Below are 56675 nucleotides of genomic sequence, written 5' to 3'. Positions count from 1 at the left end.
CGGCCGAGGGTCGGGACGACGCCGAACCGGGAATCACCAGCAGCGTCCCCCGCCGCTCGCCATCCAGCATCAGCGGACGGACCCAGTCTGACGGAACCGGCAGCCGGCCGCCGGCGCCGCCCTCCAACCCGACAAGGGGCAGCTTCGTCCCCCTATTCAGCGGCGGCAGCTCCGATCCAAGGCTCGCCTTCAGCAGATTCGCCGCCTTGCGGCTGGCGAAGAGAAGACGCCCACGCGCATCCAGCGCGATCAACCCCTCGCCCGCGTATTTCTGGCTGTCCTCCAGGCAGGCCTCCAGAAGCCGCACATGTTCGGCCTCCGTCTGGCGGGCGAGGTTCCATTCCACCTGCCGGGCGGCAACCACGGCCAGCGCCAGCGCCTGCCCGCTGAAGCTCTGCTTCAGGCCGGAGATGTCGAGCAACCCGACGACCGATCCGTCGACCGGGTCATGGATCGGCGCGCCGGCGCAACTCCACCCCTTGATTCCGGCACAGTAATGCTCCGCCGACTGGACCAGCACCGGCTGCTTGGAGGCGAGCGCGGTGCCGATGCCGTTGGTGCCGGCGCAGGTCTCGCCCCACTGGCCGCCGCAGGCCAGGCTGATGTCGCGGGCCGCGTTCATCGTCGCGCGGTCTCCGGCGGCCTCCAGCACCACGCCGTTGGCATCGGTGATCAGCATCACCGTCCGCGTTCCGGCCAGCAGGTTCGCCGCCTCCGCCAGGGTTGTGGCGGCGGCCTGCAGCAGGTCGCGGTTGTTGCGGCGCAGGGCCTCGACAAGATCGCTGCCGACCACCGGTGCGGCATCGGCCCGCGCATCGACCAGAAAGCTCTGGCAGCGCGCCCAGGATCGGATGACCACGTCGCGCACCGGCAGATTCTCCCGCCGGGATCCGGAGACGAAATCCTCCCACGCCTTCATCGTCGCCGTTTCGCCGTCGACCAGCGCATGGAACGCCGGACCGGACGAAGCAACGGCCAGACGGCCGATACCGACCTGTTCGTTGACCAACACAGTCCCCTCCCTGCTTCCCGGCGTCTTTCACGGATTTCCCGTAGCGCCGATTGTCCTTAAACGGGGTGCGGAGACTCGCCCTGAAGTACTCCGCGCCCACGATTGTTTGCGTAGGAAATTATAAGCCGGACTTAAGCGGGAGCGGTAGTAGCGGAATACTCTATGGCCTTTTTCCTGTGTTTTTCCCCGAAGGTGGAGGTGAGCCGTCGCGGCATAGCGGGGTCAGCTGCGCCCGTACCGCTCCATCCCGCCGCCACGCGCCGGACCGGCGGTGGGGTCTACGTCGTCGGGGATGTCGGCGACCAGGGTATGGGTGGTCAGGATCAGCTTGGCGACCGACACCGCGTTCAGCAATGCCAGCGTGGTGACCTTGACCGGATCGATGATCCCGGCGGCGAACAGGTCACCGAAACGGCCGGTGCGGGCGTCGAAGCCGGAGCCTTCGGGAAGCCCGGCGATCCGGGCGGCTACGCCGGCCCCGTCCAACCCGCCATTCTCCGCGATACAGATCACGGGCTGCAGCATCGCCCGCTGCACCAGCTTTACCCCTGCACGCTCGCCTTCCCCCACATCCGCGGCCAACCGGTCGAGCAGCGGGGCGATGCGGGCCAGCGCGGTGCCGCCGCCCGGCACCACCCCGTCCGCCAGCGCCGCGCGGGCGGCGGCGAGCGAATCCTCCAGAAGCTGGGCGGTGCGCTTCTGCTCCACCGGGGTGGCGCCGCCGACCTCGATCAGGGCGGTGCCGTGCGTCAGCTTCGCCAGCCGCTGGGACAGCTTGTCCCGCTCGATGTTGGGCGGCGCCTCCTCCCACTGGCGTTGCACCAGGGCGCGGCGGGCAGCCAGCGCGTCCGGATCGCCATGGCCGCGCAGGAGGGTGGTGCGGCCGGCGGTCACCTCGATGCGGTCGGCGCCCCCCAGATCCTCCGCCGTCACGCTGTCGAGGCGTCCGCCGAGGTCGCGGGCGATCACGCGGCCGCCGGTCAGGATCGCGATGTCCTCCATCATCGCCTGACGCCAATGTCCGAATTCCGGCGGGTTGATCGCTACCACCGTAGCGCGTCCATCGCGGCGCAGCGCCATCAGCGCCGCCACCACCTCCGGCGCGACACTGTCGGCGACGACCAGCAGCGGACGTTCGTCGCCGAGCCGGCCGATCAGGCGCAGGAGCGGTTCCGAATCGGCGATCTTGTGGTCGGTCATCAGGATGCGGGGCCGTTCCAGCACCGCGGTCTGGCCGGTCGGCTCGGTCGCCATGTGATGGGACAGGAAGCCACGGTCCAGCACCATGCCCTCCAGCACATGCAGCGCGGTCGGCGCGCCCGGCTGGCCGTATTCGATGTCGATCACGCCCTCCGGCCCCACCCGGCGCAGGGCATCCGCGACCAGCCGGCCCAGCGCCGGGTCGGTCGCCGCGACGGTCGCCACCTGCTCCAACTGCGTCTCGCGCTCCAGCGGCCGGGCCATGCCGCGGAGGTGGTCGACGACGAAGCCGCAGGCGCGCTCCATCCCCTCCACCAGTTCGACCGAGCCATGGCCATCGGCGAGCACGGAAACGCCGTCCTGGATCAGCGCGTCGGCCAGCACGGTTGCGGTGGTGGTGCCGTCGCCGGCCACGTCGTTGGTCTGCTTCGACACCTCGCGCACCACCTGGGCGCCCATATTCTCGAAGCGGCAGGGCAGCTCGATCTCGGCGGCGATGCTGACGCCGTCGCGGGAGATCATCGGCGTGCCGATGGGGCGGTCGATGATCGCGTTCGTCCCCTTCGGCCCCAGCGTGCCGCGCACCGCCAGCGCCAGCTTGCCCACCCCACGGGCAAGCGCGGCCCGCGCCTCGGCACGGTGCAGCATCATCTTCGGCATGGCGTCTGTCCCTCCCATTCTTGATTTTGCGAATTTGAAAAAGAGACGGAGCCCGCTGGACCTGATGCGGGCCCCGCCTTCCCGAGGTCACTCGTAGGCCAGTGCGTCGTCCATGTTGCCGAAGAGGACGACGGTGTCCTCGTCGATCATGACCATGCGGCCATAGTGGGTGGAGGTGGAGATCTCGAAGATGTGCGGGGTCATCTCGCGGCCGAGGGCCTCGCCGATCTCGCTCATCTTGAACTCGATCTTGCCCTCGCCGTCGATGCGGATCATCGCCGGCAGATAGGTGACGGTGATGCCCGGCTTGCTCTCCATCACCTCGGCGATGCAGCGCGCCTCGACGCTGTCGTTCATCGTCACGCCGCACTGGTGGGAAATGGTGCCGTCCTGGGTGATGTCCTTCAGCGGCTTGAAAAGCTGCTGCACGGTGGTGACGCTCATGGTTTTCGTCCTCTTGTGGCGGAGATGCGGGAAGGATCACTCGGCCGCGGCATCGGTGACCGGAGCGGTGACGGCAGCCTCAGCGGCCGGCTGCCCGACCTCGATCGGCGGCAGGGCCGGCAGGTCGGCGTCGATGCCGATCTCGCGCCCGATGGCGGCGACGCGGTTGCGCGCCCGCTCGAAGGCGTCCGTGAAGCTCGCCGCCTTGACCCGCGGCAGCGACCACAGCGGCTGCAACTGCAACGCCGCCTTCACCGCCAGCCCGCCGTGGTGGGAGAACCAGCTCTGCAGCATGGTCCGGTTGTCCTCGCCATGCGCCGGGTCGCGCAGCAGCAGGGCGAACAGTTCCACCGCATTGGCGAGGTTCCGCTCATAATCGGCTTCCGCCGCCGAGATGACCGACGGGGTGGAGAAGTCGTTCTGCGCCGCGGCGACCTGCATGACGAAGCCGCTGCGGAACAGCTCGCCGACCAGCGGTTCGAAGACGAGGTTGACGGCGAAATACTGCTCAAGGAAGTCGGTGGCGGCGCGGATATGCTCGACCGCCTCACGGCAGGGCTGCCAGATCGGATCGTCCAGCCAATGCGCCTTGCCGGCGTCCAGATCGAACCCGCCGATGTCGCTGCCGACCTCCGCCAGGTAGAGCGTCAGATCCTGGGCGAAGCGCAGCTTGTAGGAGGCGTTGGTCAGGATGGCGTTGTTGACCATCTGGGTGTAGCCGTAACGCTGCGCCCGCATCAGCGCGGTGCCCAGCCCATATTCGGCATGCTTGAAGGCGCCGACATGGTTCTGCAGCACGGCGACCCAGGCCTTGTCGAAGCGCTGGGGCGCACCGGCGCGGCGTGCGTTCTCCACCACGTTCTGGATCATGCCGACGATGGTCGACTGGCGCTGGTAATGGGTGCGTTCCCATTCCTGATCGGGCGCGCGGAAACCGTGCCAGTCCGTGCATTTCAGCGCGGTCCAGTCCTTGGAATAGGTCGGCGTGCCGTCGCCGAAGGAGATGATCCAGTTCTGGAGCAGATAGCGTTCCGGATCGGGCTGGACGTCGACGGTCACGTCCTCGTAATGGGTCGCCTTGCGGCCCTTCGGCTCGAAGTAATTGTAGCGGCGGCTGTCGGAACCCGGAAAGGCCTTGGCCCCGGCGGCGGCGGATTTGGTTTCGGTTTCCTGCATGGTCATCGTCTTTCCTCCCGTATTTGCAAAATCCCGGCTCAGCGGGTGGCGGGGGTGAATTTGTCGAAATAGACGCGCGCGGAATCGACGCCGGCCATTTGCAGGACCGGCAGCACCGCGTCGATCATCGGCGGCGGCCCGCAGGAGAAGACGTCGGCCTCCTCCACCTCCGCCATCTCGGACAGGTGCCGGCGCAGCACCTCGTGGATGAAGCCGGTCTCGCCGGTCCAACCGTCGCCCTCCTCGGCATGCGACAGGGCGGGAATGAAGGCGAAGTCCGGCAGGTTGCGGGCGAATTCCTCGAACTGGTCGAGGTGGAACAGGTCCCGGCGGCTGCGGGCGCCGTAGAAGAAGCGAACCGGCCGCGTCTCGCCGCTGGCCGCCTGATCGCGCAGGATCGACAGCAGCGGCGCCATGCCCGACCCGCCGCCGACCAGGATCATCGGCCCGTCCCGCCCCTCGCGGCGGAAGCAGGTGCCGTAGGGGCCGCGGACGGTCACCCGGTCGCCGACCGACAGGCCGCCGTCCAGCTGGCGGGAAAAGGCGCCGTCCGGGTATTTCTTGATGATGAACTCCAACCGGCTGCCGTCCGCCGGCGGGTTGCCCATCGAGAAGGACCGGGTGAGGCCGATCCCGGGCAGCGTGATGTCTGCATATTGGCCGGCCCAGAACTTCATCGGCTGGTCGAGGTCCAGCGCGATGGCGACGATGTCGTGGGTCAGCGGCTCCACCGCCGCCAACCGCGCGTTAAAGTCCTTCACCGGGATGGAGCGGGACAGCAGATCCTCGTCATAGTTCAGCAGTTCCACCGCCACGTCGCTGTAGGCCAGCGAACGGCAGAGCAGGATGTGGTTGCTGTCACGCTCCGGATCGGAGAGCGCGAAGGTGGAGTATTTCAGCATCTCCACGTCGCCGTCGATCAGCAGGCATTTGCAGGCGGAGCATTGCCCCTCCTTGCAGCCGTGCATCAATGAGACGCCCTGACGGAAGGCCGCGTCGAGGATGGTTTCCCCCTCCGCAACCTCCATTTCGATGCCGACCGGCTCCAGCCGCACCGTGTGGACGGCCGGACTGTTGTGCAGCGCTTGTGCGGTCATGGTCTGTCGATCTCCGCGGTGATGTCCGCCTGTGATGTCAGCAGGGGTTCCCGTTCCCCCTCTCCTTCCGGAAAGGGGGGCGGACCCGAGTGAATGGGCGGGGGATCAGACCCGGCGGATCTTGAAGCCCTTGCGGTATTCCTCGACATGCGCCTGACGCTGTTGCGGCGTCATTTCGCGGAGCGCCAGCAGCGGGCTGCGGATGGTGTGGCCGCGCACGTGGTCCAGCGTCCACATGTCCTTCTCCTCGAAGGACAGATGCGGCTGGGCGACCAGCGTCTTTCCGTCGGGACGGACGAAACCCATGTCCTGGATGGCGTCGGCGAGGTCCCAGCCGTCATAGACTTCCTCCCACTGGCGCCGGCCGGAGAAGCGGCCCATCGCCGGGGTCGGACGGCCCTGGTATTCGGCGGCGAAGGCCTCCTTGTGGGTCCAGCGGTCGACTTCGGAAGCGTAGGTGTAAAGCTCGCCGTCCACCTCATCCACCTGGAAATCCTCGCGGATGACGCAGGGCACCAGGCTCGACCAGCAGCGGTGCGGATAGACATAGCCGGTGTCGGCGAAGGTGATCGGCACGCTGCCGGGCTTGCTGAGCTTGGCGTAATTCTCCCACCAGACACCGAACTCGTCGTACCAGCCCGGATACTTGCTCTCGAACCATTCGAAGTCGCGTTCCGTCATCGCCTCGATGCGCCAGAAATTGGCCCACCAGCCGGCGGAGAAGAACTGCGCAATCTTGTGGACGTAATTCTTCTTGACGATGCTGTCGAAGGCTTCGTGAACGTCGTCATGGTGGATCTTGATGCCGTACTTCTCCAGCGGCAGCATGTAGGTGCGGTAGTAATCCTCGAAGATCCAGCGATGCCACAGCTCGGCGTAGGATTCCTTGTTCTTGTCGCGATTCTTGGTGCCGTATTCGATGATCGTGCCGATGGCGGCATCGACGATCATGTGGTTCTGCCAGAAGGAATAGCGGATGTCGCGTTCCAGCAGCAGGTGGTTGTCCGGCTCCTTCAGCACTGACATCAGCATGGAATGGCCGTTGCCGATGTGGCGGGATTCGTCGCTCTGCACCGACAGGAAGACGGTGGGCAGGGCATAGTCGCCGTTGCGCGCCGCTTCCGACGGCATGGCGACGAACAGCGTGTTGGTGAAGGCGGTTTCGGCCACCACCTGCAGATAGATGTTCGACGCGGTGATGGCGTCACCGGTCAGGAAGGCCTCACCGAACTGCCGGCCGATGGTGGTGGCGTAGCATTTGCCGAACGCCTTCTCGGTGATGTCGAACCCGGCCGGGTCGATGTAGTTCTCCATGTACCATTTCTTGAGGTTCATCTGGATCGTCGAGTGCCGGAACTCGTCGATCATCTGCATGGTGAAGCCGGTGCGCAGATCGTCGCCCGGCGCCAGCTGGCCCAGCGTCGCCATCGACCGCGCCGCCGAGATCTCCGGGAAGGGGATGATCGCCAGGAACAGCTTCATCCATTCGATCCAGCGCGGCTCGACATTGCGGAACATGTCGCCGCGCAGCGCCGCGTCCAGCGCGCCATAGACGCGGTTGTCCTTTTCCTCCTGCATCGGAAAGTAGGAGCGCAGGACCTGCTTCATCGGGTCGCGCGGCGCCTTGGAGATCTTGTAGTCGGTCGGGAAGCTCATCGCCTCCTTGACGTAGGACGGCGTCCAGCCGAGATCGGCGACCCGGCGCGCAGCCTCGGTGATGCCGATGCCTTTCTGGCTGGTGATCTTGTTCAGCGTCAATCCATCCGGCATGTCGTCTCTCCCCATGATTTTGATGATGGTGTTCCGATGGTCGGGCTTGTGGATCGGGCCTGAAGGATCGCGTCGGCCGCGCATGCCGGATGACGGGTCACCGGCAGTCTCAAGGGCGGGATCGGCAATGGCGCGACGGTGGCGGCGCGACGACGTGGTGCGCAGCCTCAGGCCGCTTACGGCCGCCGAACCAGGGCAGCCGCATCGCCGACCCCATAAAGCAACCAGCGTGCCAAAAGCCCAAGCCGCCAGGGATCGCCGATTTTAAAGAAGGTTTGCATAACGCACTGTCTCATAATGGGACGATCTGTCGCGCCGCGATGTCCCAAAATGAAACAGTTGGGACGGTCGGCACCGGCCAGACCGGCTAAAACCGGCTTACAAGCTTGTCGAAAGCGGCTTTCCGCGGCGTGGCATGCCCCTTGCTCTACCCGATCGACGGCGCCACTCCGGCTGGTCCGAAGTGTCGGCGCCCCGCTTCGGGAGGATTTTCCAACGATGAGGCATGCGATGCACGCGAGGATGTCGCCGCACCGCTGGGTGATGTTGCTGCTCCTTCTTTCCATACCCTTCTCGCCCTTCACGCCGAAATCCGCGGCGGCGGACGGCGAGGTGCTGTTCCGGCAGCAATGCGGAACCTGCCATTCGGTGAAGAAGGACGACGGTCCGCGCGCCGGACCGCCGCTCTACGGCGTCATCGGCCGCAAGGCCGGGACGGCCGACGGCTTCGAATATTCGGATGCGCTGCGCGGTGCCGGCTTCGCCTGGGACGCCGGCCATCTGGAACGCTGGCTGGCGAACTCCAACCAGTTCATCCCCGGCAGCTACATGAACTACCGCCAGGACGACGACGCGATCCGCAAGAGCATCGTCCAGTTCCTGGAGGCCAAGGCCAAAGGGTAGCGCCGTCGCTTCAAACCAATCTCGGGCAAAGATTTCGCAGGAAACATCATGGCCAAGATCATCCACATGATGGTGCGCGTCCTCGACGAACAGCGGTCGCTGGACTTCTATGCCAAGGCCTTCGGGCTCGAACCGGCCGAGCGGCTGGGGTTCGACGGTTTCACGCTGATCTACCTGCGCAACGCCGAAAACGACATGGAACTGGAGCTGACGGTCAACCACGACCGCACCACGCCCTACACCCACGGCGACGGCTACGGCCACATGGCGGTGGCGGTGGACGATCTGGACGGCGAACACGCCCGGCTGTCGGCCCTGGGTTTCCCGGTGACGCCGGTGAAGGAATTCGCCCCCGGCGGCACCCTGCTGGCCCGCTTTTTCTTCATCACCGATCCGGACGGCTACAAGACCGAGGTCCTGCAACGCCACGGCCGCTACCGCTGAGCCTTGACAGCAAAAACAATCCACTTGGGAAGGAGACGTCGATCATGCGCGTTCTCGACAAACGGACACGGATCAACCGGCGCAATTTTCTGAAGACCTCCGCCGCGTCGGTGGCGGCGGCTGGCGCGGTTTCAGGCGGCATGGTGTCGATCGGAGCGACCCCGGCCTGGGCCGAGGCGCTGACCGCCATCAAGCCCGAAGCTGCCAAGACCCTGCTGGTGATGGTGCGCGATCTCTATCCGCACGACCGGCTGAGCGACGCCTATTACGAGACGGCGCTGGCCTCGATGGACCAGGCGGCGGCCAAGGACGCCACGCTGGCCGGCCAGCTCAACGAAGGCGCGGTTGCCCTCGACGCCGCCGCACGCAAGCTGCACGGCACTCCCTATGCCGCCATCAAGGCCGAGCAGGACCGCGTCGCGGTGCTGAAATCGATCGAGACCACGCCGTTCTTCGGCAAGGTCCGCGGCGACATGGTGGTCGCCCTCTACAACCAGCCGGAGGTGTGGGCGAAGCTCGGCTACGAAGGGGCGTCGGCCGAATATGGCGGCTACATCCACCGCGGCTTCGACGACATCGACTGGATCAAGGACGCCTGACGGCACCGGCGGCCGGCCTGAATGAACGCCCACTGAATGCCCGAAAAATGGGGGAGGACCGAGACATGGTTGCGAAATTCGCAATGGACGACGACAGCGTCGTGGTAGTGATCGGATCGGGTGCCGGCGGCGGCACCCTGTCGAACGAACTGGCCCAGAAGGGCATCAAGGTCGTCTGCCTGGAAGCCGGCAAGCGTCACGAAATCCAGGATTTCGTGAATGACGAATGGAAGAGCTTTTCGCAAATCTCCTGGCTGGACAAGCGCACCACGTCGGGCAGTTGGCGGGTGGCGAAGGACTTCCCCAACCTGCCGGCATGGATCGTCAAGGCGGTCGGCGGCTCCACCGTGCACTGGGCCGGCGCCTCTCTCCGCTTTCAGGAGCACGAGTTCAAGGCGCGCACGACCTACGGCGAGGTGGAGGGCGCCAACCTGCTCGACTGGCCGGTGACGCTGGCGGAGATGGAGCCCTATTACGACAAGGCCGAGTTCAAGATGGGGACGACCGGCACCAACGGCATCCCGCGTCTGCCCGGCAACAACAATTACAAGGTGCTGGCGGCCGGCGCCAAGAAGCTGGGCTATGCAGAGTTCCACACCGGCAACATGTCGATCAACAGCAAGCCGCGCGACGGACGCGGCGCCTGCCAGCAGATCGGCTTCTGTTTCCAGGGCTGCAAATCGGGCGCGAAATGGTCCACCCTCTACACCGAGATCCCCAAAGGGGAGGCCACCGGCAACCTGGAGGTCCGGCCGGACGCCCAGGTGCTGAAGATCGAGCATGACGCCAAGGGCAAGGTCAACGCCGTGCTCTATGCCGACAGCACCGGCGCCATCCACCGGCAGAAGGCCCGCATCGTCGCGGTCGCCGGCAACTCGATCGAAAGCCCGCGTCTGCTGCTGAACTCGGCCTCGACGATGTTTCCGGACGGGCTGGCGAACTCATCCGGTCAGGTCGGGCGCAACTACATGCGGCACATGACCGGCTCGGTCTATGCGCTGTTCGATCGGCCGGTCCATATGTATCGCGGCACCACCATGGCCGGCATCATCCGCGACGAATCCCGCTTCGACCCGCGCCGCGGCTTCGTCGGCGGCTACGAGATGGAAACGCTGTCGCTCGGCGTTCCTTTCATGGCGGCCTTCCTCGATCCCGGCGCCTGGGGCCGCGATTTCAGCTCGGCGCTGGACGCCTACGACCATATGGCCGGCATGTGGCTGGTCGGGGAGGACATGCCGCGCGAGACCAACCGCGTCACCCTGCACGCGACGGACAAGGACAAGTTCGGCCTGCCCATCCCCAACGTCAATTTCGACGACCACCCCAACGACATCGCCATGCGCACCCACGCTTATGGCCGTGGGTCGGCGGTCTATGACGCGGTTGGGGCGGTGCGGACCATCCACACTCCGCCCTACCCCTCCACCCACAATCTCGGCACCAACCGCATGAGCGCCAACGCCCGCGACGGCGTCCTCAACAAGTGGGGACAGGCGCACGACGTGAAGAACCTGTTCGTGTCCGACGGCAGCCAGTTCACCAGCGGCGGGTCGGAGAACCCGACCCTGACCATCGTCGCGCTGGCGATCCGGCAGGCCGACTACATCGCCGACCAGATGGGCAAGCGTGAGATCTGAGGACCGCTAAAGCCTTGCCCGTGCCTCCTCCGCCACCCGGTCCGGCGTAATGCCGAAGTGGCGGTAGAGGTCGGGCACCGCGCCGGACGCGCCAAAGCCGCTCATGCCGACGAAACCGCCATCCTCGCCGATGTAGCGCTCCCACCCCTGGACCACCGCCGCCTCGACGGCGACCCGCACGGTGGAGCGATCGATGACGGCGCGGCGATAAGCCTGATCCTGCCGTTCGAACAGCTCCCAGCAGGGCAGCGAAACCACGGCGGTGGGTACGCCGTCGGCCTGCAGCAGATCACGCGCCTGCAACGCGATGGCGACCTCCGATCCGGTGGCGAGCAACGTGACCCGGCGCTCGCCCCCCGCCGCCTCGGCCAGCACATAACCGCCGCTTCGGCATTGGTTACCGGCATCGCCGTCGCGGCGTAAGGGGTCGAGCGGTTGGCGGGCAAAGACCAGCGCGGTCGGGCCGGAGCGGTGCTCCAGCGCGATCTCCCAGCACTCCGCCGCCTCGACCGCATCGGCCGGTCGCAGCACCAGCAGGTTGGGAATGGCCCGCAGCGCCGCCAGCACCTCCACCGGCTGGTGCGTCGGACCGTTGGTGCCGATGCCGATGGAGTCGTGGCTGAACACGAAAGTGACCGGCAGCCCCATCAGCGCCGCCATGCGAATGGCCGGGCGTTCGTAATCGCAGAAGGCCAGATAGGTGATGCCGGTCGCCACCACCCCGCCATGGGCGGCCATGCCGTTCAGCATGCTGCCCATCGCATGCTCGCGCACGCCGTAATGGACGTACCGGCCGGCGCGGTCGTCGGCGGTGAAGGCGGCCAGCCGCCGCTTGTGCAGGGTGGCGCCCTCCAGGTCCGGCGCGCCGCTCAGCATCTCCGGGATGATCTCCGTCATCAGGTCGACGATGTCGCCGGAGATCTTGTAGCCATGGTCGCTGTGCCCGCTCTCCGCCATGCGGCGCTTGAAGGCATGCAGCGCAGCGGCCCAGCCGTCAGGCAGCCGCCCCTCGCGCAGCCGGTCCAACTCGCGGCGCTTTTCGATGGGCAGCGCGGCAACGCGGGCCTGCCACGCCTGCTGTTCCGCCCCACCCCGGCGGCCGGCTTCCAGCCAGGCGGCCCGGACATCATCGGGAATCTCAAAGGCTGCGTAAGGCCAGTCGAGCGCCCGGCGGGCGGCGTCGGTGTGTTCCTTGAACAGCCGGGCGCTGTGGGCGGCGCGCTGGCCCTCATGCGGCAGGCCACGGCCGATGCTGGTGGTGCAGGCGATCATCGACGGCCGCGGGTCGAGCCTGGCGAGGCGCAGCGCCTCCGACACCGCATCGATGTCGTGGCCGTCGACCTCCTGCACATGCCAGTTGCTGGCGCGGAAGCGGGCGGCCATGTCGTCGGACAGCGCAAGGTCGATGCCGCCGTCGTCGGTGATGCGGTTGTCGTCCCACAGATAGGTCAGCTTGCCCAGCCGCAGATGCCCGGCGAGCGCGATGACCTCCTGCCCCACGCCCTCCTGCAGGCAACCGTCGCCGACCAGCGCGTAGGTGCGGTGATCGACGATGCCGTCGCCGAAGCGCCGGTTCAGGAAGGCTTCGGCCAGCGCCATGCCGGCGGCGTTGGCGATGCCCTGGCCCAACAGGCCGGTCGTCACCTCGATGCCGCAGGACTGGTGGATTTCCGGATGGCCGGCGGTGTGCGCCCCCAGCACCCGGAACCGCTTGAGTTCCTCCAGTGTCATCGCCTCGTAGCCGCTGAGATGCAGCAGCGAGTAGATCAGCATCGAGCCATGGCCGTTCGACTGGACGAAGCGGTCGCGGTCGAACCACAGCGGGTCGGCGGCGTTGAACTTCAGGTGCCGGGTGAAGAGCGCTGTCGTGATGTCGGCGGCGCCGAGCGGGGTGCCGGGATGCCCCTCGCCCGCGCGCTCGATGGCATCCATGGACAGAAAGCGGATCGCGTTCGCCATCCGGCGCGGATCGACGCTGGTCATCATGTGGTCCTTTCGGGAATGCGGAATGGTGCGGGGCGGCGCCGTCACGTCACCAGATTGATCGGTCGCCCGGCCGCGAAGGCTTCGATGCAGGCGGTGACCTGCCCGGCGACGGCCTGCCGCGCCTCGACGCTGGCCCAGCCGATGTGCGGCGTCAGCAGGAAGTCGGTGCGTCCGGCAAGGCGGAGGAAGGGGTGGTCGTCCGGCGGCGGCTCCACCGCCGTGGCGTCGACGGCAGCGCCGGAGATCAACCCGCCTTCCAGCGCATGGACCAGCGCCATGTCGTCGATCAGCCCGCCGCGCGAGGTGTTGATGACCAGCGGCCGGCGCGTCATCCGGGCGAACTCCGCCTCGCCCAGCAGATGGCGGGTAGCGGGCGTCAGCGGGCAATGCAGGGTCAGCACGTCGCTTTCGGCCAGCACCGCGTCGAACGGCACATGCTCCGGTCCGCTGGCCGCCTCCCCCTTGCGGCCGGCGAACAGCACGCGCATGCCGAAGGCGCGGGCGATGGTTGCCACGGCCTGCCCAATGGCGCCGCGCCCGACGATGCCGAGCGTCGAGCCGTACAGATCACGGATCGGGTGGTCGAGCAGGGTAAACTGGCCGCAGGCCTGCCACGCCCCCGCCGCCACCGATTCCCGGTAGGCCGGCAGGGACCGGCGCAGCGCCAGCATCAGGGCGAAGACATGCTCCGGCACCGTGTGGATGGCATAGGCGCGGACGTTCGACACCGCAATTCCGCGTTCGCGGCAGGCGGCGACGTCCACACTGTCGGTCCCAGTCGCAGCGACGGCGACGAAGCGCAAGTCGGGCAGCTGCGCCAGCGTCTCGGCGCGGATCGGCACCTTGTTGACGATCAGGACGGTCGCTCCGCGCGCCCGCTCGACGATCTGCTGCGGTGCGGTGCGACCATACTGCATCCACTCATGCGGCACATTGGGACGGCGCAACACGATGTCCGCCCCCATGGTGTCGTGGTCGAGGAAGACGATGCGCTCCATCATTGTCTCCCCTCGGGCCGCCCCCCGGCGGTGCCGTTCACCGCGTGATAGCTGCGGATGACCTGACTGTCGTCCATCGCCCCTTCGCCGCGGCCGGAGGTGGCGAGGAACATCTGGTGGGCGACGGCGGCCAGCGGCAGCGCCGCCTTGGCATCGCGCCCGGCCTCCAGCACGATCCCCAGATCCTTGACGAAGATGTCCACCGCGCTGGTGATCTCCGGCTCCGCCTCCAGCATGCGCGGCCCCCGGTCCTTCAGCATCCAGCTCGACGCCGACGACCCGCTCATGATCTGCAGCAGGATGTCGAGATCGACCCCGACCTTGGCGGCCAGCGCGAAGGCCTCCGCCACCACGGCGATGTGAACGCCGCACAGCAGCTGGTTGACGGTCTTGACCGTGGCGCCCTGCCCCGGCTTTTCGCCGACATGGAAGACCTTGTCACCCATCGCCGCCAGGATCGGGCGCACCCGCTCCACCGTCGCGGTGTCGGCGGCGGCCATGATCGACAGCGTTCCCGCCACCGCTCCCACCACCCCGCCGGATACCGGCGCATCGACGAAACGGCGCCCGGCCGCCTCCACCCGCTCGGCCAGCGCGGCGGCCGCGCCCGGCGGACAGGTCGCCATCAGGATCACCGAGGCGCCGGCCGGCAGTGCCTCCAGCGCGCCGTCGGCGAACAGCGCGGCATCGGCCTGCGCGGCATTGACCACCATCAGCACCAGCGCGTCGGCACCCGCCGCCGCGGCGGCCGCACTGGAAGCGCCCTTGCCGCCGGCGTCTTCCAGCGTCCGGACACTCCCGGCCCGCACATCGAAGCCCTGGACGGAGAAGCCCTTCGCCAGCAGGTTGCGCGCCATGGGCATACCCATGGAACCGAGGCCGATGAAACCGACTGTCGTCATCGTGTCATGATCCTTGGATTGAAATGCCGCCGGTTCAGAGATTTCGAGCGTCCAGGAACCTTCCTGGGAGACGCCGTCTCTCATCACGGGCTTCCTTCGGCCGTCATCACCATTAGTTTGCCGCCGGCTCAGTACAGGATGGTCGCCGGCACGTAGGACACGAGGCCCAGCACGATCAGCGCCACCAGATAGAAGGGCCACAGCTCGCGCACGATGGCGCCGATGGGCTCGCGGGAGATGGCGGCGGAGATGAACAGCGTGGTGCCGATCGGCGGCGTGAACAGGCCGATGCTGAGATTGACCGCCATCATGATGCCCAACTGGATCGGGTCCATGCCGATGGCGCCGCCGACGGCGACGAAGGTCGGACCCAGCAGCAGGATCGCCGCCGGCAGGTCGAGGAACATGCCGACGACCAGCATGATCAGGTTCATCGCCAGGATGATCAGCCACGGCTCCTGCAGCACGGTCTGCGCATAGGCGGCCACCGCGTTCGGGATCGCCTCGGTGATCAGCACATAGCCGACGAGGTTTGACGCGGCGATCACCAGCATGACGACGCCCGTGGTCACCACCGTTCCCATCAGGGCGGCATGGATGCGCTTCCAGGTCAGGTCGCGGTAGATCAGCACGCTGACCAGCAGCGCATAGGCGACGGCGACGACGCTGACCTCCGTCGGGGTGGCGATGCCGAAGCGCAGCAGCACCAGGATGAAGGCCGGCATCAGCAGCGCCGGCAGGGCGGAAACGGTCGCCTGGGCCAGCGCCCGCAGTCCACCGCCGTCCTTCAGCAGGGGGAAGTTTCGGGTCCGGCCGCTGACATAGCACACCACCATCATGCCGGCGGCCAGCAGCAGGCCCGGCAGGATGCCGGCGAGGAACAGCGAGGCGATGGAGGCGTTCGACACCGCAGCATAGAGGATCAGCGGGATCGAGGGCGGGATCAGCCCGGCGATGACCGACGAGGACGCCGTCGCCGCCGCGCCGAAGGCCGCCGGATAGCCCTCGCGCTTCTGCCAGGGGATCAGCATGGATCCCAGCGCCGACGCCTCCGCCACAGCCGATCCCGAGACGCCACCGAAGATGGTGGAGCCGACGACGGTGACCTGGGCCAGACCGCCGGGATAGCGCCCGACAAGGGCGGCGGCGAAGCGGACCAGCTTCTGGCCCAGCGTGCCGCTCATCATCAGCGCGCCGGACAGGATGAAGAAGGGGATCGCCAGCAGCGGGAAGCTCTGGGTCGGCTGGAACAGCTTGACGACCGCGATCACGGTCGGCACCGACCCCATGGTCATCACCGCGGCGCCGGAGCTGATGACCAGCGCATAGCCGACGGGAAAGGAGAGCAACAGGAGAAGGCCGAAGACGGCGACCATCACGACGGTCATATCTCTTCCTCCGACACATGGGCGCGGACGGACCGCGGGTCTTCGGCGATCAGCAGGCGCAGGAAGGTGGTGACGGCGGTCAGACCGACGCCGACGAAGCCGGCGATCAGCGACAGGTAGGCCCAGCGGGCGCTGACACCCGTCACCGGGTAAATCTCGGCGCCGGTGATCTCGATGACGGCGAGGCCGATGTAGGCGAGGTAGAAGAAGGTCGCCCCCACCACCACCTGCATCCCCAGCAGCAGCGCGCGGGCCAGCGGGCGGGGCAGCAGGTCGAGCAGCAGAGTGACCGAGATGTGCGCGCCCTTCTGCGCCGCCAGCACCACGCCGCCCATCACCAGCCAGGGGAACAGCAGGTTCGGCAGTTCCGACGGCCAGCCCAGCCCTTGCGTCGTCAGGTAACGGACGACGACCTCGGCGCCCAGCGCCAGGAACAGCACGATCAGGGACAGGATCGCCACGGCGGCGGAGACGACGGAGATGGCACCGTCGGCCGCCTGGAGAAGGGTGGCGGGAAGCCCCGCCACCTCATGCTCCCGCTCGTGGGACACCGTCATCACTGCGCCGCTCCGGCGGCGGCTTCCTTGCGGACCAGGGCGACCAGTTCGGGGAACTGCTTCTCCCACTTGTCATAGACGGACTTGGTCTTGGCGATGAAGGGCGCCGGGTCGACCGTGTTGAACTTCACGCCGGCGTCTTCCATCTTCGCCTGCAGTTCCTTGTCGGCCTTGGCGGACATCTCGCGATTCAGCTTGCCGGCCTCGGCCGCCGCGTCCAGCACCGCCTTCTGATCGGCCTTCGACAGGGTGTCGAAGACGATCTTGCTGGCCAGCAGCGGGGTCGATTCATACTTGTGGCCGGTCAGCGAGATATATTTCTGCACCTCGAAGAGCTTCGACGAGTAGATGTTCATCAGCGGGTTCTCCTGCCCGTCGACCACGCCCTGCTGGAGCGCGATGTAAAGCTCGGAGAAGGCCAGCGGCATCGGGTTGGCGCCGAGAGCCTTGAAGATGTCCACCGTGATCGGGTCCGGCGGGGTGCGGATCTTGATGCCGGCCAGATCCTCCGGCTTGGTGATCGGCCGGACGTTGTTGGAGACATGGCGGATGCCGTTGTCCCACATCGCCAGCAGAACCAGCCCCTTGGCCTTCGACGCCTCGTCCAGCTTCTTCGCCACCGGGCCGTCCAGAACCTTCCACGCCTGCGGCAGCGACTGGAACAGGAAGGGCAGGCCCAGCACGGCATATTCCGGCACGACGCCCGAGGCGGTGCCCTGCGAATTGGCGCTGAAGGCCAGCGTGCCGAGCCGCATGCTGGTCAGCGCCTCGGCGTCATCACCATACTGGGCGCTGCCGCCGACCTCGATCTTCACCCGGCCGTCCGTCTTCTTGGCGACGAGTTCCGCGAATTTCAGCGAGGCTTCCGCCTTCGGATTGCCCGGCGCCGCGTTGTGGGCCAGACGCAGGACCTGCTGGGCCCAGGCGGCCGGCGAAGCGACCAGGGCGGTGCCCACCACCAGCGACAAAAGCAGCTTCTTCATCGGATCTCTCTCCCTAATGGATGTTTGTTGGTTGGTCGGGTGTGATCGGGTCGGGCGGGTGTCGCCTTACAGCCATCCCTTGATGCTGGCCGCCATGGCGTCGGTGGAGATGCCGTAGAGGTCGTGCAGGGTCGGCAGGGCGCCGGCCTTCAGGAACTCGTCCGGCAGGCCGATCTGGCGGAACACCGGGGCGACGCCGCCGCGCAGCAGGGTGCCGGCCACCGCCTCGCCCAGCCCGCCGATGACAGTGTGGTTTTCCGCCACCACCACCATGCGGCCGGTGCGTGCCGCCTCGCGCAGGATGGTCTCGGTGTCGAGCGGCTTGATGGTGGGGACATGCAGAACCGCGACGCCGACCTTGTCGGCCTCCAGCAGCTTGGCCACCTCCAGCGCCCGCATCGTCATGATGCCGGACGAGATGACGAGAACCTCGGCGCCGTCGCGCAGCAGCTTGGCCTTGCCGAGTTCGAACTTGTAGTCGTACTCGTCCAGCACCAGCGGGACGTTGCCGCGCAGCAGCCGCATATAGACCGGGCCGTTGTGCGCGGCCATGGCGGGCACCGCCTGCTCGATCTCGTGGGCGTCGCAGGGATCGATCACCACCATGTTCGGCATGGCGCGCATCAGCGCCAGATCCTCCGCCGCCTGATGGCTTGGGCCATAGCCGGAGGTCAGGCCCGGCAGGGCGCAGGCGATCTTGACGTTGCGGTTCTCCTCCGCGATCGTCTGGTGGACGAAATCGTAGGCCCGGCGCGAGGCGAAGACGGCGTAGGTGGTGACGAAGGGCATCATGCCCTCATGCGCCATGCCGGACGCCGCCCCCATCAGCAGCTGCTCGGCCATGCCCATCTGATAGAAGCGGTCGGGATAGGCCTGGGCGAAGATGTGCAGGTCGGTGTATTTGGCGAGGTCGGCGGTCATGCCGACGATCTCGGTCCGCTGCTTCGCCAGTTCGACCAGCGCATAGCCGAAGGGCGCCGGCCTGGTCCGCTGCCCCTCCGCCGCGATCGAGGCGATCATGGCGGAGGTCTTCAGGCGCGGCTTTGCGGTGGTGTTTGCAGCGGTGCTCATGCGGTCCTCCCGGCGTCGAGCGCATCCAGCGCCAGCTGCCATTCGTGCGCGTCGACGCGGATGAAATGGTTCTTTTCGCGGGCTTCGAGGAAGGGCACGCCCTTGCCCATCCTGGTGTCGCAGACGATCATCCGCGGCTTGGGCTCGGGGTGCGACTTGGCGGCGTCGAAGGCGGCGACCACCGCGTCCATGTCGTTGCCGTCGACCCGCTGGACGAACCAGCCGAAGGCCTCCAGCTTGTCCACCAGCGGCTCGAACGCCATCACCTGGGTGGATGGCCCATCGGCCTGCTGGTTGTTGACGTCGACGATGGCAATCAGGTTGTCGAGCTTGTAATGGGCGGCCGACATAATGGCCTCCCACACCGATCCCTCGTCCAGTTCGCCGTCGGAGAACAGCGTGTAGACACGGGCAGCGGAATTCTTGCGCTTCAGTCCCAGGCCGATGCCGACCGCGATGCTGAGGCCGAGGCCGAGCGAACCGCCCGACATCTCCATGCCCGGCGTGTAGCTCGCCATGCCCGACATCGGCAGGCGGCTGTCGTCGCTGCCGTAGGTCTCCAGCTCTTCGGCCGGGATGATGCCGGCTTCGATCAATGCTGCGTACAGCGCGATGGCGTAATGGCCGTTGGACAGCAGGAAGCGATCGCGCTCCTCCCAATGCGGGTCTTCGGGGCGATACTTCATGGCGTGGAAGTAGGAGACCGCCAGCACGTCGGCGATGTCCAGCGCTTGGCCGATATAGCCCTGCCCCTGCACCTCGCCCATCAGCAGGGCGTTGCGGCGGATGCGGTAGGCGCGTTCGGCCAAGGGCACATTGTGCCCGAGCGGGGTGGTGTCGAGTGCGGTGTCCACGGAAGGTGTCTCCAGCATTTCGGGATCAGTGGATCAGCATGCCGCCGTTGACGTCGAGCGTGGCGCCGGTGATGTAGGAGGACAGCTCCGACGCCAGGAACAGGCAGGAACGGGCCACATCCTCGGCATCGCCCAGGCGGTTCAGCGGGATGCCCTTCAGGATTTCCGCCCGCAGTTCGTCGGTCAGCTTGCCGCCGGTGATGTCGGTCTGGATCAGGCCCGGCGTCACCGAATTCACGCGGACATTGTCCGGCCCCAGTTCGCGCGCCATTGCCTTGGCGAGGCCCAGCACGCCGGCCTTCGCCGCGCTGTAATGCGGACCGCCGAAGATGCCGCCGCCGCGCTGCGCCGACACCGACGAGATGCAGACGATGGAGCCGGACTTGCGCTCGCGCATGTGGGGGACGACGGCCTGGCTCATGTACAGCGTGCCGCGCAGGCTGACGTCGGTCACCGCTTCGTAATTCTTCGGGCCGATGTCCATGAACTTCAGCGGCTGGGTGATGCCAGCGTTGTTGACCAGCACGTCGATTCGGCCGAACTCCTCCACCACGCGAGTCGCGGCGGCGAAGCAGGCGTCGCGGTCGGTCACGTCACAGGCGAAGCCGCGATGCGCCTCGCCCAGCTCGGCGGCGGCTTCGGCCGCCTGCGCGCCGTCGAGGTCCAGGATGATCGCGCGCCCGCCATGCAGCGCGAAAAGCCTTGCGGTCGCCCGGCCGATGCCGCGGCGCGACGCGGCGCCGGTGATCACGCAGACCTTGTTGGACAGCAGCATGCTCGCTCCCTCTTGTCGAAGCAGGCTCCGCCGTGGCGGCACAGGGGGTGCCGCGACGGAGCGTCGGTTTCGCTCGGTTGTGGTGATTTCGATCAGGCCGCCCGATGATTCGTTCAGCCGATGATTGATGTGATCCTATGGTCTTGAGATGAATTCGACAAACGAATAAGATCGCTCATCGATGAGCTGAATTCATCTGAAGGGTGCGATGCGGAAACGGGTCTCCATCAAGGCATTGCAAGCCTTCGAAGCCGCGGCGCGGCTGGGTTCCTTCGCGACCGCGGCGGAGGATTTGGGACTGACGCCGTCGGCGATCAGCCATCAGGTGAAAATTCTGGAGGAACAGTTGGGCCTTCCACTGTTCCATCGTGTTCACAGGTCGGTTGCCCTGACCGACGCCGGCCGGACCTATGCCAACGAGATCATCGGCGCCTTCGCCCGCATGGATGCGGCCACCCGCAACGTCACCAGCACCGGCAGCGGGACGACGATCCTCACCGTCCGGTCGATGCCCAGCTTCGCCACCCAATGGCTGATGCCGCGGCTAAACCGGGTCAAGGCGCTGCATCCCGCCATCGACATCCGGCTGCAGGCTTCGGTCTCGCCCATCGACCTGACGGCGGGGGCGGTGGACGTCGACATCCGCTACAACCCCGGGCCGCCGCCGGCCGGTTGCGTGCTGGAGCAGTTTCCGGAGGACATCATCGTCCCGATGTGCTCGCCGGCGCTGGCGAACGGCCTCAACCCGATCCGGGAGCCGAAGGACCTCAGCCGTCACGTCCTGATCCATTCGGAGGTCAACATCCTGGGCTGGCGCGACTGGATGCGCCGCCATCGCAGCGTCCATCTGGACATGGAGCGCGGCCTGCGCTTCGACCGCTCCTTCATGGCGATCAACGCCGCGGTCAACGGGATGGGCGTGTGCCTGGACAGCCTGCTCCTCGCCCGGCAGGAGCTTCAGTCCGGCCAGCTCGTCGTCCCCTTCCCCACCCACGGGCTACGGGCGCAGGGGCATGGCTTCGTCACGCTGAAATCGACCGCCGCGTTGCCGAAGATCCAGCTGTTCCGCGACTGGCTGTTCGGCGAGCTGGAAGCCGGACGCGAATGGGAGGAGCAGTATCTCGGTTCCCTGGGCGCGGTCGGCAGTTCCGCCGAGGATTGACTTCAACGGCGGAGCATGTGGCCGATCCGCGGGATTCTTCCCGGCCTTGCGCCGGACGGATGTGGCGCGATTTTGGCCTGTGCGCAGGCGTACTGGTAAGCCATGACCAGCAACCCAAGGGCAAAAGCCGGTTCCAATGCCCGGGGAGACAGCATCTCATCACAGGAGAAGCCGGCTCCGAACACGGTCTGCCAGAACATGTCGTCGTCAAGGAACATGACGTTCATGGCCCAGGCCCCGAACCGTCGCCGTTCGACTTCCTTTTCGGAATAGACGATCTCTAAATGATCGCGGCGGGTGTCCTGACAGACCAGGTTGAATGTTTCGTCGACCGCGCGGCTTTCCCCTTCGATCGTCTCCAGGAAAACCCCGCCGCATTCGACCATGAACCCGGTGACCCCAGCCTTCCTGTTGTTCCTGGCGGAGATCAGACACAACTTTTGAATATCGGTGTAGGATAGTAACTTCGTCAATTGGCTGCGAAAGACGATTTGCAACATGTCAGTTCTCTTCACCGGAGAAGCTCTGCACTATTTATTCACTGACCGATTTCCATTAGACTATTCGAATTGAAAAGCCTGTCACTGCGCAAAAAAGCAGGATCGCTTTCCGTGCGGAAATGACAACGAATGGCTGTTTGCGCACGGATCTTTTGGTCAGGCAGCGTGCGGCCGCGATCCGGCCGGCCTAGCCGGAAAACGCAGCCGCTCCCTGCAGTCACTCCGCGGCTTCGCCATAGGCGCTTGCCCTGGACATCCCATTCGGCGCGATGTGCAGAATGCGTTGCGGAAACGGGATGGCAATCCCCAACTCTCCGAAGCGCTTCTTCATGCGCCCGTTGAATTCGCGGCCGACAGTCCACTGCTGGATCGGCAGGGTCTTGATGCGCGCCTTGATCAGGACGGCGGAGTCCTGGAAGGCATCGACGCCCAGCACCTCCAGCGGTTCCAGGATCAGCGGGGCGAAACGCTGGTCGGCGCGCATCCCCGCCCCGATCTCGTGCAGCACAGACACCACGCGGTCGACATCCTCGCGATAGGCCACGGTGACGTCGAACACGTAATAGCTGAAATCCTTGGTCATGTTGGAGATGCTGGTCACCGCGCTGAACGGCACGGTGTGCACCGTTCCGTCGAAATCGCGCAGACGGATGGTGCGGATGGTGATGCCCTCCACCAGCCCGCCCTTGCCGCCGACATTGACCACGTCGCCGACCGAGATGGTGTCCTCGAACAGGATGAACAGACCGGTGATGACGTCCTTCACCAGCGTCTGGGCACCGAAGCCGACGGCCAGACCGACGACACCGGCACCGGCCAGCAACGGCCCGATGTCCAACCCCAGTTCCGACAGGGTGATCAGCGTCACGAAGGTGAGCAGCACCACCATCAGGGCGTTGCGCAGAAGCGGCAGCAGGGTGCGGATGCGCGCGCTTCGCTGGATGGCATGTCCATGGCGGTCGGTGGTCGCCAGATTCCGCTCGATCACGGCGTTGGTCAGCTCCCAAACCGCGAGCGCGATGGCGGCCACCAGCAGGATGGCGAGGCCGGACGCCAGGAACCGCCAGCCCATCGCCGTTTCCAGTGTCCCGCGCACGTCCAGCCCCCAGGCGTCCAGCACGACCAGCCCGGTCACCGCTGCCAATACCCAATGCAGCAACCGCGTGCCGGGCCCGATGTAGCGCTTTATCCGCCGATCGCCCAAGGTGGAACGCTGGCGGTCCAGGCGGAGCCGCAGCGCCGTGGAGCCACGCGCGATCCCGCGCCCGACCATCCGGGCAACCGCGACCGCGACCAGCGACACGGCGGTGGCGCGCAGAACGAACCACAGCCCACCTTCGACATTCAGCGCCCAGATGCCGAACAATGCGACGATGTAGAGGATGGCGACGGCATGCCAGACATTGGCCAGACGCCGGCCGGCGGCGCGCAGAAGGCGGCCTGGGCGCGTCGTTCTCGCCGCCGGCGCCGCGGCCGGCCCATCCTCCACAGGCGGGGGAACGGCCGAAATCTCCCCGCGCAGCCATGAGGCGACGGCGGCACGGCTTTGCAGAACCAACGCCGTCAGCATGAGGGCATCGGCGAAGCCGACCAGCTTTACCAGCGTGTCGTAGGACTGCTCGGGCAGCCCCAGCGTGCGCGCCGTCCCGGCTGCGAACAGGCCATAGACGGTGGAGACCGCGATGGCGCGGCTCCACACCAGCAGCCGCCGCGCCGCCTCATCGCTCATCGGGACCAGCCGCAGGTTGGTGGAGCGCGGCGACAGCAGCCCCCGCATCACCAGGACCACGACCTGCACGAACAGGCTGGCGTTGAGGAAGGCAATCCCCAGCAGCCGCACCGTGCCGGGCGGGTCGATCAGCACCAGCACGCCGAAACCGGCCACGGCGAAGGCGGCGATCGGGGCCAGATCCATCAGCGCACGGACAAGCAGCAGCGGAACCTTGGCGATGGCGGAATGGAACGGCCGTGCCGCCAGGACCGACCGGGGCCGGCGCAGCAGGTGCGTCGCGACCAGCCGGGCAGCATGTCCGCCCACCACGACCAGGGCCAGTTCGGCGAACAGCCAGGCCCATGTCGCCTGCCGCGCCGGATCCAGCGCCTGCCGCTGCAGCCAGCGCATGCCCTGCGGAGCATTCAGCACCACCTCGCCGGTCGTCCGGACCTCCTGCCCCAAATCGTCCAGGCGTGAGGACAGCAGGGTCAGCAGTCGGGTGCCGAGCCCCTCCGGCTCCCGGTCCGATTTCACGGCCTGTTCGGCCTGCTGCAAAGCCTTGAGCTGATCGAGCAGCGCCTCGCGCTTGGCCGGGGTCTCCAGCGAATCGATCAGTCGTCCGATCTCTTTCGGGCTCGGGTCCTGCGCCGTCGCGGGCGCAACGGGCGGGGACTGCGCGAAGGCGGAGCCTGCCGTGGCGATGGCGGACAGGAACAGGAATGCGAGGCAGATCAGGGTGGTGAAAAGGCGGTTCGTCCGTCCGCGGCGGTCTGCGGGCGCTTGCGCGCTGCATTCGACAAAAGCCATGGTCTCCTGGGGCGTTCGATGAAATCGTGGATGGGCGATCCGAGGACAACAAGCGGGAAAAGCCTCTTGTCACGCATCCACTCGCTCTGGGACGGCATAGCCCGTACGCAGGAACGCCGATCACCAACAGGCCAGGGTGGAGCGTCCGGCCACCGAGGCAGCCGAACCTCGCGCACCGGTGCGGACGCGCCGCGGCGGGTTGCCAGGAACACGTCCATGGGCCAGTCTGGCCGCAGCCACCGTTCCGTCAGCCACCTCAAAGGGAAACACCGCAATGAGCGTTCCGCCGAGCGATCAGGTGCAACTCGTCGCCCATCTCGTCGCCAAGCCGGGCCAGGAGCAGGCATTGGCCGACGCCATCACCGCCATCGTCCCGACCGTGCTGAAGGAGCCGGGCTGCCTCGCCTACTCCGCCCATGTCAACCGTGAACGGCCCGGCACCATCGTGATGTACGAGGTCTGGCAGGATCAGGCCGCGCTCGACACCCATGCAAAGGGCGCGGCCTTCACCGGCCTCGCCGCGCAGTTCGATACGCTGCTGGGCGAACCACTGCGGATCGAGTTGCTGCGCCGCATCGCCTGACCTGAGCCGCCGGCTATTCGCCGGCCGCTCCCGACCTGCCGAGACTCTCGCGTGCCGCCTCCAAGATCTCCTCCGACAGGGTGGGATCGTCGACGGCGCGCGCGAGGATCAGCGCGCCGACCATCCCCGACAGTGTGGCGAGGGCGGCCTTGCGCTTTGCCTCCTCCGAGCGGCCCTGCACCAGCCGTTGCAGCCTGTCGATGAACGGGCGCAGGCCCTGGGTAAAGGCGCCGCGCACCGCCCCCCCCTGCCGGGACACATCGACGCCAAGCGCGGCAATGGGACAGCCGGCGGCGCTGTGGTCGCGGTGACGCGGCGACAGGTAACCGTCCAGCAAGGCCGCCAACGCCTCGTCCCCCGGCGGCGTCTCCGCCGACCCGCTCCAGCGTTCCGCCATCACCTCCATCGCGCGGGCGCAGGCCTCCGCCGCCAGATCCTCCTTGGACGCGAACTGGCCGTAGAACCCGCCATGAGTCAGCCCGGCCTCCTTCATCAGGTCGGCGACGCCGATCCCATTGAAGCCCCGCTCGCGGAACAGCCCGCTTGCCACCTCCACGACCCGGCGCCGGTTCTCCGCCGCCTGCTCCTTGCTCACCCGCATGATGCACCTTCCGTGACCGGACCTTGGCCGGTGCCATTCCCGAAAATCGGCTGAAGACCCATTGACAAATTATATGACGCTCATCATCAATTATGCAAACATGATGATCATAATTTAATCACCCCCCGTCGGGATGCAGACCCGGAGACCGCAACCATGCACACCCCTTCCATCCCTCCTTCCAGCCAGGATCCCGTCGTCATCGTGTCCGCCGTCCGCACGCCGCTTGGGCGCTTTCAGGGAGAGCTTGCGGCACTGCCGGCAACCGCACTCGGTGCCCACGCCATCGCCGCGGCGATGGAACGGGCCGGCCTGCCGCCCGCCAGCGTCGGCGAGGTGCTGATGGGCTGCGTCCTGCCGGCGGGACAGGGGCAGGCACCGACCCGGCAGGCGGCCCGCGGCGCCGGACTGCCCGATGCGACGGGCGCCACGACCATCAACAAGGTCTGCGGTTCGGGCATGAAGGCCACCATGCTGGCCCATGACCTGATCCGCGCCGGTTCGGCCGACATCGTGGTGGCCGGCGGCATGGAGTCGATGACCAACGCCCCCTATCTGCTGGCGAAGGCGCGCGGCGGCTATCGCATCGGCCACGACCGGCTGCTGGACCACATGATGCTGGACGGGCTGGAGGACGCCTATGAGGGCGGCCGGGCCATGGGCGATTTCGGCGAGGCGACGGCCGAGGCCTACGGCTTCACCCGAGCCGAACAGGACGCCTATGCGGCCCAGACGCTGACCCGCGCCCGGACGGCGGTGGAAAGCAGCGCCTTCGCGGCGGAGATCGTGCCGGTCACCGTGCCCGCCAAAGGCGGCGACCGGCTGGTCGGGCAGGACGAGATTCCGCTGAAGGTCTCGCCCGACAAGATCCCGGCGCTGAAACCGGCCTTCCGCCGCGACGGGACGATCACCGCCGCCAGTTCGTCCGCCAATGCCGACGGTGCCGCGGCACTGGTGCTGACCCGTCGCTCGGTCGCCGAAGCCGCCGGCCTGCCGATCCTGGCGGAGATCCGCGGCCACGCCACCCACAGCCAGGATCCGGCCTGGTTCACCACCGCCCCCATTCCGGCGATCGCCAAGCTGCTGGACAAGGTCGGCTGGTCGGTGGACGACGTCGACCTGTTCGAAATCAACGAGGCCTTCGCCGTGGTCGCCATGGCGGCACAGCGCGACCTCGGCATCGCGCCCGACCGGCTGAACGTCAATGGCGGAGCCTGCGCACTCGGCCATCCCATCGGCGCCACCGGCGCGCGGCTGATCGTGACGCTGCTGCACGCGCTGGCGGCGCGCGGACTGACCCGCGGCGTGGCCTCTCTGTGCATCGGCGGCGGAGAGGCGACGGCCATCGCCATCGAGCGCATCGGCTGAGGCTTCCGGGCAGACCGGGGAAACCGAAACCGCTGGACCAACGGCGTAGGGGCGTGCGGGTTTCGTTCAAAAATCCCGCGTCCAATCTTCAATACGACTGCCGCACGCTCCGGCACCCTCCCTGGACTTATCCGCCCGCCCACAAGGCATGCGGCGGACCAGAGGAGGTGCAGCATGAAACCAACCCGATGGGCCGGCCGTCCGGTGGGCAGATGGACGGTAGGCAGATGGGCGGCCGGTGGCGCATTGGCCTGCCTTGCTGGTGTCGGCGCGTTCCTGGGGATCGCCTACCGAAGCGGCCTGCCCACCGTTCCCACGCCCAAAGCCTCCGACTTCCCGGCGGAACTGGTGTCCCGCGGTGCTGCGCTGGCCACGGTCGGCGATTGCATCGTCTGCCACACCGCGGACGGTGGTGTCGCTTACGCCGGCGGCCGGGCATTGGCGACGCCGTTCGGCACGCTCTATTCCACCAACATCACGCCGGATCCGGCAACCGGGATCGGAGGCTGGTCGAAGGAGGCTTTCAAACGCGCCATGCGCGACGGGGTGTCGCGTGACGGCCGTCATCTCTATCCCGCATTGCCCTACGACCATTACCGCTGGGTGCATGACGGGGATCTGGACGCGATCTACGCCTTCCTGATGACCCGCCCGGCGGCCTCCGCCCCGGCCAAGGCGAACGACCTGATCTTCCCGCTGGGCTTCCGCCCGTTGCTGGCCGGCTGGAAGCTGCTGTTCCTGCATCAGGAGGAGTTCACGCCGCGGCCGGACCGCGATGCGGAGTGGAACCGCGGCGCCTATCTCGCCGAAGGTCTCGGCCACTGCAGCGGCTGCCACAGCCCGCGCAACCCGGCCGGGGCCGAGGAAACGGGCAGCAGCGCCTATTCCGGCGGCATGGCCGAGGGCTGGGTGGCGCCCGCGCTGAACGGCGCCAGCCCGGCCGCCCTACCCTGGACCGCGGACAACCTGTTCAACTATCTGCGCACGGGCGTGGACGGCCGCCATGGCGCCGCCGCCGGGCCGATGGGACCGGTGGTGCATGGCCTGTCCCGCGCGCCGGAGGCCGACGTCCGCGCCATCGCCACCTACATCGCCTCGCTGTCGGCGAACCGCGCCGCTCCGAAAGCGCCCTCCCCTCCGGACCGCGCGGCGGAGGCGGCCAAGGCGAACCCGGCCGGCGCCACCCTGTTCGCCGGGGCCTGCGCCGGCTGCCACGACGGCGGCGCGCCGATGATGACGCAAGGCCGGCCCGGCCTGTCGACGGTGACCGCCCTGCAACTCGACCAACCCGACACTGCGATCCGCGCCATCCTGCAAGGTATCCGCCCGCCCACCGGACCGGCCGGACCGACGATGCCGCCCTTTGCCGCCAGCCTGACCGACGCGCAGGTCGCCGACCTCGCCGCCTATCTGCGATCCCGCTTCAGCGACCGCCCGGCCTGGACCTCGCTGGCGACGGCGGCCGCCACGGTCCGCAAGGAGGAGTCCCAGCCATGACCGTCACCCTCACCGTCAACGGCGCCGAGCACGCGCTGGACATCGACCCGGCCACGCCGCTGCTCTATGTGCTGCGCGACGACCTGGAACTGAACGGGGCCAAATACGGCTGCGGCCTGGGCCAGTGCGGCGCCTGCACCGTGCACATCGACGGCAAGCCCGCCTTTTCCTGCCTGACGCCGGTCGGCGCCGTCGCCGGCCGCCGCGTCCGCACGGTGGAGGGGCTGGGCAGCGCGGAAGCCCCCGGCCTGCTGCAGCAGGCTTTCGAAAAGGAGCAGGCCGCCCAGTGCGGCTACTGCATCGCCGGAATGCTGATGCGCGCGCAGGCCCTGCTCGACCGCGTCCCCGACCCCGACGAGGCGCAGATCCGCGCCCACTTGCAGACCAACCTCTGCCGTTGCGGCACCCACATGCGCATCCTGCGCGCCATCCGTCGCGCCGTCGCCATGCGCAGGGGTACCCAAGCGGCGCAGGAGGTGCGGCCATGAGCCCCGTCCTGTCATCCGTCTCCCGCCGCGGCTTCCTGACCGGCGGCGCCCTGGTGGTCTCCTTCGCCCTGGCGCCCAGGGCCTTCGCCCAGCTCGCCGGCGGCGGCGAGGGCGGCGCCGGCCCGGCCGTCGTGGCGCCCGACCTGAAGGGCAGCCTGAAATCCACGCCCTGGCTCGACGCCTGGATCCGCATCGACGCCGATGGCCGGGTCACCGTCTTCACCGGCAAGGTGGAACTGGGTCAGGGCATCCGCACCGCTCTGACCCAGGTCGCGGCGGAGGAATTGGACATCCCGCCCGCCGCCATCACCCTGGTCACCGCCGACACCGAACGCACGCCGGACGAGGGGCTGACCGCCGGCAGCCATTCCATGCAGGACAGTGGCACCGCGATCCAGAACGCCGCCGCCAACGTCCGCATGCTGCTGGCGGCCGAAGCGGCGCGGGTCTGGGGACTGCCGGCCAATCAGGTGACCACCGGCGGCAACGGCAGGCTGCGCGCGCCGGACGGTCGAACCCTGCCCTATGGCGAGGTCGCGGCCCGACTGTCGCTGCATGTGCAGGCAATGCCCGACGCGCCGCTGCGCCGGCCATCGGACTACCGCACGATGGGCCGGGATCTGCCGCGGATCGACATCCCGGCCAAGCTGACCGGCGGTGCCGCCTATCTGCACGACATGCGCCTGCCCGGCATGCTGCACGCCCGCGTCGTCCGCGGCCCCAGCGTCGGCACCAGCCTGCAATCGCCCGATCTCGACGCCGTCGCCCGCATGCCGGGCGTGGTGAAGATCGTCCGGCAAGGCGGCTTTCTGGCGGTGGTGGCGGAGCGGCAATGGACGGCGATCCAAGCTCTACGCCACCTGCAACGGGCAACCTACGCCCGCGCCACGCAACCGCCCCTGCCGACGGACGGCACCGGCGACGCCGTGGCCGCGACGCTGAAGGCTCTGCCGGCGCGCGACATCCCGATCATGGACACCAGCGAACCGGCGGGACCGGCCGTCCGCACCGTCAAGGCACGATACACGCGGCCCTGGATCAGCCACGGCTCCATCGGCCCGTCCTGCGCCATCGCCCAGTATGTAGACGGCACGATGTCGGTCTGGACCCACAGCCAGGGTACCTTCGACGTCCGCCGCGTCGTCGCCGAACTGCTCGGCCTGCCGCCGGAGAAGGTCCACGCCATCCATGCCGAGGGCGCCGGCTGCTACGGCCAGAACGGCGCCGACGACGTGGCTGCCGACGCGGCAGTCATCGCCAAGGCCCTGCCCGGCCGTCCCATCCGCCTGCAATGGATGCGCGAGCAGGAGTTCGGCTGGGAACCGCTCGGCCCCGGCATGATGACGGAGCTGGAGGCGGCGCTGGGCGCCGACAACCGCATCGTCTTTTGGCGCCACGCGGTCTGGAGCAACCCGCACAACAACCGCCCGGTCGGGGCCGGCGGCGTGTTGGCCGGCAACGAGGCCGATCCACCCTTCCCCGCCCCCGAAGGCAAGCCGATCCCGATGCCGGAGGGCGACGGCAGCCGCAATTCCAACCCGCTCTACAGTTTCGCCAACACCCATGTCGTCTATCATTTCCTGAAGGACATGCCGGCGCGCGTTTCCGCCCTGCGGTCGCTGGGCGCGCATCTGAACGTCTTTTCCATTGAAAGCATGCTGGACGAGCTGGCCGCCGGGGCCGGCATCGACCCGCTGTCGATCCGCCTCGACCATATGCGGGACGAGCGGGCGCGTGACGTGATGCAGGCGGCGGCCGACCGCTTCGGCTGGTCGAACCGGCCGAAAGGCGACGGCCGGCGCGGTTGCGGCATGGCCTTCGCCCGCTACAAGAATCTCGGCGCCTACTGCGCGGTGGCGATGGAGGTGGAGGTCGATCGCGAGACCGGCCGGACGCGGGTCCGCCGCGCCGTCGCCGCGGTCGATTGCGGCCAGCCTGCCAACCCCGACGGCGTGCGCAACCAGATCGAGGGCGGGCTGGTGCAATCGCTCAGCTGGACCGGCCGGGAAGCGGTGCGCTTCGCCGCCGACCGCCGCGCCAGCTTCGATTGGAGCAGCTATCCCATCCTGCGCTTCGACGATGTGCCGGGATCGGTCGAGGTGCTGGTGATGGACCGCCCCGGCGCGCCGTTCCTCGGCACGGCCGAGGCGGCGCAGGGACCGTCCGCCGCCGCCCTGGCCAACGCCATCGCCGACGCCACCGGCGTTCGCCTGCGCGACATGCCGCTCAGCCCCGAACGGCTCAAGGCTGCACTCGGTCCGGTATGAGAAGGGAAAAGACCATGAAGACCCTGCGTGTGAGGATCGTCGGCGGCTCCGTCGGCGGTCTGTTCGCCGCCGCCCTGCTGCGGCAGGAGGGGCATGACGTCCGCCTCTATGAGCGCTCCGGCGGCGGGCTCGCCGGCCGTGGCGCCGGGCTGGTCGGCCAGCGCGACCTTTTCGCCCTGCTGCGAGCGGTGGGATGCGAGCATGTGGCCCATGTCGGCGTCGTCGCCCATGAACGCATCTTCCTCGACCGCGCCGGCGAAATCCGGCAGCGGCAGGCGACACCGCAGATGCAGATCTCCTGGGATCATCTCTACGCCACGATGCGCAGCAAGGTGCCCGACGACGCCTATGTCCTGGGCCGCACCGTCCTGGGGGTGGAGCAGGACGCCACCTCCGCCAGCCTGCGCTTCGACGACGGCAGCCGGGAGGAGGCCGATCTGGTGATCGGTGCCGACGGGCTGGGCTCCATCGTTCGCTGCGCGGTGGTGGGCAGGCACGCTGCCAACGAGTATGCCGGCTATGTCGCGTGGCGCGGGCTGGTGCCGGAACGAGATCTGCCGGCGGAGGCCGCCATCCTGCTTGACCGCTTCGCCTTCTACGACATGCCGCAATCGCACACATTGGGCTATCTCGTCACCGGGCCGGCGGCGGAGACCGCGGTGGGGGAGCGGCGCTACAACTGGGTCTGGTACCGGCGGGTGGCGGCGGCCGAACTGCCGGCGCTGCTGACGGACGCCCAGGGACGCCACCATCCCTATTCGCTGGCGCCCGGGCAGGTGCCGAGGACATTGGCTGCGAGGCTGCGGCAGGATGCAGCGGACCTGCTGCCGCCCCCCTTCGCGGCGGCGATCGCGGCGGAGCCCCGCCCCTTTGTCCAGGCCATCTTCGATTACGAGGTGCCGGCGATGACACGCGGTCGGGTGGCTTTGCTGGGCGATGCGGCGTTCGTGGTCCGTCCGCACACGGCGATGGGCGTCGCCAAGGCCGCGGGCGACGCCCTGGCACTCGCACGGCATCTGTCCGCCCACCGGGAGATCGAGATCGCCCTGCAAGCCTATAACGAGGAGCGCCATCCCGCCGGCGCCGCCATCGCCGCCTATGGGCGCCGGCTGGGCACGATGCTGGAGTGAGCCATCACACCAAGGGCTAGCAGCCGTAAAGCCATGGCACGGGGCCGGCGACCCCAGCGTGCGATTCCGCGACGCACCCCAAGCCGGGCAAACTCCCTGCACGCCATGTCACGCAGGGAGTCCCCCGATGCTTCAGCCAGTCGCCGCCGATGACAGGACGGTCGCCACGCTGGTGACCCGCGCCCTTGCCGTGCTCGACCATGATCCCAACGGCGCGCGGCTCTGCCTCGACCGGCTCGCCTCCCTGGTTGCGGACCGGCGGAACGAGCCGGCAGCCATCGCCACACCGTCCCAGCCCAGAGGAGGACTGGCCTCCTGGCAGCTCCGCCGAGTGACCGACCATATCGAGGTCAACATCGCCGGGCCGATAAGGGTGGAGACGCTGGCCGCCCTCGCCGGGCTCAGCAGCGGACGCTTCATCGACGCCTTCAAGGCCAGCACGGGCGTGACACCCCACGCCTACATCATCGAACGGCGGGTGAGATTGGCCCAGCGCCTGATCCTGGAAACCGACGAGCCGCTCTGCCAGATCGCCTTCAGCTGCGGCTTTTCCGATCAGGCCCACCTGACGCGCCTGTTCGGCCGGGCAGTCGGCCAGACACCGATGCGGTGGCGCAAGGCGGCGCGGCGTTAGCACGGCGCCGAACCCCGGGCCGGCGGCCGTCTCAGTCGCGGTTTACGCCGAGCGCTTCGGCCAGGCGCACGAGGTCGGCGAGCGCCCGTACCCCCAGCTTCTTCATGAGGCTGGAGCGGTGAAGCTTCACGGTGATTTCGCTGATGCCAAGCTTGGCCGCCACCTGCTTGTTCAGAAGGCCGCGGGTCACCCCCGCCATCACCTCCTTCTCGCGCGGGGTCAGGGCATCGTAACGGGCGCGGCCGTCGGCAAGAATGCGGTCCTGACCGCGCCGTTCGCCGTCCCGGGTCAGCGCCGCCTCCACCGCGTCGAGCATTTCCTGATCCCGGAAGGGCTTGGTCATGAAATCGAAGGCGCCCGCCTTCATCGCCTGCACCGACATGGGAATATCGCCGTGGCCGGTGATGAAGATGATCGGCACGCGGATGCCGCGCGCATTCAACTGGGCCTGGAATTCCAGCCCGCTCATCCGCGGCATGCGGATGTCCATCACCATGCAGCAGGTCACGTCGGAGAACTGGGCATCCATCACGTCCTGGGCCGAGGCGAACAGGCGGGTTTCCAGCCCGACCGAACGGAACAGGCTGTCCAGCGAGGAACGCAGCAGCGGATCATCATCGACGATCAGCACGATCCTGCGGTCCGAAATGGTCTGCTCGGCCGGTCGGCCGGCCGTGGCGGGGTGCATGGTCTACGATCACTCGCTGTTGCAGCGGCAGGGTTGCGGCGGCAGGGTTCCGACGCCCGGGCAACCGAAGAACCGGCTGGCGTGCGAAGGGGCCGCGCCATGATGAACCGCGCCCCCCGCGTCCGGCACCTGACCTTTGGTATGGGGTTCCCCCACCCAAGGTTCGCAGGCACCTCGCGGACGTATGGTTCTGCCGGCCGATAAAGTCACCCATAGTGAAGGCGGCATTTCCATCAGTCAGCAAGGCCGCCGCCATGAGCCCATCGGGCTGCCCGTTCCCGTCCGCACCGGCCGCAGCCTCTCCGGCTGGGGATGTCGGCCGTTAGCCGCGATGCATCCGGCCCCCGTCAGCGCGACCATTGCGATCGTCGAGGACGACCCGATCGTCCGCAACAGCCTGGGCAGCCTGATCCGCTCCTTCGGCTATCGCATCTCTCTGTTCGCCTGCGCTGAGGATTTCCTCGACTGCCCGCCCGACGGCGTCGGCTGTCTGATCTCGGACATCACCATGCCGGGGATGAGCGGGCTGGACCTGCAGGAGGCCCTCAAGGCCCGCATGCCGGAAATTCCGATCCTTCTGCTGACGGCGTTCCCGGACCCGCGGATGCGTGACCGGGCGATGGCATCGGGTGCCCGCCTGTTCCTGGAGAAACCCGTCGATCCCGACGATCTCCACGCCATCCTGCACCGGATCCTGGAGGACAGCGAAACAGCCTGACGCACCACCCCTATCCCTTTCGGAGAGGGGAATAAGCCGTTTGGCGGTTATACCGCCGTCGATGACTGATGTATCACCGGAGCGGGAGCCCTTTCACGCAGCCAGCAAGGTCCGATGGCGTCCGGTATCGATCCTCTCCGGGACAGGGAAACACCTGTTTCCACCCGGCCCGCGGCACCGGCTGCGGAGTGGCTGGACGACGCCCGGCGCGAGCTGCTGGCCACCGACGGCAACCGCAGCCTGCTGCGGCTGACAGGAGCCGACGGCGTCAGCTGGCTGGCCGCGCGGGCAGGCTGGGCCAACGAGGCCGCCGGCCGGCAGATCGACCATGAGCTGAGCCTGAAATCCCTGCTGGAAGAGGACTGGGCCCTGGTCCCGCTGGACTTGCGGCTGACCCGCGACGGACCGGCGCTGATCTACCCGGACGATGGCGGACAGCCCTTGTCCGCCCTGCACAGGCCGCCCCTCGACCAGTTCCTGGAGGTCGCCGCCCAGGCTGCCGGGGCTCTTGCCGAGGCCCACCGACGCCATCTGCTGCATGGCGCACTGTCTCCGCAGGCCCTGATCCTCACCCCGGCCGGGAAGGTCCGCCTGACCGGATTTCAGGCGGGACAGGCAGAGGGCGAGACCGGACGGCGCCCCACCGCCTACTCCGCACCGGAAACCGCCGGACCGGAGGGGCAGCCGGGCGACGAGCGCAGCGACCTCTATTCGCTGGGCATCGTGCTGTTCGGTCTGCTGACCGGCCGCCTGCCGCTGACCGGCGGGTCCGCCGCGCAATGGCTGCACGCCCATATGGCGGTGCGGCCGCCATCCCCCGGCAGCCTGCGTCCGGATGTGCCGCCGATGGTGGACGCGCTGATCCTGAAACTGATCGCCAAGGCGCCCGACGACCGCTACCAGAGTGCCGCTTCGCTGGCCGACGACCTGACGCGCTGCCTGCGGGACTGGTCCGCCCATCGGGACATCCCCGCCTTCGAACTGGCGCGGGCCGACCGCATCCGCCGGCTGGCGCCGCCCGATGCCCTGCTGGGGCGGGAGGAGGAACTCGGCCGGCTGGGCGATGCCTATGGCCGTGCCGCGGCGGGCGGGCGGGGGCAACTGGTCTTCGTCGGCGGCGCCCCGGGATCGGGCAAATCCGCGCTGGTCGCCGGCTTCATGCGGCACCGGCTTCCGGCGGATGCCCGCATCGCCGCCGGCAAGACCGATCAGTATCAGCCTGCCGTCCCCTACGCCCCGGTGCTCCAGGCGTTGCGTCGGCTGGCGGCCGCGGTGGTCGCCGGTCCGCTGGAGGAACTGGAGGCGTTGCGCGCCGGTCTGGCCGAACGGCTGGACGGGCAGCTGGCGCTTTTGCTCCACCTGTTGCCCGAGTTCGAGCCGGTGACCGGACCGGCCGCCCACACGCTGGACGATCCGTCGAGCCAGCAGCCGCTGCGCATCCGCCGCATACTGACCGGCGTCCTGCAGGCCTTCGCCCGTCCCGGTGCGCCGGTCCTGCTGTTCCTGGACGACCTGCAATGGGCCGACGAGGCGACGCTGGCCTTCATTCGCGCCATCGCCGACAGTCCACCGCCGGGCCTTATGGTGATCGCCGCCTATCGGGACACCAGCGCCGACATCCAGCCGAGTTTCCTCGGTTTCCTGTCGGCCTTGCGGGATGACGCGACGGCGCCGGCATGGATCGCCCTGCGGCCGATCGGCCCGCAGGCGACCGCCGCCCTGGTCACGGCCGTGCTGGACGAGCCGGTCGACCGGGCGGAGGACCTGCTGCGGCTGATCGGCGAGAAGACCGGCGGCAACCCGCTGCACATCCTGCAGCTTCTCCGCACCCTGGCGGATGACGGGGCGCTGCGCCACGACGCCGGCCGCTCGGCCTGGACATGGACGGCCGGAACGGCGGCCCTGCTGCCGGGCGGCGAGACGGTCACCGACCTGCTGGTCGTCCGGCTGCGCCGGTTGCCGGCCGCCAGCCGGACCGCGGTGCGGCTGCTGGCCTCCATCGGCAATGGCGCCGATGACCGGCTCCTCGCGTCGGTCGCCGGCCTGCCGCCCGCCGCGGTGCAGGCCGCGCTCGCGCCTGCGGCTGCGGCGGGGCTGGTGCTGCACGGGGATTCCGGCGGCTGGGTGCTGGTGCATGACCGCGTGCAGGAGGCCGCCTATGGGCTGACGCCGGAAGAGGACCGCCCGGCGCAGCATGCGGCCATCGCCTCGGCCATGCTGTCTCTGTGGCCCGACCGCGGTCCGGAGGAACTGTTCAGGATCGCCGCACAGATCGAGCTGTCACTCGGCTCCCAACTGTGTGCCGAGCGGGCCGATCAATTCGCCGGCACCCTGATCGACGCGGCGGGTCAGGCGGTCGCCGCCGCCGCGCGTGGCCGGGCGCTGACCTATCTGGCAGGTGCCGACCGCATCCTGGGGGCGGAGCGCTGGACCCGATCCTACCCGTCGGCATGGCGAGCGGCGGTGCTGACGGCCGAATGCCTGCTGGCCAGCGGCGACGCGGCCGGGGCTGACCGCGCCATCGACGGGCTGTTCCGCCACGCCGACGGCGCCATCGACGGCGCCGAGGCGTACCGGCTGAAGGCTGCGCGGCTGACCGTGGCGTCGGATTTCCGCGGCGCGGTGCGGGTGGCGCTGGAAGGATTGGCGCAGTTGGGGATCGACCTGCCCACCGATCCGCCGCCGGGGGCGGTCGCCGCCACTTACGACCGGATCAGGTGCCTGCTGGATGGCCGGCCGGTCTCGGCCCTGGTCGACCTGCCGGCGATGGACGATCCGTGCATGGAAGCCGCCATGGCGCTGCTGACGGCGCTGGAGGCGGCCTTCTTCTACCCGTCGGCCGATCTGGTGCATCTTCAGCTCGCCACCATGGTGGAATTGACGCTGAAGCATGGCGTGACCGCCGCCTCGGCCCAGGGAATCGCGTGGTTCGGCGTCTCCTTGGCGACCGTCTTCGACGAGTATGTGGAAGGGTTCGCCTACGCCTCGGCGGCGCTGCAACTGGTGGACCGCCACGGCTTCGAACGCTATCGCACCCCGGTGCTGGTGGCGCTGGATCAGGTCAGCCCCTGGACACAGCCGCTGTCCTACGGCTTGGCCCACGTGCGCGAGGCCAAAAAGGTCGGGCACCAGTGCGCCGAGCTGCGCATGCTCTGCTACAGCTGCAACCACATCGTCTCCGACCTGCTGGCGATGGGGGAGCGGCTGTCGGCGGTGCGGGAGGAGACGGACCCGTTGATCGCCATCGCGCGGGACGCGGGATTCGACGACATCGTCGATCTGATGTCGACCCAACAGGACTATGTGCAGTCGCTGCAGGAGAACGCCGGCCAGACGGTGGGCGCTTGGGAAGCCGCCTTCCAGGATCCCGCGACGGCACCGGGCCGCACGCCGATGTCGGCGCTGTATTTCTGGACCTGGCAGCTGCGCGGACAGGCGGCGCTCTACCACCGCGACTTCGCCCTGGCTCGGGCCAACCTGACGCCGGCCTTCGGCATGACCTGGGCGGCACCGGCCCATATCTCCGTTGGCGAACTGACCTTCTACAACGCCGTGCTGCACACCCAGGATCCCGGCTCAGATCCCGCAGCGGCGCGGGACGAGGTGGCGCACTGCCGCCGGCGGCTGGCCCTGTGGGCGGACATCAATCCGCTGACCTTCCGCAACAAGCTGGCCCTGGTCGATGCGGAGATGGCGAGGCTGGACGGACGCGACGTCGAGGCGATGCGTCTCTATGACGACTCCGCAGCAGCGGCGGCTGCGGCCGGCTTTTCCCATGAACAGGGACTGGCCCACGAACTGGCCGGCCGCCATGCCCGGTCGCTGCAGCTTGGCTATGCCGCCCGCGACCAGCTGAGGCTGGCGTCGGCCGCCTACCGGCGCTGGGGGGCGTTGGCCAAGGTGAAGGGGCTGGAGGCGGAATTCCCCTTCCTGGCCGGCGACGGCCCTGCCGACGCCCGTCAGGGCATCGAGGATCTGGACATGGAGCTGGTGCTGAAGACGGCCCATGCCCTGTCGGAGGAGATCCTGCTGGACCGGCTGGTCGAGCGGCTGATGGTCAACATGATCGTCCATGCCGGTGCCCGGCGCGGCGCCCTGCTGCTGATGCGCGGTGACGAACCGCGGGTGGAGGCGACGGCGACCGTGGTCGACAGCGACATCGTGGTCCGGCTGACCGACGACGTGCCGGCGGAGGATCGCGTGCCGGCCGCCGTCCTGCACACCGTGCTGCGCACCCGACGGACGCTCTCATCCGGCGATGCGGCGACCGCCGGCGCGAAGGCGGGGTCGTTCCTTTGCCAGCCCCTGATCAAGCAGGGCCGGCTGGTCGGCGTCCTGTATCTGGAAAACGACCTTGCGCTGAACGTCTTCACGCCGCGCAAGGCGGCGATGCTGGAGGTGCTGGCCCCGCAGGCAGCCAACGCGCTGGAAGCGGCCCGGCTCTACACCGACCTGATGCTGGAGAATCGCCGCCGCCAGGAAATGGAGGCGGCCCTTCGTGTCGCGCGCGCCGATCTGGCGCGGGCAAGCCACCTGACGGTCATGGGCGAACTGGCGGCTTCCATCACCCACGAGATCAGCCAGCCGCTCGCCGGCATCGTCGCCAGCGCCGGCGCCAGCCTGCGCTGGCTGAAGGCCCCCACTCCCGACGTGGCGGAGGCCCTGTCGAACCTGGAGGACATCCGCACCGCCGGTCTGCGCGTCGCCGATATCCTGCGCGCGCTGCGGTCGCTTGCGAAGCAGGCCCCCCTGGTGCTGGAGCCGCTGTCCGTCGATCCCCTGGTGGAGGAGGTGCTGACCCTGACCGCCGACGAGATCGGCAAGCGCGGCGTCCGCCTGACCGCCGATCTCCGCGGTGACGGCGTCCAGGTGCGGGGCGACCGCACACAGCTGCAGCAGGTGGTTCTGAATCTCGTCACCAACGCGCTGGATTCCATGGCCGACCATGGCGGACAGCGCGAGCTTCTGGTCGAAAGCCGGGTGACCGACGGCGTGCTCGCGGTCAGCATCGGCGACACCGGCAGCGGCATTTCCCCCGACATCCTGGCGCGGATCTTCGATCCCTTCTTCACCACCAAGGACAGGGGCATGGGAATGGGACTGTCCATCTGCCGCTCGGTCATGTCCGCCCATGGCGGGACCCTGTCGGCGGACAGTGACAGCGGCGGCAGCCGCTTCACCTTCACCCTGCCCGTCGCAGCGGACGGCAGTGTCACGTTCACCTGAACGAGGCGGGAGTTCAGATATGCCAGCGACCTGGACGGGTGACTGGCAATCGCTGGAACTCCGGTGGCTCGTCGCTTTCGTCGAGATCGCCTTTGAAGCGGCTCGTCCCCATGAGGTCAGCGCGCGACGGCCACGAACACGGTCCCGTCCATCAGCAGCCGCGCCGTCCGCACCAGAGCCGCGCGGCGCAACTTCAAGTCCGCAGCGCCCCCATCGATTGCAAGTGGATCGATCTCAAGCGCCACCGTCAGCCGGCCCGACGGATGCTCCACATCGCAGAGCTTGGACGGGCCAGATGGCACCGCCGCCAGCGCATGGGCCGGCGATCCGTCCAGCAGGCAGGCCGTCGCCACCGTCACCGCGCCCAGCACACCGATGGAGGCATGCAGGCTGAAAGGCGTGAAGGTCCGGGTACAGATCATTCCTCCGTCACGTGGCGGCGCCACCAGGGTCAGCTTCGGCACCGTCTGCGCCCGCACGTCGCCCAGCCCCATCAGCGGCCCGGCGGCAAGCCGAATCCTCTCCAACCGCTCCTTCAGGACGGCATCGCCTTCCAGCGCGTCGGCATCCTCGTAACCGGTCAGGCCGAGGGCGGATGCCGGCAGGACGACCACCGGCATGCCGTTGTCGATCAGGGTACAAGGCACGCCGTCGATCTCGTCCTTCGTCCGCCCGGTCGGCAGCAGCGCGCCGCAGGCCGAGCCTTCCGTGTCGAGGAATGCCTGGGTCACCGGCGCATGGGTGCCCGGCACGCCGTCGATGGCGACGTCGCCGTCATAGCGCACGCGCCCGCCCGGCGTTTCAACCGTCACCTCCGCCTTGCTGTCGGAATTGACCATATAGACGCGCACGGTGGTGCGCTCTCCGGCCGGCTGCATCAGCCCTCGTTCGATGGCGAAGGGGGCGACGCCGGCCAGGATGTTGCCGCAATTCTGCTTGTCGGAGACGATCGGCTTGTCCGGCACGATCTGCAGGAACAGGTAATCGACGTCGCAGTTCGGCCGGTCGGATTTCGACACCACCGCCACCTTGCTGGTCAGCGGATGCGCCCCGCCGATGCCGTCGATCTGGCGCGGATCGGGCGAGCCGAGTGCCGCCAGCAGGATGCGGTCGCGAGCCGCCGGATCGTCCGGCAAATCCGACGCCAGGAAATAGGCGCCCTTCGAGGTGCCGCCGCGCATCAGCGCGCAGCGGATGCCGATCTGCTCGGTCATCGTCTCAAGCTCCCTAATCAGTCAGGGCGCGGGATCGCTCCCCGCCGGCGCGCGGAAGGCGGCGACGGCGGCGCGGACGATCTGGACCAGCGCCTCTTCGGTGTTTTCGCCATTCGCCTCGCCGTCCGACAGGCGCGTCACCCGCCACGGGTTGATCAGCGTGTAGCTGACCGCCCCCAGCAGGAAATGCGTGCGCCAGACGATGTCGGCCCGCGGCAGATGCGGCAGGCAGGCCTGCAACGCGTCGATGAAGGCGAGATTGATGGGGTTGAAGGTCTCCGCGATGATCTTCTGCGCCTCCTCGTGACGCTCCGCCATCACCACGGCGCGCAGCCGGGCGAAGCGGGCGCCGCCGCCGATGCTGCCCTCCGTCTGGGACAGCGACGGCAGGATGAAGGCGCGCACGATCGCCTGCAGCCGGTCGTCGGGATCGCGGATGCGCTGCGCCTCCGTCAGCAATTCCTGCCGGCGCCGGTTCATCGGGCCGGAGTGGCGTTCGTAGATCGCGCGCAGCAGCCCGTCCTTTGAGCCGAAATGATAGCTGATGCTGCCGAGATTGGCGCCCGACGCCTGGGCGATCTCCCGCATCGACACCGCACGGAAGCCGTTCTTGGAGAACAGATCTTCCGCGGCATCGAGGATCGCCTCCCTCATCGAGTTCTGGCGTTGCGCGGTCAGCACGGGATCGACCTCCGGATCGGATGGAGCGGAACAACTGCCGCCATCCTAGCGCCATTTGGTCGTCCGTACAAATAATTTGAACGACGCATCTGGCCGATTGTACGTCCGTCAAATTCATGTTGACACAGGACTGCGGCGATGCCTAGCATTTGTACAGCCGTCCAAATAAGGCGGTCGTTCAACCAAAACCCCCGAACCACAGGCGCACACCGCCATGAGCACGCAATCGCAAAAGGGCGCGCTGGTCGTCAGCGCGCATCCGGGAGACTTCGTCTGGCGCGCCGGCGGCGCCATCGCTCTGCACGCCAGACGCGGCTACCGCGTCAAGATCGTCTGCCTGTCCTATGGCGCCCGTGGCGAAAGCCAGGGTGCGTGGAAGCAGCCGGGGGCCACACTGGAGGCGGTGAAGCGCCAGCGCCATGACGAGGCCCTGCGTGCCGCCGAGATCCTCGGCGCCGAGATCGAGTTCTTCGATACGGAGGATTATCCGCTGGCGCTGAACCGCGAGATGCTGGACCGGCTGGTCGACATCTATCGCGATGTCCAGCCGGCTTTCGTCCTGACCCATGCGGCGGCCGACCCCTACAACCACGACCACCCCGACGCCGCCCGCTTCGCCCAGCAGGCCCGCATCATCGCCCAGGCCGCCGGCCACGATCCCGGCGCCAGGACGCTTGGCGCCCCGCCGGTCTTCCTGTTCGAGCCGCACCAGCCCGAACAGTGCGACTTCAAGCCGAACGTCATCCTGAACATCGACGAGGTCTGGGACATCAAGCGCAAGGCGTTCGAGACGCTGCCGGCCCAGACGCATCTGTGGGACTACTACACCCGCGTGGCGTTGCAGCGCGGCGCCCAGGGCGGCCGCAACGCCGGGCGCGGCGCCACCTATGGCACCAGACAGGGCATGACCCACGGCGAAGCCTATCAGCGCGTCTTCCCGATGGTGCTGGAGGAGCTGGCATGATCCCGACCAAGCTCGGCGTCGTTGTCCGCAGCATCGACCGTGCCGATGGGGCGGCGGTCGAAAGCCTCGCCACGCTCGGCGTCTCCACGGTGCATGAGGCGATGGGGCGGCTGGGGCTGATGAAGACCTACATGCGCCCTGTCTGGCCGGGGGCGCGGGTCGCCGGCACCGCCGTCACCGTGCTGGCCCAGCCCGGCGACAATTGGATGCTGCATGTGGCGGTGGAGCAGTGCCGCCCCGGCGATATCCTGGTGGTCGGCGTCACGACCGACAACACCGACGGCATGTTCGGCGACCTGCTGGCGACCTCGCTGATGGCGCGGCAGGTGCGCGGGCTGGTGATCGATGCCGGCTGCCGCGACGTGGCCAGCCTGCAGGAGATGGGCTTCCCGGTCTGGTCGCGCGCGGTCTCCGCGAAGGGCACCGTCAAGGCGACTCTCGGCTCCGTCAACATTCCGGTGGTCTGCGCCGGGGCGCTGGTCAATCCGGGCGACGTGATCGTCGCTGACGACGACGGCGTCGTCGTAGTGCCGGCCTCGCGCGCTGCGGAAGTGGCTGCCCTTGCCCAGAAGCGCTCGGCCAACGAGGAGGACAAGCGCAAGCGCCTCGCGTCCGGCGAACTGGGCCTGGACATGTACGACATGCGCCCGGCACTGGCCGAGGCGGGGCTGGTCTATGTCGACCGTCTGGAGGAGTTGGGGCGCTGACGCGCCTTTTTCACCCCCACCCAACACACCCACAACAAATTCCCTGGGAGGACCCACCACAATGACCAGCTTCCGCACCCTCACCCTCGGCACCGCCATGGCCGCCGCCGCCCTGCTGCCGATGGCGGGCAGCGCCGCCGCCAAGGCCTACAAGGTCGGGCTGATCGCCTCGCTCTCCGGCCCGACCGCCTCGCTCGGCCAGCAGATCGAGCGCGGGGCGCGGCTCTACGAACAACTGCACAAGGCCGACCTCGGTGACGACACGGTCGAACTGGTCGTGCGCGACGACACCGGCCCGGCCCCCGACGTCGCCAAGCGGCTGGCGCAGGAGCTGGTGGTGCGCGACCACGTCGATTTCCTGGCCGGCATCATCTTCACGCCGAACGCCAACGCTATCGCCCCGATCGCCACCCAGGCGAAGGTTCCTTTCGTCATCATGAACGCCGCCGCGTCGGCGACGACGAAGGCCTCCCCCTACATCGTCCGTGTCTCGCAGACCATCCCGCAATTCACCCAGCCGCTGGCGCAATGGGCGTCCAAGCAGGCCGACATCAGGACGGTCTACACGCTGGTCTCCGACTACGCCCCCGGCGTCGAGGCGGAAGAGGCCTTCACCGCCGGCTTCAAGGGTGACGGGAAATCGGTCGTGCAGTCGGTCCGCGTGCCGGTCCAGAGCCCCGATTTCGTCCCCTTCCTGCAAAAGGTGAAGGACGCCAAGCCCGACGCGCTCTATGTCTTCCTGCCCGGCGGCACCCAGTCGACCGCGCTGATGAAGGCGTACCATGGCCTGGGCCTGAAGGAGGCCGGCATCCGCCTGATCGGCTCCGGCGAGGTGACGGTGGAGGACGAGTTGCCCAACATGGGCGATGCCGCGCTGGGCGTGGTCACCGGCTTCCATTATTCCACCGCGCATGACAGCAAGGCCAACGCCGATTTCCTGAAGGCATGGCAGGCCGCCTATGGCGCCGACAGCACGCCGACCTTCATGGCCGTCGGCGGCTATGACGGAATGGCCGCCATCCACCACGCCATCAAGGCGATGAAGGGCAAGGGCGACGGCAAGGCCGCCGTGGACGCGATGAGCCACTGGAGCGCCGAAAGCCCGCGCGGCCCCATCGCCGTCGATCCCGAGACCCGCGACATCGTGCAGAACATCTACATCCGCCGGGTGGAGACGGTGAACGGCACGCTGCGCAACGTCGAGTTCGAGACCTTCGCCGCGGTGAAGGATCCGGGCAAGGCCAAGTAACACCGCTCTTGAAAAAGGGAGTGCGGCCCCGTGATCACGGCTGCTCTGACCATCCTGTTCCACGGCCTCGCCTTCGCGATGGTCCTCTACATCGTCTCCGTCGGGCTCGGCATCACCATGGGCCTGATGAACTTCGCCAACCTCGCCCATGGCGCCTTCGCCGCCGCCGGCGGCTATGTCGTGGTCATGGCGACCCGGTCGCTGGGGCTGCAATTCTGGGTGGCCCTGCCGGCCGCCTTCGTCACGGTGGCGCTGGCCGGGGCGGTGGTCGAGCGGCTGGTGGTCCGCACCCTTTACGGCGCCGACGAACTGCGGCAGGTGCTGTTCTCCATCGCCCTGCTGTTCATGGCCATCGCCGGCTTCACGCTGGCCTTCGGCCCGCTGCAGCAGCAGCCGGAGATTCCGGCCGCCCTGTCGGGTCAGGTGACGCTGGGCGGGATCGATTTCCCGGCCTACCGCGCCTTCGTCATCGTCGCCGGCGTCACCATCCTGGCTGCGCTGTGGCTGCTGATCGGCCGCACCCGCATGGGCATGCGCATCCGGGCGGCGGTGGACAACCGCAACATGGCGGAGGCCGTCGGCGTCGACACCCGCCTCCTGTTCACCCTGACCTTCGCGCTCGGCACCGGCATCGCCGGGCTCGGCGGCGGCATCGGTGCCGACGTGCTGTCGATCACGCCGACCTACGGGCAGGAATATCTGATCCTGTTCCTGATCGTCGTCGCGGTCGGCGGGCTGGGCTCCATCTTCGGCCCCTTCCTGGCGGCGCTGTGCATCGGCGTCGTCGATGTGGCCGGCAAGTACCTGATCCCGGAATTCGGCGCCTTCTTCATTTACGGCGTCGTCATCGCCATCCTGCTGGCGAAGCCGGCCGGCTTCTTCGGCGTGCGGAGCTGAGACCCATGGAACGACCGATGTCCCGGCCAATCCCAAGGAACGAACCTGTGAAAAGCCTCTCCGTCTCCTACCAGGGGGCCGCGGCGCCCTCCACCTGGCGGGGGCTGGCGATGGGCCGGGGCGGCAGCGACCTCGTCATCGCCGTCCTGCTCGGCCTCGGCGCGCTTGCCACCCTGCTGTTCGGCGAGGCCTACTGGCTGCTCGCCGCCCAGGTCGCCATCACCATGATCTTCGCGCTGTCGGTCGATCTGCTGGTCGGCTTCGCCGGGATCGTCACGCTCGGCCATGCCGTCTTCTTCGGGCTGGGCGCCTATGCGGTCGGCATCGCCTCGGTCGAACTCGGCTGGACGGAGCCGCTGTCCGCGCTGCTGCTGGCCGGCGCGGTCTCGGCCCTGCTGGGAGCGGCCACCGGCGTCCTGGTTCTGCGCACCCGCGGCCTGGGGCAACTGATGCTGACCATGGCCTTCGCGTCGCTGGTCTACGAGATCGCCAACCGGGCCAAGCCCCTGACCGGCGGTGCCGACGGCCTGCAGGGCATGATCATCTCCCCCGTCGCCGGCCTGTTCGAGTTCGACATCTTCGGCCTGACCGCCTTCCTCTACACTCTGGCGGTGCTGATCGTCGTCGTGGTCTTCGCCGTGCTGATGACGCGCTCGCCCTATGGCCGCTCGCTGGTCGGCATCCGCGAGAACCGGGTGCGCATGCAGGCCATCGGCACCGGCGTGCAGCGCCGCCTGCTGTCGATCTACATCGTCTCCGCCGCGCTGGCCGGCATCGCCGGGGCGCTGCTGGCCCAGACATCGCAGTTCGTCGGCCTCAACGTCCTGCATTTCAGCCTGTCGGGCGAGATCCTGATCATCGTGGCGCTGGGCGGCGCCGGCCGGCTGTGGGGCGCCCTGCTGGGGGCGGTGGTCTTCACCCTGTTCAAGGACCGGCTGTCGGCACTCGACCCCGCCTACTGGTACTTCTGGCTCGGCCTGCTGCTGGCGGTGATCGTGCTGTTCGCACCGAAGGGGCTGATCGGTCTGGTCGACCGCCTGCTGGCCCTGCTGCACCGGAAGGAGGCCGCGTGATGCCTGCCGCAATTCTCGAAACACACGCGCTCCAGAAGAATTTCGGCGCGCTGACCGTCGCGCAGACCATCGACTTCTCGCTGGAGCCCGGCACCTTCGAGGCGCTGATCGGCCCCAACGGCGCCGGCAAGAGCACCTTCGTCAACCTGCTGACCGGCCTCGTCCCGCCGACCTCCGGCTCCGTCATCCTGGACGGCGAGGACGTCACCGCGCTGTCGATCGAGGCACGGGTGAAGCGCGGCCTCGTCCGCACCTTCCAGATCAACACGCTGTTCAACAACCTGACGGTGGCGGAGAACGTCATCCTGGCGCTGGACGAGTTCCACGGCCAGGGCTGGCGGCCGCTGCCCAGCCCGTCGCGCCGCCGGCTGATCCGCGACGAGGCATACGAGATCCTCGGCCGCCTCGGCCTCGATCCCTGGGGCAACCGCGAGGTGCGGGAACTGCCCTATGGCCGCCAGCGGCTGGTGGAGATCGCCATCGCGCTGGCCCTGCGGCCGAAGGTGCTGCTGCTGGACGAACCGGCCGCCGGCATCCCGTCGACGGAGACCGGGACGGTGATCGAGGTGCTGGAAAACCTCGCCAGCGATCTCGCCGTGCTGATCATCGAACATGACATGGACCTCGTCTTCCGCTTTGCCCAGCGCATCACCGTGCTGGTCCAGGGTGCGGTGCTGGCCCGCGGCACGCCGGACGAGATCGCCAACAACGAGACGGTGAAGTCCGTCTATCTGGGGGAGGGCATCCATGCCTGAGGCGCTGTCCCTGTCGAACATCCGCGCCGGCTACGGCGCCACTGTGGTGCTGGAGGATCTCAGCTTCGATCTGCCGATCGGCGGCAAGCTGTCGATCATCGGCCGCAACGGCGTCGGCAAGACCACCCTGCTCGCCACCATCATGGGGCTGACCCGCCTGCATGCCGGCCGCATCGGCCTTGGCGGCGTCGACATCGCAGCGCTGCGGCCCAACCGCCGCGCCCATGCCGGCATCGGCTTCGTCCCCCAGCAACGCGAGATCTTCCCCTCCCTGACGGTGGAGGAAAATCTGCTGGTGGGCCTGCGTCCCGGCGCCTGGACGCTTGATCGCATCTACGACCTGTTCCCGCGCCTGCGACAGCGCCGGACCAACATGGGCAACCAACTGTCGGGCGGCGAGCAGCAGATGCTGGCCTTCGGCCGCGCGCTGCTGACGAACCCCAGCCTGCTGCTGCTGGACGAACCCTTTGAAGGGCTAGCCCCGGTGATCGTGGAGCAGCTGTTCCATGCGCTGCTGCGCCTGCGCGACGAGGGTAACCTGTCCATCATCATGGTGGAGCAGCATGCCAAGCTGGCGCTCGCCTTCGCCCCGCGCACCATGGTGATGAGCCGTGGCCGCATCGCCTTCGACGGCGCCAGCCAGACCCTGATCGACGATCCCGCCAAGCTCGACGCCCTCTGCGGCATCGGCGGCGCCCTGCACTGAGCCACCGGGACACCAGAATGAGCAACCCGACCCCTGCCCCCGCCCCTGCCCCGACCATCGCCTTCATCGGCTTCGGCGAAGCCGCCCAGGCCTTCACCCGCGGCTGGCGCTCGCGCGGTCCCGTCACCGTCCTCGCCTACGACATCCTGTTCGACGACCCGGCCCATGCCGAAGCCAAGCGCGCCGAATGCCGTGCCCTGGACGTGGAGCCGGTCGCCGGCGCCGCCGAGGCAGCAGCGAAGGCCGACATGGTCATCTCCGCCGTCACCGCCGATCAGGTGCTGACCGCGGCGGACAGTGTGCTGCCGGGTGTGCATCCCGGCCTGCTGTGGCTCGACCTCAACTCCGCGGCACCCTTCCGCAAGGCGGATGCGGCGGAGCGGGTGGCTGCGCACGGCGCCGGCACGGTGGACGTGGCGGTGATGGCGCCGGTGCATCCCCGTCTGCACCAGACGCCGCTTCTGATCAGCGGTCCGGCTGCGGCGAAGGCGGCCCCCATCCTGACGGCGCTCGGCATGAAGGTCGAGCTGGTGTCGGAGCGGACGGGCGACGCCTCCACCATCAAGATGATCCGCAGCATCGCCATCAAGGGCTTCGAGAGCGTGACGATGGAATGCGTCACCGCCGCGGTGAAGCTGGGGATCGAGGACCGCATCATCCCGTCGGTCGCCTCGTCGCTGTCCAACATCGACTTCGCCGACCTTGCCGATCACGTGATGGAACGGGTCGTCGTCCACGGAAAGCGCCGCGCCGCCGAAATGCGCGAGGTTGCGGCGACGCTGGACCATGCCGGCGTCAGCGGCTTCCTCCCCACCGCCACCGCCGCCCACCAGCAATGGGTCTCCGACCTGGGCGTGAAGGAGCGCTTCGGCGGCGAGGTGCCGAGCGACGCAAGGCGCATCGCGCGCGAGGTGCTGGCGGCGCTTGCGGAGCGCCGTGAGGTGCAGCGTTAAACCCCTACCTATCCTCCCCTGCTCTCAGCGGACCTACGGTCGCCCGCCGCTCTCGCACAACGCAATGCTTTGTGCGAGAGCTGGGCGGGGGAGGGACTGCCGCCGCTTTTCCGAACAAGCACTTGCTCTCTCCCCCGCCCAGCGGGGGAGGGTCGGGGTGGGGGCAAGCGAAACAACCACTCACAAAAAACCAACTAGCCCCCGAGGAGGACAACGTGGCACGCATCATAGGGTCGATCGCGACCTCTCACACCCCGACCATCGGTTTCGCCTTCGACCGGCAGAAGCAGAACGACCCCGTCTGGGCACCGATCTTTGCGGCCTATGAGCCGGTCCGCCAATGGCTGGCCGAAAAGCAGCCGGACGTGCTGTTCTTCGTCTACAACGACCACGTCACCTCCTTCTTCTTCGACCACTATTCGGCCTTCACGCTGGGCATCGGCGAATCCTATCAAGTCGCCGACGAGGGCGGCGGGGCGCGGGCGCTGCCCCCGGTGAAGGGGCATGCGGAACTCGCGCGCCACATCGGCACCTCCCTGATGGCGGACGAGTTCGACATGTCCTTCTTCCAGGAACGGCCGCTCGACCATGGCTGTTTCTCGCCGCTGTCGATGCTGCTGCCGCACGAACCGGACTGGCCGGTTCCCATCGTGCCGTTGCAGGTCGGCGTTCTGCAGTTCCCGATCCCGACCGCTTTGCGCTGCTACAAGATGGGTCAGGCGCTCCGTCGTGCCATCGAGAGCTATCCGGAGGATCTGAAGGTGGTGATCGTCGCCACCGGCGGCCTGTCGCATCAGGTCCATGGCGAGCGCGCGGGCTTCAACAATGTCGAATGGGACACCCGCTTCCTGGAGATGATCGAAAAGGACCCGGAGGCGCTGACCCGCATGACCCACGCCGATTTCGCCCGTCTCGGCGGGCTCGAGGGGGCGGAGGTCATCATGTGGCTGGTGATGCGCGGGGCGATGTCGGCGACGGTGCGCAAAATCCACCAGACCTATTACCTGCCTTCGATGACCGGCATCGCCACCGTCATCTACGAGAACGAAGCGATCGAGCCGCCGGCCGACGTCGTCGGCACGCATCGCGCCCATATGGCCCGCCAGCTGGCCGGCGCCGAGGACCTCGCCGGCACCTATCCCTTCACCCACGCCACCAGCGCCAAGGCCTACCGTCTCAACCGCTTCCTGCATCGGATGGTGGAGCCGGCGCACCGCGCCCGCTTCCTCGCCGATCCGGAAGCCGCCTTCGAAGAAGCCGGCCTGACGGAAGAGGAGCGCCGGCTGGTCCGCGACCGCGATTGGCGCGGCATGATCCATCACGGAGTGATCTTCTTCATGTTGGAAAAGCTGGGGGCGGTGGTCGGCACTTCCAACCTGCACATCTACGCCGCCATGCGTGGCGAGACGCTGGAGGAGTTCCAGAAGACGAGGAACGCCCCCGGCGCTCTCTATTCCGTAGCCGGCAACGATGCCGCGGCGCTGGCCTGGGACAAGGAAAAGAACTGACCTGCCCTCGTGGGCACTGTCAACTTGTAGGTACGCTCAGTGATGGTAAGCGCGTCTTGACCAAGGATGTCCTATAGATGGAGTGATCACGCGGCCAGCGGCGCGCCGACCATCTCGGCCCAAACCGGGGGGCTTGAACTCGGGCGGTACGATGGTCAGAAACGGGGCGATGATCGCGACGAAGGTGGATGAGGTTGTTGACCAGGTCGTGGATGGACAGGAAGCGCTGCACCTGCCGAGATGACTTGAAGCACTTCATCTGCCGCTCGCGTCGTCGGGTCGGCTGATGTGAGTTCTCCGCCCGGTTGCTGAGCCCCTTGTTGGCGCTACTCACACCCGACCGTCGGGGCCCTGGACAAGTGAAGCGGCCGGATGTCACGCCCAGCCGGCCGAACCATGCGGACACCAAAAAGCCCGCGCTCCAGATGGAGGCGGGCTTTCTGGTGATTTGGTTGCGGGGGCGCGAAGCCACCGGGAATTGAAGCTGCCACCGGTCGACGTTTGACGCCAGGACCGAGCGGAGAATGCCCTGACGGTGTGGAGGTTTCGGTCTCGCGCCCGCATGGGGAGCGGCTGAACTTCTCCTCCCAGGTCGAGGTGCGGCTTGCGGCCATCAGCAAGCGTGAGCGGGCCTCGCGTCGCCGCGCCCCCAAGAAGGCGCGCGTGACGTTCGACCCGATCCGTGGATCGCTGGAGCCGAGCGCGCCCTGGAGTTCGTCCGAGCCCTCGGCCTGGACCAACGCGGAGACATCAAATAGGTCGCCGCCATCAACTCTGGAGCGGCTTGGCCAGATGGCAGGCAAGCCAGCGGCCGAGTTGCCCGATTTCCTTCTCCTGGTCGGTGATGATCTTCCTGGCCATCTTCTGGAGCTCAGGATCGCGCACGTTCTGGAGTTCGGCCCGCGCCATGTCGACGGCCCCCCGGTGATGCTCCCGCATCATGGAGGTGAAGTCGTGATCGGTATCACCGGTCATCGGCTGCGTCATCATGGACTGCTGCATCTTCCGCATCGACCCCATCATCGCTTGAGAGCCCGGGGAGTTGGACATCGAGCCCCCCTGCACCATGCTACGACGTGTGGATCCCCGCCAATGATCGCAGCCGGGCCTACAACAGCGGCAAGCTCGGGGAGGGTTGCCTCGAGCGGCTGCCCGAGACCATCGAGAAGGCGCCCGGCGCCGACGCCATCCGGCTCATCGACGTGCTGTGGCTCGACCGGGGCAAGGCGCATGTCGCCGCCGCCTTCGAGGTCGAGCACTCGACCTCCATCTACTCCGGCATCGTCCTCATGCTCGATCTGGCGCTCGGCACCGAGACACATGCCCTCGAAGGAATGTTCCTGGTGGCGCCGAACGGCCGCGAGGAAGAGGTCCGGGCGCAGCCAGCCCGACCGGCGTTCAGCCGCGCGGCCGACCTCCAAGTGCGTTACCTGCCGTACGGTGAACTCGAAAGCCACCGGGAGTTCATTGCCCGCTTCGGCTCCGGCGTGAAGGCCATCAACGCCATTGCCCGGCCTCTGGTCTGAGCAGATTACAGTTCCGGCGTCAGTGGCTGAACCCGCTCTTTGCCATGGCGAGGTGGTGGGCCTTGGTCTGCTGGTGTCACTTGCGACTGCCGAGCCGGGGCGTTTCTGCATTGGCCACACGGCCATTCGGGTCGAAAACGGTGGCGGCCCCCTCCACCTTGTTCCGGTTGATGTCGTCTGAGGTGAACTGAAATGACCCACCGCTGGCAAGGTATCGCCTACGCACTGCTCTCGGCCGCGCTCTTTGGCGCCAGCACGCCGTTGGCGAAGGCGCTGCTCGGAGACATCAGCCCGTGGATGCTCGCTGGACTGCTCTACCTCGCCTCGGGCGTCGGGCTGGCCATGCTCCACGCCGCGCGCCGTCTGCGGGCCGGGCCGTCGTCGGAGGCGCCGCTGGCACGTCAGGACCTGCCATGGCTGGCCGCTGTTATTGCGGCTGGAGGAATCGCTGGGCCCGTTCTGCTCATGGTGGGCTTGAGCACGACGCCCGCTTCGACGGCCTCGCTCCTGCTGAACCTGGAAGGCCTGTTCACCCTGGGCATCGCCTGGGTCGTGTTCCGCGAGAACGTCGACCGGCGTATCGCCCTCGGGGCGGCGGCGATCCTCGCCGGGGCACTGTTGCTGTCGTGGAGCGGTGGCCCGGAGGGAATCGGCTGGGGAGCACTGGCCATCGCAGGGGCGTGTCTGGCCTGGGGCATCGACAACAATCTGACCCGCAAGCTGTCGAGCGCCGACCCGCTCCAGATCTCCATGCTCAAGGGCGCCGTCGCCGGGACGGTCAACGTGATCCTTGCCTGGTTGGTCGGCGGAACATTGCCTTCGGCGGGTCCGTTCCTCGCGGCGGCAGTGGTCGGTTTCCTTGGCTACGGCGTCTCGCTCACCTTGTTCGTGCTGGCGCTGCGCCATCTGGGATCGGCGCGGACCGGAGCCTACTTCTCGCTGGCACCCTTCGCCGGTGCCGCCGTTGCGATCCTGGCGTTTGGCGAGCCGGTCACCATGCGCTTTGTCGTCGCCGCCGCGTTGATGGGCGTCGGGCTGTACCTCCATCTCATCGAACGGCACGAGCATGAACACCGGCACGAGTCGATGGATCATGAGCACCGTCACGTCCATGACGAGCATCACCAGCACGAACATGAGGGCTGGGAAGGGCCGGAGCCGCACAGTCATCCGCACACCCACAAGCCGCTGGTTCACGCCCACCCGCATTTTCCGGACATCCACCACCGCCACACGCATTAGGCAGGAAAAAGCGGTGTTCTCGTCCTGGGGCCTGGTGCGCGGTCGGTCGGCTTCATCGTGGCCGCCACCATGAGCAAGCTCCTCGTTGGCAGCGGCGGAACCTCTGGCCATGCCGCTCGTTCATTAGGGGAATTTGATATTCTGCGTGAGCTAGAAAGCGCGCCGAAACCATCTCATGGGCGGCCAGGGTGTCTCCCGGCTACCGCCCCAGTCGAAGGGAGGAGCGTCGTGACGTACCATTTCTCCAAAGTCGTCGAAATGCCGTTCGAGGACGCCGTCTCGGCTACCACCGATGCCCTCAAGGAGCACGGGTTCGGTGTGTTGACCGAGATTGACGTGAAAGCGACGCTGAAAAAAAAGCTGGACGTCGAGTATCGACCCTATCGCATCCTCGGCGCCTGCAACCCGAAGATGGCCTTCCAAGCGCTTCAGGCCGAGGACAAGATCGGCACCATGCTACCATGCAACGTCATCGTGCAACAGCGCGAGGACGGCAAAGTGGAGGTGTCCGCAGTTGACCCGGTCGCCTCCATGCAGGCGATCGACAACCCTAGCCTCGCCGACGTCGCCCGTCAGGTCCAGGGCATGCTTCGTCAGGTGATCGACGATTTGGGCAATCGGGCATAGCCCCGCAAGCCAACAAGGGCCCCCGACCGGCCCAACCCCAGAGAAGAACCACCGAGATGGCTCATCATGCTCGCAGCATCATCGTCCCGCTGGCCATGGCAACAGCCCTGATCGCCGGAAGCGCGGCGGCCCAGCAGACCCAACCGGCGCCGCAAGGCCAGACCACGGCGCCGATGGGTGGCCCCGGCATGGGTGGGAACCAGGGCATGATGCAGGGTCAAGGCATGCACCAAGGTCAGCGGGCGCAGAATATGCCCAAGGATCCGGCTTCGCGTGCGTACATGCAGAGCATGCAGAAGATGAACCGGGACATGCGCAAGCCGATGACCGGCGACGCCGACCAGGACTTCGCGCGGATGATGGCGGCCCATCATCAAGGCGCCATCGACATGGCCCGCGTCGAACTCCAATACGGCAAGGATCCCGACCTCAAGGCGATGGCCCAGAAGATGGTCGATGATCAGACGAAAGGGGTTCAGCAGCTTCAGGACTGGCTGAAGCAGCACCCGACCAAGCAATCCAGCAACAAGTAACGGCAGGAGTTTTCCGTGATGATGGGCGGCATGGAGGGCTCGGGTTGGGCCATGGGCGGCATGGCGATCCTCTGGGTTCTGTTGCTTGCCCTCATCATCCTCGGGATTGCCGCCCTCATCAAATACCTGAGGCGCTGAGCCTCACGTCGCGGAACGGGACGTAACCGGGCATGCCAAGACTGGGGACCAGGGCGTAGACGGCGGCGATGACGACAACGACGAGCCAGAACTCTTCGTTCAGTTTCATGGCGGTTCTCCTGCGCTCAATGGCCATGTCCGCTGCCGATGACGATGATCGGCAGCGACTGGATCAGTTGGAACGTGACGATGGTGAATACGTACATGGCGGCGACCAGGGCCATCAGCACCGGCTATGCCGCCGGGGCCATACCGCCGTAGCTGAAGTCGAAGATTCGGCGCGGCACCCCCATGAACCCGGCGGTGATGCCGGCCGCGCCGAAGATCAGCAGGCCGAGTGTCACGACGGCCGGCATGCGCCGCAGCAGGTCCGGGCGCCACAGGCTGCCTCCGCCAAGTGCCGGCAGGATCACCATCAGCGCCGCCAGGAAGGTCTGGGTCAGCACGCCGACGGCGAAGAAGTGGAAATAGCCGGGGACGAAGAAGGTGTCCGACAGCATCGGCGCCAGCTTCTCCTGGATCAGGACGAAGGCGAAGGTGATGCCGAGCATCATGTTCACCACCGCCCAGCCCATGGTCGCCATCGCCGGGTTGCGCCAGGGCAGCCCCCGCATCCAGCCGAAGAAACCGGTGGCGCCTCGCGCCCGGGCGCTGGCTTCCAGCGAGGAGACGATGATGGCGAAGGCCGCCAGGGTCGGCACCGAGACGAACCGGGAAGAAAGGCGTTGGTCGCGGCGATCGCGCTGACCACCAGGAACCCCGCCCAGGCGAACAGGGCGAAGCCGATGGAGGTGAAACGATTGCGGGCATCGATGTCCGTCACCCGACGCCGCCGATCGACCGGCATTGCCATCGCGCGCTTTTCGTATTGACCCTCCCACCGCTGGAGGGTTGATGCTTGTTTTACTGGCCTGGATTGGTGATGGAAGCGGAGTGACAGTCCGCCGCACTCTTCCGGGACCCTGACAGGGGCGGTCGTCGAGACGATCGTCCTGTTGCAGGGACCAGGGGATGGTATTACCTTTGGCAGAGGGGCCGGTGGGCACGCAAGGTGCCGTCCGACCTCGGACAAGGAAGGCAATCGCCATGTGGCGTGGGACGTGGTCGGCGGTGAGGAGGGTGGTGGTGAGCCTGCTGATGCTGGCCACGCTGCTCGTCTATGCCGTGCCGAGCCACGCCAGTCTGCTGCCTCACCAGCATTCGCCGGCGCCTCATGAGCACGCCTTGGTCGACACGCATGACGATGGTGTCGCCGGCGTGGCAGACCATGAGCACAAGCAGGACCCCTGCAAGGATCTTGGTGTGCTCGGTGACGATGCCTGCTGCAGCGTCGCCCAGTGCGCGACCATGCATGGCGGCCTTCCCGTCGGTGCCATCGCAGCCTTCATTCCGGCCATCGACCGGGCAGACTATCTGCTTGCCCTGGCCACGCCCGAAGGCATCGATAGCGACCCCGCACTGCGTCCCCCTCTCTGATCCTCTGATACCACGAATCTGTCCGCGTCCAGCGTGAGCTTCGGCTCAGCGAAGGACGTCGCCGGATTTCGTGCGCTCGGCCTTTGTGTCCCCGGCGCTCCTGCATGGAGTCCGACCGGGACGGCTCGAACCAGATGATCAGACGGAGGACGCCATGTCGTCTTTCACCCGCACAATGCTCCCGGTCTTTGCCCTCGTCGCCATGATGTCGGCTGCCCAGGCCCAGACCGTCACCACTCCGGTCCAAGGTCAGGACCACCAGGCCCACCACCCCGGCGGCACCACGACCACCCAGGCCCAGCCCGCTCCTGCCCCGACGCCTGCCCAGCCGTCCCAGGGCGGCCAGCCCGCGATGCCCGGCATGATGGGTCAGCAGAGCGGCCAATCCAACAGGGTGGGGTCAGGCATGATGGGGCCGGGCATGATGGAGCAGATGATGCCCATGATGCGCCAGATGATGATGGACCAGCAGGGCGGCATGGGCCTGCCGTTCGAGCACGTCGAGGGCCGCATCGCCTTCCTGAAGGCGGAACTTGGGATCACCGACGCCCAGGCGCCGCAGTGGAATGCCTTCGCCGACACCCTGC

General features: G+C 67.8%; 52 protein-coding genes and 3 pseudogenes (1 of these 55 running past the window's edge). 30 read left to right on the top strand and 25 right to left on the bottom strand.

Translation table 11 applies throughout. The features are described from left to right. The 6 genes from TSH20_RS07625 to TSH20_RS07600 all read right to left on the bottom strand — a co-directional run. Window positions 1-1012: the 5' end (the start) of a sigma-54-dependent Fis family transcriptional regulator gene (locus tag TSH20_RS07625; protein WP_109074158.1), read on the bottom strand. Its footprint begins 1058 nt before the window's first position; 1012 of the gene's 2070 nt are visible here — the first part of the coding sequence; it begins with the start codon at window positions 1010-1012; the stop codon falls past the left edge of the window. Between the two features lie 222 nt (window positions 1013-1234). Beyond that, the gene (locus tag TSH20_RS07620; RefSeq protein ID WP_109074157.1) at window positions 1235-2872 is read right to left on the bottom strand and encodes a molecular chaperone GroEL; all 1638 of its coding nucleotides are present in this window, start codon (window positions 2870-2872) and stop codon (window positions 1235-1237) included. Window positions 2873-2959: 87 nt separating this feature from the next. After that, the gene (locus TSH20_RS07615) at window positions 2960-3316 is read right to left on the bottom strand and encodes an MmoB/DmpM family protein (protein ID WP_085086548.1); all 357 of its coding nucleotides are present in this window, start codon (window positions 3314-3316) and stop codon (window positions 2960-2962) included. Window positions 3317-3352: 36 nt separating this feature from the next. Beyond that, window positions 3353-4498, bottom strand: a complete 1146-nt coding sequence (locus TSH20_RS07610; protein ID WP_109074156.1) for an aromatic/alkene monooxygenase hydroxylase subunit beta — start codon at window positions 4496-4498, stop codon at window positions 3353-3355. 32 nt (window positions 4499-4530) lie between these two features. After that, window positions 4531-5589, bottom strand: a complete 1059-nt coding sequence (locus TSH20_RS07605) for a 2Fe-2S iron-sulfur cluster-binding protein (RefSeq protein ID WP_109074155.1) — start codon at window positions 5587-5589, stop codon at window positions 4531-4533. A 105-nt stretch (window positions 5590-5694) separates the two neighbouring features. Beyond that, window positions 5695-7359, bottom strand: a complete 1665-nt coding sequence (locus TSH20_RS07600) for an aromatic/alkene/methane monooxygenase hydroxylase/oxygenase subunit alpha (RefSeq protein ID WP_109074154.1) — start codon at window positions 7357-7359, stop codon at window positions 5695-5697. Between the two features lie 510 nt (window positions 7360-7869). Between TSH20_RS07600 and TSH20_RS07595 the strand changes: the two genes are divergently transcribed. The 4 genes from TSH20_RS07595 (at window position 7870) to TSH20_RS07580 (ending at window position 10942) form a co-directional block, all read left to right on the top strand. After that, window positions 7870-8262: a c-type cytochrome gene (locus tag TSH20_RS07595; RefSeq protein WP_109074223.1), complete on the top strand. Its 393-nt coding sequence runs from the start codon at window positions 7870-7872 to the stop codon at window positions 8260-8262. A 48-nt stretch (window positions 8263-8310) separates the two neighbouring features. Continuing rightward, window positions 8311-8706, top strand: a complete 396-nt coding sequence (locus TSH20_RS07590) for a VOC family protein (RefSeq protein ID WP_109074153.1) — start codon at window positions 8311-8313, stop codon at window positions 8704-8706. 44 nt (window positions 8707-8750) lie between these two features. Further along, window positions 8751-9305, top strand: a complete 555-nt coding sequence (locus TSH20_RS07585; RefSeq protein ID WP_109074152.1) for a twin-arginine translocation signal domain-containing protein — start codon at window positions 8751-8753, stop codon at window positions 9303-9305. A gap of 65 nt (window positions 9306-9370) precedes the next feature. Beyond that, entirely contained in the window at window positions 9371-10942 is a 1572-nt protein-coding gene (locus TSH20_RS07580) for a GMC family oxidoreductase (RefSeq protein ID WP_109074151.1), read from the top strand. A 6-nt stretch (window positions 10943-10948) separates the two neighbouring features. On the opposite strand, the gene tkt is transcribed toward TSH20_RS07580, so the two are convergent. The 9 genes from tkt to TSH20_RS07535 form a co-directional block, all read right to left on the bottom strand. Further along, on the bottom strand, window positions 10949-12928 hold the full coding sequence (gene tkt, locus TSH20_RS07575; protein WP_348770411.1) for a transketolase: 1980 nt from the start codon (window positions 12926-12928) through the stop codon (window positions 10949-10951). A gap of 41 nt (window positions 12929-12969) precedes the next feature. Then, complete coding sequence (locus tag TSH20_RS07570) at window positions 12970-13929, bottom strand: D-2-hydroxyacid dehydrogenase (RefSeq protein WP_199231903.1); 960 nt, start codon at window positions 13927-13929, stop codon at window positions 12970-12972. Further along, window positions 13926-14912, bottom strand: coding sequence for an NAD(P)-dependent oxidoreductase (locus TSH20_RS07565; RefSeq protein ID WP_348770410.1), 987 nt, complete (start codon window positions 14910-14912; stop codon window positions 13926-13928). Before TSH20_RS07565 ends, TSH20_RS07570 begins: the two co-directional genes overlap by 4 nt. 44 nt (window positions 14913-14956) lie before the next feature. Then, window positions 14957-16216 (bottom strand): TRAP transporter large permease, encoded by a 1260-nt coding sequence (locus TSH20_RS07560; protein WP_109074148.1) that lies wholly within the window; start codon window positions 16214-16216, stop codon window positions 14957-14959. After that, window positions 16213-16773, bottom strand: a complete 561-nt coding sequence (locus TSH20_RS07555; protein ID WP_199231904.1) for a TRAP transporter small permease — start codon at window positions 16771-16773, stop codon at window positions 16213-16215. The genes TSH20_RS07560 and TSH20_RS07555 overlap by 4 nt, the downstream gene beginning before the upstream one ends. Next, window positions 16773-17756, bottom strand: a complete 984-nt coding sequence (locus tag TSH20_RS07550) for a TRAP transporter substrate-binding protein (RefSeq protein WP_109074147.1) — start codon at window positions 17754-17756, stop codon at window positions 16773-16775. The genes TSH20_RS07555 and TSH20_RS07550 overlap by 1 nt, the downstream gene beginning before the upstream one ends. Window positions 17757-17822: 66 nt before the next feature. Beyond that, window positions 17823-18827: a transketolase C-terminal domain-containing protein gene (locus tag TSH20_RS07545; protein ID WP_199231905.1), complete on the bottom strand. Its 1005-nt coding sequence runs from the start codon at window positions 18825-18827 to the stop codon at window positions 17823-17825. Beyond that, window positions 18824-19681 (bottom strand): transketolase, encoded by an 858-nt coding sequence (locus TSH20_RS07540; RefSeq protein WP_109074145.1) that lies wholly within the window; start codon window positions 19679-19681, stop codon window positions 18824-18826. Before TSH20_RS07540 ends, TSH20_RS07545 begins: the two co-directional genes overlap by 4 nt. A gap of 25 nt (window positions 19682-19706) precedes the next feature. Continuing rightward, window positions 19707-20456 carry an SDR family oxidoreductase gene (locus TSH20_RS07535; RefSeq protein ID WP_085091592.1) on the bottom strand — a complete coding sequence of 250 codons (750 nt, stop codon included), beginning with the start codon at window positions 20454-20456 and terminating at the stop codon, window positions 19707-19709. A 208-nt stretch (window positions 20457-20664) separates the two neighbouring features. On the opposite strand from TSH20_RS07535, the gene gcvA reads away from it, so the two are divergent. Beyond that, complete coding sequence (gene gcvA / locus TSH20_RS07530) at window positions 20665-21618, top strand: transcriptional regulator GcvA (protein ID WP_109074144.1); 954 nt, start codon at window positions 20665-20667, stop codon at window positions 21616-21618. 2 nt (window positions 21619-21620) lie between these two features. Here gcvA and TSH20_RS07525 read toward each other — a convergent pair whose 3' ends face one another. Continuing rightward, window positions 21621-22118 (bottom strand): BLUF domain-containing protein, encoded by a 498-nt coding sequence (locus tag TSH20_RS07525; RefSeq protein WP_109074143.1) that lies wholly within the window; start codon window positions 22116-22118, stop codon window positions 21621-21623. 217 nt (window positions 22119-22335) lie between these two features. Continuing rightward, entirely contained in the window at window positions 22336-24639 is a 2304-nt protein-coding gene (locus tag TSH20_RS07520; RefSeq protein WP_109074142.1) for a mechanosensitive ion channel domain-containing protein, read from the bottom strand. Window positions 24640-24913: 274 nt separating this feature from the next. Between TSH20_RS07520 and TSH20_RS07515 the strand changes: the two genes are divergently transcribed. After that, window positions 24914-25222, top strand: coding sequence for a putative quinol monooxygenase (locus TSH20_RS07515; protein WP_109074141.1), 309 nt, complete (start codon window positions 24914-24916; stop codon window positions 25220-25222). 13 nt (window positions 25223-25235) lie between these two features. On the opposite strand, the gene TSH20_RS07510 is transcribed toward TSH20_RS07515, so the two are convergent. Next, window positions 25236-25823, bottom strand: a complete 588-nt coding sequence (locus tag TSH20_RS07510; protein WP_109074140.1) for a TetR/AcrR family transcriptional regulator — start codon at window positions 25821-25823, stop codon at window positions 25236-25238. A gap of 156 nt (window positions 25824-25979) precedes the next feature. Between TSH20_RS07510 and TSH20_RS07505 the strand changes: the two genes are divergently transcribed. From TSH20_RS07505 to TSH20_RS07480, 6 genes are all read left to right on the top strand, one after another. After that, window positions 25980-27191, top strand: coding sequence for an acetyl-CoA C-acyltransferase (locus TSH20_RS07505; RefSeq protein ID WP_109074139.1), 1212 nt, complete (start codon window positions 25980-25982; stop codon window positions 27189-27191). A gap of 174 nt (window positions 27192-27365) precedes the next feature. Continuing rightward, entirely contained in the window at window positions 27366-28688 is a 1323-nt protein-coding gene (locus TSH20_RS07500) for a cytochrome c (protein ID WP_109074138.1), read from the top strand. Beyond that, a complete protein-coding gene (locus TSH20_RS07495; protein ID WP_109074137.1) occupies window positions 28685-29176 on the top strand; it encodes a (2Fe-2S)-binding protein in 492 nt (163 codons plus the stop codon). Before TSH20_RS07500 ends, TSH20_RS07495 begins: the two co-directional genes overlap by 4 nt. Then, window positions 29173-31443 carry a molybdopterin cofactor-binding domain-containing protein gene (locus TSH20_RS07490; RefSeq protein ID WP_109074136.1) on the top strand — a complete coding sequence of 757 codons (2271 nt, stop codon included), beginning with the start codon at window positions 29173-29175 and terminating at the stop codon, window positions 31441-31443. Before TSH20_RS07495 ends, TSH20_RS07490 begins: the two co-directional genes overlap by 4 nt. Window positions 31444-31457: 14 nt before the next feature. After that, entirely contained in the window at window positions 31458-32573 is a 1116-nt protein-coding gene (locus TSH20_RS07485) for an FAD-dependent monooxygenase (protein ID WP_109074135.1), read from the top strand. Between the two features lie 127 nt (window positions 32574-32700). After that, window positions 32701-33207 carry an AraC family transcriptional regulator gene (locus TSH20_RS07480; protein ID WP_158281966.1) on the top strand — a complete coding sequence of 169 codons (507 nt, stop codon included), beginning with the start codon at window positions 32701-32703 and terminating at the stop codon, window positions 33205-33207. Between the two features lie 31 nt (window positions 33208-33238). Here the strand turns inward: TSH20_RS07480 and TSH20_RS07475 are convergent, their stop codons facing one another. Continuing rightward, window positions 33239-33895 carry a response regulator gene (locus TSH20_RS07475; protein WP_109074133.1) on the bottom strand — a complete coding sequence of 219 codons (657 nt, stop codon included), beginning with the start codon at window positions 33893-33895 and terminating at the stop codon, window positions 33239-33241. A 184-nt stretch (window positions 33896-34079) separates the two neighbouring features. Here TSH20_RS07475 and TSH20_RS07470 point away from each other — a divergent pair, with 184 nt between their 5' ends. Together TSH20_RS07470 and TSH20_RS07465 are read left to right on the top strand one after the other, a co-directional pair. Next, on the top strand, window positions 34080-34613 hold the full coding sequence (locus tag TSH20_RS07470; RefSeq protein ID WP_199231907.1) for a response regulator: 534 nt from the start codon (window positions 34080-34082) through the stop codon (window positions 34611-34613). Window positions 34614-34727: 114 nt separating this feature from the next. Continuing rightward, complete coding sequence (locus TSH20_RS07465) at window positions 34728-39839, top strand: ATP-binding sensor histidine kinase (protein ID WP_109074131.1); 5112 nt, start codon at window positions 34728-34730, stop codon at window positions 39837-39839. A gap of 116 nt (window positions 39840-39955) precedes the next feature. Here TSH20_RS07465 and TSH20_RS07460 read toward each other — a convergent pair whose 3' ends face one another. Next, window positions 39956-41053 (bottom strand): 4-oxalomesaconate tautomerase, encoded by a 1098-nt coding sequence (locus TSH20_RS07460; protein WP_109074130.1) that lies wholly within the window; start codon window positions 41051-41053, stop codon window positions 39956-39958. 21 nt (window positions 41054-41074) lie between these two features. After that, window positions 41075-41734 carry a TetR/AcrR family transcriptional regulator gene (locus tag TSH20_RS07455; RefSeq protein WP_199231908.1) on the bottom strand — a complete coding sequence of 220 codons (660 nt, stop codon included), beginning with the start codon at window positions 41732-41734 and terminating at the stop codon, window positions 41075-41077. 214 nt (window positions 41735-41948) lie between these two features. On the opposite strand from TSH20_RS07455, the gene TSH20_RS07450 reads away from it, so the two are divergent. The 9 genes from TSH20_RS07450 (at window position 41949) to TSH20_RS07405 (ending at window position 50546) form a co-directional block, all read left to right on the top strand. Further along, window positions 41949-42698, top strand: coding sequence for a PIG-L deacetylase family protein (locus TSH20_RS07450; RefSeq protein ID WP_109074129.1), 750 nt, complete (start codon window positions 41949-41951; stop codon window positions 42696-42698). Continuing rightward, window positions 42695-43405 carry a 4-carboxy-4-hydroxy-2-oxoadipate aldolase/oxaloacetate decarboxylase gene (locus TSH20_RS07445; RefSeq protein ID WP_109074128.1) on the top strand — a complete coding sequence of 237 codons (711 nt, stop codon included), beginning with the start codon at window positions 42695-42697 and terminating at the stop codon, window positions 43403-43405. The genes TSH20_RS07450 and TSH20_RS07445 overlap by 4 nt, the downstream gene beginning before the upstream one ends. A 61-nt stretch (window positions 43406-43466) precedes the next feature. Continuing rightward, window positions 43467-44654 (top strand): ABC transporter substrate-binding protein, encoded by a 1188-nt coding sequence (locus tag TSH20_RS07440; protein WP_109074127.1) that lies wholly within the window; start codon window positions 43467-43469, stop codon window positions 44652-44654. 30 nt (window positions 44655-44684) lie between these two features. Further along, on the top strand, window positions 44685-45551 hold the full coding sequence (locus TSH20_RS07435; RefSeq protein WP_247871201.1) for a branched-chain amino acid ABC transporter permease: 867 nt from the start codon (window positions 44685-44687) through the stop codon (window positions 45549-45551). A gap of 47 nt (window positions 45552-45598) precedes the next feature. Continuing rightward, window positions 45599-46624: a branched-chain amino acid ABC transporter permease gene (locus TSH20_RS07430; protein WP_158281965.1), complete on the top strand. Its 1026-nt coding sequence runs from the start codon at window positions 45599-45601 to the stop codon at window positions 46622-46624. Further along, the gene (locus tag TSH20_RS07425) at window positions 46624-47379 is read left to right on the top strand and encodes an ABC transporter ATP-binding protein (RefSeq protein ID WP_109074125.1); all 756 of its coding nucleotides are present in this window, start codon (window positions 46624-46626) and stop codon (window positions 47377-47379) included. Before TSH20_RS07430 ends, TSH20_RS07425 begins: the two co-directional genes overlap by 1 nt. Further along, window positions 47372-48085, top strand: coding sequence for an ABC transporter ATP-binding protein (locus tag TSH20_RS07420; RefSeq protein WP_109074124.1), 714 nt, complete (start codon window positions 47372-47374; stop codon window positions 48083-48085). The genes TSH20_RS07425 and TSH20_RS07420 overlap by 8 nt, the downstream gene beginning before the upstream one ends. A 17-nt stretch (window positions 48086-48102) precedes the next feature. Next, window positions 48103-49038 (top strand): DUF1932 domain-containing protein, encoded by a 936-nt coding sequence (locus tag TSH20_RS07415; RefSeq protein WP_109074123.1) that lies wholly within the window; start codon window positions 48103-48105, stop codon window positions 49036-49038. Between the two features lie 215 nt (window positions 49039-49253). Further along, window positions 49254-50546: a gallate dioxygenase gene (locus TSH20_RS07405; RefSeq protein ID WP_109074122.1), complete on the top strand. Its 1293-nt coding sequence runs from the start codon at window positions 49254-49256 to the stop codon at window positions 50544-50546. 190 nt (window positions 50547-50736) lie between these two features. Here TSH20_RS07405 and TSH20_RS35275 read toward each other — a convergent pair. Both TSH20_RS35275 and TSH20_RS07395 read right to left on the bottom strand, forming a co-directional pair. After that, a pseudogene (locus tag TSH20_RS35275) lies at window positions 50737-50871 on the bottom strand (DDE-type integrase/transposase/recombinase); the annotation flags it as partial. 443 nt (window positions 50872-51314) lie between these two features. Beyond that, complete coding sequence (locus TSH20_RS07395) at window positions 51315-51569, bottom strand: DUF305 domain-containing protein (RefSeq protein WP_348770414.1); 255 nt, start codon at window positions 51567-51569, stop codon at window positions 51315-51317. Window positions 51570-51616: 47 nt separating this feature from the next. On the opposite strand from TSH20_RS07395, the pseudogene TSH20_RS07390 reads away from it, so the two are divergent. The 4 genes and pseudogenes from TSH20_RS07390 to TSH20_RS07375 all read left to right on the top strand — a co-directional run. Then, window positions 51617-52072, top strand: a pseudogene (locus TSH20_RS07390) (type II restriction endonuclease); the annotation flags it as partial. A gap of 192 nt (window positions 52073-52264) precedes the next feature. After that, a complete protein-coding gene (locus TSH20_RS07385) occupies window positions 52265-53314 on the top strand; it encodes a DMT family transporter (protein WP_109074120.1) in 1050 nt (349 codons plus the stop codon). A 228-nt stretch (window positions 53315-53542) separates the two neighbouring features. Further along, window positions 53543-53941, top strand: coding sequence for a DUF302 domain-containing protein (locus TSH20_RS07380; protein ID WP_109074119.1), 399 nt, complete (start codon window positions 53543-53545; stop codon window positions 53939-53941). A 95-nt stretch (window positions 53942-54036) separates the two neighbouring features. Further along, window positions 54037-54474 carry a DUF305 domain-containing protein gene (locus TSH20_RS07375; protein WP_158281964.1) on the top strand — a complete coding sequence of 146 codons (438 nt, stop codon included), beginning with the start codon at window positions 54037-54039 and terminating at the stop codon, window positions 54472-54474. 118 nt (window positions 54475-54592) lie between these two features. On the opposite strand, the gene TSH20_RS36115 is transcribed toward TSH20_RS07375, so the two are convergent. Together TSH20_RS36115 and TSH20_RS34900 are read right to left on the bottom strand one after the other, a co-directional pair. After that, the gene (locus TSH20_RS36115) at window positions 54593-54721 is read right to left on the bottom strand and encodes a hypothetical protein (protein WP_256379221.1); all 129 of its coding nucleotides are present in this window, start codon (window positions 54719-54721) and stop codon (window positions 54593-54595) included. A gap of 124 nt (window positions 54722-54845) precedes the next feature. Continuing rightward, window positions 54846-55313: a cbb3-type cytochrome c oxidase subunit I gene (locus TSH20_RS34900; protein WP_158281963.1), complete on the bottom strand. Its 468-nt coding sequence runs from the start codon at window positions 55311-55313 to the stop codon at window positions 54846-54848. Window positions 55314-55337: 24 nt separating this feature from the next. Here TSH20_RS34900 and TSH20_RS34895 point away from each other — a divergent pair, with 24 nt between their 5' ends. From TSH20_RS34895 to TSH20_RS07360, 3 genes and pseudogenes are all read left to right on the top strand, one after another. Continuing rightward, the gene (locus tag TSH20_RS34895; RefSeq protein WP_158281962.1) at window positions 55338-55484 is read left to right on the top strand and encodes a hypothetical protein; all 147 of its coding nucleotides are present in this window, start codon (window positions 55338-55340) and stop codon (window positions 55482-55484) included. Between the two features lie 253 nt (window positions 55485-55737). Beyond that, window positions 55738-56088, top strand: a complete 351-nt coding sequence (locus TSH20_RS07365; RefSeq protein WP_109074116.1) for a hypothetical protein — start codon at window positions 55738-55740, stop codon at window positions 56086-56088. 154 nt (window positions 56089-56242) lie between these two features. Further along, window positions 56243-56675, top strand: a pseudogene (locus TSH20_RS07360) (Spy/CpxP family protein refolding chaperone); the annotation flags it as partial.

It is taken from the genome of Azospirillum sp. TSH20, assembly GCF_003115935.1.
Lineage (GTDB): Bacteria > Pseudomonadota > Alphaproteobacteria > Azospirillales > Azospirillaceae > Azospirillum.
Note: the sequence above shows the minus strand (reverse complement) of the source record. Positions and strands in the feature narration are given on the sequence as shown.

Excerpts from the sequence above, each read along its gene's own strand:
- TSH20_RS07620 (WP_109074157.1), bottom strand. The coding sequence starts at position 2,872 with ATGCCGAAGATGATGCTGCACCGTGCCGAGGCGCGGGCCGCGCTTGCC.
- TSH20_RS07615 (WP_085086548.1), bottom strand. The coding sequence starts at position 3,316 with ATGAGCGTCACCACCGTGCAGCAGCTTTTCAAGCCGCTGAAGGACATC.
- TSH20_RS07610 (WP_109074156.1), bottom strand. The coding sequence starts at position 4,498 with ATGACCATGCAGGAAACCGAAACCAAATCCGCCGCCGCCGGGGCCAAG.
- TSH20_RS07605 (WP_109074155.1), bottom strand. The coding sequence starts at position 5,589 with ATGACCGCACAAGCGCTGCACAACAGTCCGGCCGTCCACACGGTGCGG.
- TSH20_RS07600 (WP_109074154.1), bottom strand. The coding sequence starts at position 7,359 with ATGCCGGATGGATTGACGCTGAACAAGATCACCAGCCAGAAAGGCATC.
- TSH20_RS07595 (WP_109074223.1), top strand. The coding sequence starts at position 7,870 with ATGCACGCGAGGATGTCGCCGCACCGCTGGGTGATGTTGCTGCTCCTT.
- TSH20_RS07590 (WP_109074153.1), top strand. The coding sequence starts at position 8,311 with ATGGCCAAGATCATCCACATGATGGTGCGCGTCCTCGACGAACAGCGG.
- TSH20_RS07585 (WP_109074152.1), top strand. The coding sequence starts at position 8,751 with ATGCGCGTTCTCGACAAACGGACACGGATCAACCGGCGCAATTTTCTG.
- TSH20_RS07580 (WP_109074151.1), top strand. The coding sequence starts at position 9,371 with ATGGTTGCGAAATTCGCAATGGACGACGACAGCGTCGTGGTAGTGATC.
- tkt (WP_348770411.1), bottom strand. The coding sequence starts at position 12,928 with ATGATGACCAGCGTCGATCCGCGCCGGATGGCGAACGCGATCCGCTTT.
- TSH20_RS07570 (WP_199231903.1), bottom strand. The coding sequence starts at position 13,929 with ATGATGGAGCGCATCGTCTTCCTCGACCACGACACCATGGGGGCGGAC.
- TSH20_RS07565 (WP_348770410.1), bottom strand. The coding sequence starts at position 14,912 with ATGAGAGACGGCGTCTCCCAGGAAGGTTCCTGGACGCTCGAAATCTCT.
- TSH20_RS07560 (WP_109074148.1), bottom strand. The coding sequence starts at position 16,216 with ATGACCGTCGTGATGGTCGCCGTCTTCGGCCTTCTCCTGTTGCTCTCC.
- TSH20_RS07555 (WP_199231904.1), bottom strand. The coding sequence starts at position 16,773 with ATGACGGTGTCCCACGAGCGGGAGCATGAGGTGGCGGGGCTTCCCGCC.
- TSH20_RS07550 (WP_109074147.1), bottom strand. The coding sequence starts at position 17,756 with ATGAAGAAGCTGCTTTTGTCGCTGGTGGTGGGCACCGCCCTGGTCGCT.
- TSH20_RS07545 (WP_199231905.1), bottom strand. The coding sequence starts at position 18,827 with ATGAGCACCGCTGCAAACACCACCGCAAAGCCGCGCCTGAAGACCTCC.
- TSH20_RS07535 (WP_085091592.1), bottom strand. The coding sequence starts at position 20,456 with ATGCTGCTGTCCAACAAGGTCTGCGTGATCACCGGCGCCGCGTCGCGC.
- gcvA (WP_109074144.1), top strand. The coding sequence starts at position 20,665 with ATGCGGAAACGGGTCTCCATCAAGGCATTGCAAGCCTTCGAAGCCGCG.
- TSH20_RS07525 (WP_109074143.1), bottom strand. The coding sequence starts at position 22,118 with ATGTTGCAAATCGTCTTTCGCAGCCAATTGACGAAGTTACTATCCTAC.
- TSH20_RS07520 (WP_109074142.1), bottom strand. The coding sequence starts at position 24,639 with ATGGCTTTTGTCGAATGCAGCGCGCAAGCGCCCGCAGACCGCCGCGGA.
- TSH20_RS07515 (WP_109074141.1), top strand. The coding sequence starts at position 24,914 with ATGAGCGTTCCGCCGAGCGATCAGGTGCAACTCGTCGCCCATCTCGTC.
- TSH20_RS07510 (WP_109074140.1), bottom strand. The coding sequence starts at position 25,823 with ATGCGGGTGAGCAAGGAGCAGGCGGCGGAGAACCGGCGCCGGGTCGTG.
- TSH20_RS07505 (WP_109074139.1), top strand. The coding sequence starts at position 25,980 with ATGCACACCCCTTCCATCCCTCCTTCCAGCCAGGATCCCGTCGTCATC.
- TSH20_RS07500 (WP_109074138.1), top strand. The coding sequence starts at position 27,366 with ATGAAACCAACCCGATGGGCCGGCCGTCCGGTGGGCAGATGGACGGTA.
- TSH20_RS07495 (WP_109074137.1), top strand. The coding sequence starts at position 28,685 with ATGACCGTCACCCTCACCGTCAACGGCGCCGAGCACGCGCTGGACATC.
- TSH20_RS07490 (WP_109074136.1), top strand. The coding sequence starts at position 29,173 with ATGAGCCCCGTCCTGTCATCCGTCTCCCGCCGCGGCTTCCTGACCGGC.
- TSH20_RS07485 (WP_109074135.1), top strand. The coding sequence starts at position 31,458 with ATGAAGACCCTGCGTGTGAGGATCGTCGGCGGCTCCGTCGGCGGTCTG.
- TSH20_RS07480 (WP_158281966.1), top strand. The coding sequence starts at position 32,701 with ATGCTTCAGCCAGTCGCCGCCGATGACAGGACGGTCGCCACGCTGGTG.
- TSH20_RS07475 (WP_109074133.1), bottom strand. The coding sequence starts at position 33,895 with ATGCACCCCGCCACGGCCGGCCGACCGGCCGAGCAGACCATTTCGGAC.
- TSH20_RS07470 (WP_199231907.1), top strand. The coding sequence starts at position 34,080 with ATGGTTCTGCCGGCCGATAAAGTCACCCATAGTGAAGGCGGCATTTCC.
- TSH20_RS07465 (WP_109074131.1), top strand. The coding sequence starts at position 34,728 with ATGGCGTCCGGTATCGATCCTCTCCGGGACAGGGAAACACCTGTTTCC.
- TSH20_RS07460 (WP_109074130.1), bottom strand. The coding sequence starts at position 41,053 with ATGACCGAGCAGATCGGCATCCGCTGCGCGCTGATGCGCGGCGGCACC.
- TSH20_RS07450 (WP_109074129.1), top strand. The coding sequence starts at position 41,949 with ATGAGCACGCAATCGCAAAAGGGCGCGCTGGTCGTCAGCGCGCATCCG.
- TSH20_RS07445 (WP_109074128.1), top strand. The coding sequence starts at position 42,695 with ATGATCCCGACCAAGCTCGGCGTCGTTGTCCGCAGCATCGACCGTGCC.
- TSH20_RS07440 (WP_109074127.1), top strand. The coding sequence starts at position 43,467 with ATGACCAGCTTCCGCACCCTCACCCTCGGCACCGCCATGGCCGCCGCC.
- TSH20_RS07425 (WP_109074125.1), top strand. The coding sequence starts at position 46,624 with ATGCCTGCCGCAATTCTCGAAACACACGCGCTCCAGAAGAATTTCGGC.
- TSH20_RS07420 (WP_109074124.1), top strand. The coding sequence starts at position 47,372 with ATGCCTGAGGCGCTGTCCCTGTCGAACATCCGCGCCGGCTACGGCGCC.
- TSH20_RS07415 (WP_109074123.1), top strand. The coding sequence starts at position 48,103 with ATGAGCAACCCGACCCCTGCCCCCGCCCCTGCCCCGACCATCGCCTTC.
- TSH20_RS07395 (WP_348770414.1), bottom strand. The coding sequence starts at position 51,569 with ATGATGGGGTCGATGCGGAAGATGCAGCAGTCCATGATGACGCAGCCG.
- TSH20_RS07385 (WP_109074120.1), top strand. The coding sequence starts at position 52,265 with ATGACCCACCGCTGGCAAGGTATCGCCTACGCACTGCTCTCGGCCGCG.
- TSH20_RS07375 (WP_158281964.1), top strand. The coding sequence starts at position 54,037 with ATGGCAACAGCCCTGATCGCCGGAAGCGCGGCGGCCCAGCAGACCCAA.
- TSH20_RS36115 (WP_256379221.1), bottom strand. The coding sequence starts at position 54,721 with ATGAAACTGAACGAAGAGTTCTGGCTCGTCGTTGTCGTCATCGCCGCC.